This window comes from Aeromonas sp. 25-AL00135, assembly GCF_054052385.1.
This window is the reverse complement of the sequence record NZ_JBSTYQ010000010.1, coordinates 113206-169669: the sequence shown is the minus strand read 5'-3', so window position 1 is coordinate 169669 and position 56464 is coordinate 113206. Positions and strand designations below refer to the sequence as shown.

Annotated in this window: 53 protein-coding genes (1 of these 53 cut by a window edge); 24 read left to right on the top strand and 29 right to left on the bottom strand. The window is 60.1% G+C overall.

Going from position 1 to position 56464, the window contains the following annotated elements; translation table 11 throughout:
- Together purD and purH are read right to left on the bottom strand one after the other, a co-directional pair.
- A protein-coding gene (gene purD, locus ACW5XC_RS11630) for a phosphoribosylamine--glycine ligase (RefSeq protein ID WP_005341242.1) crosses the window boundary here: on the bottom strand, nt 1-1168 show its 5' portion. The gene continues 119 nt to the left of window position 1, outside the view; the window shows 1168 of its 1287 coding nt (coding positions 1-1168); its start codon is at nt 1166-1168; its stop codon lies off the left edge, out of view.
- Nucleotides 1169-1282: 114 nt separating this feature from the next.
- Nucleotides 1283-2890 (bottom strand): bifunctional phosphoribosylaminoimidazolecarboxamide formyltransferase/IMP cyclohydrolase, encoded by a 1608-nt coding sequence (gene purH / locus ACW5XC_RS11625; RefSeq protein ID WP_042053397.1) that lies wholly within the window; start codon nt 2888-2890, stop codon nt 1283-1285.
- 415 nt (nt 2891-3305) lie between these two features.
- On the opposite strand from purH, the gene zntR reads away from it, so the two are divergent.
- Both zntR and ACW5XC_RS11615 read left to right on the top strand, forming a co-directional pair.
- Nucleotides 3306-3761 carry a Zn(2+)-responsive transcriptional regulator gene (zntR, locus tag ACW5XC_RS11620; protein ID WP_042053396.1) on the top strand — a complete coding sequence of 152 codons (456 nt, stop codon included), beginning with the start codon at nt 3306-3308 and terminating at the stop codon, nt 3759-3761.
- 214 nt (nt 3762-3975) lie between these two features.
- Nucleotides 3976-4215: an alternative ribosome-rescue factor A gene (locus ACW5XC_RS11615; protein ID WP_042053395.1), complete on the top strand. Its 240-nt coding sequence runs from the start codon at nt 3976-3978 to the stop codon at nt 4213-4215.
- 117 nt (nt 4216-4332) lie between these two features.
- Here ACW5XC_RS11615 and hemW read toward each other — a convergent pair whose 3' ends face one another.
- Together hemW and rdgB are read right to left on the bottom strand one after the other, a co-directional pair.
- Nucleotides 4333-5478, bottom strand: a complete 1146-nt coding sequence (gene hemW, locus ACW5XC_RS11610; protein WP_042053394.1) for a radical SAM family heme chaperone HemW — start codon at nt 5476-5478, stop codon at nt 4333-4335.
- Nucleotides 5479-5568: 90 nt separating this feature from the next.
- Nucleotides 5569-6165 (bottom strand): RdgB/HAM1 family non-canonical purine NTP pyrophosphatase, encoded by a 597-nt coding sequence (rdgB, locus tag ACW5XC_RS11605; RefSeq protein ID WP_042053393.1) that lies wholly within the window; start codon nt 6163-6165, stop codon nt 5569-5571.
- Between the two features lie 238 nt (nt 6166-6403).
- Between rdgB and ACW5XC_RS11600 the strand changes: the two genes are divergently transcribed.
- From ACW5XC_RS11600 to ACW5XC_RS11590, 3 genes are all read left to right on the top strand, one after another.
- Nucleotides 6404-7567, top strand: coding sequence for a multidrug effflux MFS transporter (locus tag ACW5XC_RS11600; RefSeq protein WP_042053392.1), 1164 nt, complete (start codon nt 6404-6406; stop codon nt 7565-7567).
- A 135-nt stretch (nt 7568-7702) separates the two neighbouring features.
- Nucleotides 7703-8752: an oxidoreductase gene (locus ACW5XC_RS11595; protein ID WP_456516097.1), complete on the top strand. Its 1050-nt coding sequence runs from the start codon at nt 7703-7705 to the stop codon at nt 8750-8752.
- Nucleotides 8753-9061: 309 nt separating this feature from the next.
- Nucleotides 9062-9310, top strand: a complete 249-nt coding sequence (locus tag ACW5XC_RS11590; protein ID WP_005340533.1) for a hypothetical protein — start codon at nt 9062-9064, stop codon at nt 9308-9310.
- Nucleotides 9311-9372: 62 nt separating this feature from the next.
- Here ACW5XC_RS11590 and rimJ read toward each other — a convergent pair whose 3' ends face one another.
- Nucleotides 9373-9924 (bottom strand): ribosomal protein S5-alanine N-acetyltransferase, encoded by a 552-nt coding sequence (rimJ, locus tag ACW5XC_RS11585; RefSeq protein WP_042053390.1) that lies wholly within the window; start codon nt 9922-9924, stop codon nt 9373-9375.
- A complete protein-coding gene (locus ACW5XC_RS11580) occupies nt 9924-10478 on the bottom strand; it encodes a GNAT family N-acetyltransferase (protein WP_042053389.1) in 555 nt (184 codons plus the stop codon). Before ACW5XC_RS11580 ends, rimJ begins: the two co-directional genes overlap by 1 nt.
- A gap of 348 nt (nt 10479-10826) precedes the next feature.
- Between ACW5XC_RS11580 and ACW5XC_RS11575 the strand changes: the two genes are divergently transcribed.
- A complete protein-coding gene (locus ACW5XC_RS11575; protein WP_042053388.1) occupies nt 10827-12602 on the top strand; it encodes a M4 family metallopeptidase in 1776 nt (591 codons plus the stop codon).
- Nucleotides 12603-12634: 32 nt separating this feature from the next.
- Here ACW5XC_RS11575 and ACW5XC_RS11570 read toward each other — a convergent pair whose 3' ends face one another.
- Complete coding sequence (locus ACW5XC_RS11570; RefSeq protein ID WP_005340524.1) at nt 12635-13528, bottom strand: LysR family transcriptional regulator; 894 nt, start codon at nt 13526-13528, stop codon at nt 12635-12637.
- A gap of 92 nt (nt 13529-13620) precedes the next feature.
- On the opposite strand from ACW5XC_RS11570, the gene mdtH reads away from it, so the two are divergent.
- The 4 genes from mdtH (at nt 13621) to ACW5XC_RS11550 (ending at nt 18095) form a co-directional block, all read left to right on the top strand.
- Nucleotides 13621-14817, top strand: a complete 1197-nt coding sequence (gene mdtH, locus ACW5XC_RS11565; protein ID WP_042053386.1) for a multidrug efflux MFS transporter MdtH — start codon at nt 13621-13623, stop codon at nt 14815-14817.
- A gap of 134 nt (nt 14818-14951) precedes the next feature.
- Complete coding sequence (locus ACW5XC_RS11560) at nt 14952-15362, top strand: type III secretion system chaperone (RefSeq protein ID WP_042053384.1); 411 nt, start codon at nt 14952-14954, stop codon at nt 15360-15362.
- Nucleotides 15363-15376: 14 nt separating this feature from the next.
- Nucleotides 15377-17026, top strand: coding sequence for a hypothetical protein (locus tag ACW5XC_RS11555; RefSeq protein WP_042053383.1), 1650 nt, complete (start codon nt 15377-15379; stop codon nt 17024-17026).
- 157 nt (nt 17027-17183) lie between these two features.
- Nucleotides 17184-18095 (top strand): bifunctional helix-turn-helix transcriptional regulator/GNAT family N-acetyltransferase, encoded by a 912-nt coding sequence (locus ACW5XC_RS11550; protein WP_042053382.1) that lies wholly within the window; start codon nt 17184-17186, stop codon nt 18093-18095.
- A gap of 248 nt (nt 18096-18343) precedes the next feature.
- Here ACW5XC_RS11550 and prfC read toward each other — a convergent pair whose 3' ends face one another.
- Nucleotides 18344-19933 (bottom strand): peptide chain release factor 3, encoded by a 1590-nt coding sequence (gene prfC / locus ACW5XC_RS11545; protein ID WP_085942998.1) that lies wholly within the window; start codon nt 19931-19933, stop codon nt 18344-18346.
- 429 nt (nt 19934-20362) lie between these two features.
- Between prfC and ACW5XC_RS11540 the strand changes: the two genes are divergently transcribed.
- Nucleotides 20363-21085 (top strand): SDR family oxidoreductase, encoded by a 723-nt coding sequence (locus ACW5XC_RS11540; protein WP_042053381.1) that lies wholly within the window; start codon nt 20363-20365, stop codon nt 21083-21085.
- A gap of 141 nt (nt 21086-21226) precedes the next feature.
- On the opposite strand, the gene ACW5XC_RS11535 is transcribed toward ACW5XC_RS11540, so the two are convergent.
- The 3 genes from ACW5XC_RS11535 to ACW5XC_RS11525 all read right to left on the bottom strand — a co-directional run bounded on the left by ACW5XC_RS11535 (nt 21227) and on the right by ACW5XC_RS11525 (nt 26369).
- Nucleotides 21227-23074 carry a GGDEF domain-containing protein gene (locus ACW5XC_RS11535; protein WP_042053380.1) on the bottom strand — a complete coding sequence of 616 codons (1848 nt, stop codon included), beginning with the start codon at nt 23072-23074 and terminating at the stop codon, nt 21227-21229.
- A gap of 217 nt (nt 23075-23291) precedes the next feature.
- On the bottom strand, nt 23292-24746 hold the full coding sequence (gene viaA / locus ACW5XC_RS11530) for an ATPase RavA stimulator ViaA (RefSeq protein ID WP_042053379.1): 1455 nt from the start codon (nt 24744-24746) through the stop codon (nt 23292-23294).
- A gap of 9 nt (nt 24747-24755) precedes the next feature.
- On the bottom strand, nt 24756-26369 hold the full coding sequence (locus ACW5XC_RS11525; RefSeq protein ID WP_042053377.1) for an ATPase RavA domain-containing protein: 1614 nt from the start codon (nt 26367-26369) through the stop codon (nt 24756-24758).
- A gap of 314 nt (nt 26370-26683) precedes the next feature.
- On the opposite strand from ACW5XC_RS11525, the gene ACW5XC_RS11520 reads away from it, so the two are divergent.
- The gene (locus tag ACW5XC_RS11520; RefSeq protein ID WP_042053376.1) at nt 26684-27118 is read left to right on the top strand and encodes a DNA polymerase III subunit psi; all 435 of its coding nucleotides are present in this window, start codon (nt 26684-26686) and stop codon (nt 27116-27118) included.
- Between the two features lie 109 nt (nt 27119-27227).
- Nucleotides 27228-27677 carry a ribosomal protein S18-alanine N-acetyltransferase gene (rimI, locus tag ACW5XC_RS11515; RefSeq protein WP_042053375.1) on the top strand — a complete coding sequence of 150 codons (450 nt, stop codon included), beginning with the start codon at nt 27228-27230 and terminating at the stop codon, nt 27675-27677.
- A 38-nt stretch (nt 27678-27715) separates the two neighbouring features.
- On the opposite strand, the gene ACW5XC_RS11510 is transcribed toward rimI, so the two are convergent.
- Complete coding sequence (locus ACW5XC_RS11510) at nt 27716-28219, bottom strand: hypothetical protein (RefSeq protein ID WP_371155262.1); 504 nt, start codon at nt 28217-28219, stop codon at nt 27716-27718.
- 227 nt (nt 28220-28446) lie between these two features.
- Between ACW5XC_RS11510 and ACW5XC_RS11505 the strand changes: the two genes are divergently transcribed.
- A complete protein-coding gene (locus tag ACW5XC_RS11505; protein ID WP_042053373.1) occupies nt 28447-30237 on the top strand; it encodes an AMP-dependent synthetase/ligase in 1791 nt (596 codons plus the stop codon).
- An 81-nt stretch (nt 30238-30318) separates the two neighbouring features.
- On the opposite strand, the gene gshA is transcribed toward ACW5XC_RS11505, so the two are convergent.
- The 4 genes from gshA to ACW5XC_RS11485 form a co-directional block, all read right to left on the bottom strand.
- Entirely contained in the window at nt 30319-31917 is a 1599-nt protein-coding gene (gene gshA / locus ACW5XC_RS11500; RefSeq protein ID WP_042053372.1) for a glutamate--cysteine ligase, read from the bottom strand.
- Nucleotides 31918-31978: 61 nt separating this feature from the next.
- On the bottom strand, nt 31979-34792 hold the full coding sequence (locus ACW5XC_RS11495) for a M16 family metallopeptidase (RefSeq protein WP_042053371.1): 2814 nt from the start codon (nt 34790-34792) through the stop codon (nt 31979-31981).
- Between the two features lie 27 nt (nt 34793-34819).
- Entirely contained in the window at nt 34820-35257 is a 438-nt protein-coding gene (locus ACW5XC_RS11490) for a YqaA family protein (protein WP_042053370.1), read from the bottom strand.
- Nucleotides 35254-36228, bottom strand: coding sequence for an NADP-dependent oxidoreductase (locus tag ACW5XC_RS11485; protein WP_052451192.1), 975 nt, complete (start codon nt 36226-36228; stop codon nt 35254-35256). The genes ACW5XC_RS11490 and ACW5XC_RS11485 overlap by 4 nt, the downstream gene beginning before the upstream one ends.
- Nucleotides 36229-36284: 56 nt before the next feature.
- Between ACW5XC_RS11485 and ACW5XC_RS11480 the strand changes: the two genes are divergently transcribed.
- Nucleotides 36285-36452, top strand: a complete 168-nt coding sequence (locus ACW5XC_RS11480) for a hypothetical protein (protein WP_005308905.1) — start codon at nt 36285-36287, stop codon at nt 36450-36452.
- Between the two features lie 53 nt (nt 36453-36505).
- Here ACW5XC_RS11480 and ACW5XC_RS11475 read toward each other — a convergent pair whose 3' ends face one another.
- On the bottom strand, nt 36506-37516 hold the full coding sequence (locus ACW5XC_RS11475) for a hypothetical protein (RefSeq protein WP_042053368.1): 1011 nt from the start codon (nt 37514-37516) through the stop codon (nt 36506-36508).
- 255 nt (nt 37517-37771) lie between these two features.
- Between ACW5XC_RS11475 and ACW5XC_RS11470 the strand changes: the two genes are divergently transcribed.
- On the top strand, nt 37772-38068 hold the full coding sequence (locus tag ACW5XC_RS11470; protein WP_042053406.1) for a hypothetical protein: 297 nt from the start codon (nt 37772-37774) through the stop codon (nt 38066-38068).
- Nucleotides 38069-38087: 19 nt separating this feature from the next.
- Complete coding sequence (locus tag ACW5XC_RS11465; RefSeq protein ID WP_042053367.1) at nt 38088-38438, top strand: hypothetical protein; 351 nt, start codon at nt 38088-38090, stop codon at nt 38436-38438.
- Between the two features lie 49 nt (nt 38439-38487).
- Here ACW5XC_RS11465 and ACW5XC_RS11460 read toward each other — a convergent pair whose 3' ends face one another.
- From ACW5XC_RS11460 to rpsF, 4 genes are all read right to left on the bottom strand, one after another.
- Nucleotides 38488-39228: a ferredoxin--NADP reductase gene (locus ACW5XC_RS11460; protein WP_042053365.1), complete on the bottom strand. Its 741-nt coding sequence runs from the start codon at nt 39226-39228 to the stop codon at nt 38488-38490.
- A 101-nt stretch (nt 39229-39329) separates the two neighbouring features.
- Nucleotides 39330-39776 carry a 50S ribosomal protein L9 gene (gene rplI, locus ACW5XC_RS11455; protein WP_005340490.1) on the bottom strand — a complete coding sequence of 149 codons (447 nt, stop codon included), beginning with the start codon at nt 39774-39776 and terminating at the stop codon, nt 39330-39332.
- Between the two features lie 52 nt (nt 39777-39828).
- Complete coding sequence (gene rpsR / locus ACW5XC_RS11450; protein WP_005308890.1) at nt 39829-40059, bottom strand: 30S ribosomal protein S18; 231 nt, start codon at nt 40057-40059, stop codon at nt 39829-39831.
- A gap of 30 nt (nt 40060-40089) precedes the next feature.
- A complete protein-coding gene (gene rpsF, locus ACW5XC_RS11445; protein ID WP_005308887.1) occupies nt 40090-40476 on the bottom strand; it encodes a 30S ribosomal protein S6 in 387 nt (128 codons plus the stop codon).
- A 237-nt stretch (nt 40477-40713) separates the two neighbouring features.
- Between rpsF and ACW5XC_RS11440 the strand changes: the two genes are divergently transcribed.
- From ACW5XC_RS11440 to ACW5XC_RS11430, 3 genes are all read left to right on the top strand, one after another.
- Complete coding sequence (locus ACW5XC_RS11440) at nt 40714-41937, top strand: Nramp family divalent metal transporter (protein WP_042053364.1); 1224 nt, start codon at nt 40714-40716, stop codon at nt 41935-41937.
- A gap of 111 nt (nt 41938-42048) precedes the next feature.
- Nucleotides 42049-42906 (top strand): alanyl-tRNA editing protein, encoded by an 858-nt coding sequence (locus tag ACW5XC_RS11435; RefSeq protein WP_042053363.1) that lies wholly within the window; start codon nt 42049-42051, stop codon nt 42904-42906.
- 163 nt (nt 42907-43069) lie between these two features.
- Nucleotides 43070-43513: a PACE efflux transporter gene (locus ACW5XC_RS11430; RefSeq protein WP_005358045.1), complete on the top strand. Its 444-nt coding sequence runs from the start codon at nt 43070-43072 to the stop codon at nt 43511-43513.
- Nucleotides 43514-43640: 127 nt separating this feature from the next.
- On the opposite strand, the gene hupA is transcribed toward ACW5XC_RS11430, so the two are convergent.
- Entirely contained in the window at nt 43641-43913 is a 273-nt protein-coding gene (gene hupA, locus ACW5XC_RS11425) for a nucleoid-associated protein HU-alpha (RefSeq protein WP_005340484.1), read from the bottom strand.
- 337 nt (nt 43914-44250) lie between these two features.
- On the opposite strand from hupA, the gene ACW5XC_RS11420 reads away from it, so the two are divergent.
- Complete coding sequence (locus ACW5XC_RS11420; RefSeq protein WP_005348975.1) at nt 44251-44733, top strand: Rsd/AlgQ family anti-sigma factor; 483 nt, start codon at nt 44251-44253, stop codon at nt 44731-44733.
- A gap of 100 nt (nt 44734-44833) precedes the next feature.
- On the top strand, nt 44834-45214 hold the full coding sequence (locus ACW5XC_RS11415; protein ID WP_005340482.1) for a PilZ domain-containing protein: 381 nt from the start codon (nt 44834-44836) through the stop codon (nt 45212-45214).
- Between the two features lie 81 nt (nt 45215-45295).
- Here the strand turns inward: ACW5XC_RS11415 and radA are convergent, their stop codons facing one another.
- Nucleotides 45296-46663 (bottom strand): DNA repair protein RadA, encoded by a 1368-nt coding sequence (gene radA, locus ACW5XC_RS11410; protein WP_042053362.1) that lies wholly within the window; start codon nt 46661-46663, stop codon nt 45296-45298.
- Nucleotides 46664-46763: 100 nt separating this feature from the next.
- Here radA and ACW5XC_RS11405 point away from each other — a divergent pair, with 100 nt between their 5' ends.
- Entirely contained in the window at nt 46764-49142 is a 2379-nt protein-coding gene (locus ACW5XC_RS11405) for a PilZ domain-containing protein (protein ID WP_019445559.1), read from the top strand.
- Between the two features lie 53 nt (nt 49143-49195).
- On the opposite strand, the gene ACW5XC_RS11400 is transcribed toward ACW5XC_RS11405, so the two are convergent.
- Nucleotides 49196-50101: an alpha/beta hydrolase family protein gene (locus ACW5XC_RS11400; protein WP_042053361.1), complete on the bottom strand. Its 906-nt coding sequence runs from the start codon at nt 50099-50101 to the stop codon at nt 49196-49198.
- Nucleotides 50102-50129: 28 nt separating this feature from the next.
- Nucleotides 50130-51140, bottom strand: coding sequence for a phosphoserine phosphatase SerB (gene serB / locus ACW5XC_RS11395; protein WP_042053359.1), 1011 nt, complete (start codon nt 51138-51140; stop codon nt 50130-50132).
- A 121-nt stretch (nt 51141-51261) separates the two neighbouring features.
- On the opposite strand from serB, the gene ACW5XC_RS11390 reads away from it, so the two are divergent.
- A complete protein-coding gene (locus ACW5XC_RS11390) occupies nt 51262-51882 on the top strand; it encodes a YtjB family periplasmic protein (protein WP_042053358.1) in 621 nt (206 codons plus the stop codon).
- 67 nt (nt 51883-51949) lie between these two features.
- On the opposite strand, the gene deoD is transcribed toward ACW5XC_RS11390, so the two are convergent.
- The 4 genes from deoD to deoC all read right to left on the bottom strand — a co-directional run bounded on the left by deoD (nt 51950) and on the right by deoC (nt 56180).
- Nucleotides 51950-52666 carry a purine-nucleoside phosphorylase gene (gene deoD / locus ACW5XC_RS11385; RefSeq protein WP_005340471.1) on the bottom strand — a complete coding sequence of 239 codons (717 nt, stop codon included), beginning with the start codon at nt 52664-52666 and terminating at the stop codon, nt 51950-51952.
- A gap of 76 nt (nt 52667-52742) precedes the next feature.
- Nucleotides 52743-53951, bottom strand: coding sequence for a phosphopentomutase (locus ACW5XC_RS11380; protein WP_021230981.1), 1209 nt, complete (start codon nt 53949-53951; stop codon nt 52743-52745).
- A 14-nt stretch (nt 53952-53965) separates the two neighbouring features.
- Entirely contained in the window at nt 53966-55297 is a 1332-nt protein-coding gene (gene deoA / locus ACW5XC_RS11375) for a thymidine phosphorylase (RefSeq protein ID WP_005358033.1), read from the bottom strand.
- A 109-nt stretch (nt 55298-55406) separates the two neighbouring features.
- Nucleotides 55407-56180: a deoxyribose-phosphate aldolase gene (gene deoC, locus ACW5XC_RS11370; protein WP_005340468.1), complete on the bottom strand. Its 774-nt coding sequence runs from the start codon at nt 56178-56180 to the stop codon at nt 55407-55409.
- Nucleotides 56181-56464: the final 284 nt, after the last annotated feature.

Genomic DNA, 56464 nt, shown 5'->3' with positions numbered 1-56464 from the left:
CGAGGGCGGTGGCGCACAACACACGGCCGCCAGCGGTCAGGCTGGTATCTCCCTCCAGACGGGTACCGGCATGGAACACCTTCTCACCCGCCACTTCATCCACCGGCAAGCCGCTGATGGGGTGGTTGGTGCTGTAATCGCCGGGATAGCCACCCGCCGCCAACACCACGCCGATAGCGGCACGGGGATCATAGATGGCCTCTTTCTGATCCAGCTTGCCTGCGCAAGCGGCCAGACAAAGTTCCACCAGATCGGACTGCATCCGCAGCATGATGGGCTGGGTCTCGGGATCGCCGAAACGGCAGTTGAACTCGATCACCTTGGGATTGCCTGCGCCGTCGATCATCAGACCGGCGTAGAGGAAACCGGTGTAGACGTTGCCTTCGGCCGCCATGCCGCGCACGGTCGGCATGATCACCTGCTCCATCACGCGTCGATGTACCTCGGCGGTCACCACAGGCGCCGGGGAGTAAGCCCCCATACCGCCGGTGTTGAGGCCGGTATCACCGTCGCCAACCCGCTTGTGATCCTGACTGGTGGCCATCGGCAGCACGTGCTCGCCATCGACCATGACGATGAAGCTCGCCTCTTCCCCCTCCAGAAACTCCTCAATCACCACCCGGGAGCCCGCTTCGCCAAAGGCATTGCCGGAGAGCATGTCGCGCACCGCGTCTTCCGCCTCCTGCAAGGTCATGGCGACAATCACCCCCTTGCCCGCCGCCAGACCATCGGCCTTGATGACGATAGGGGCGCCCTTCTCGCGCAGATAAGCGAGCGCAGGCTCCACTTCGGTGAAGTTCTGGTACTCGGCAGTCGGGATGGCGTGACGGGCCAGGAAATCCTTGGTGAAGGCCTTGGAGCCTTCCAGCTGGGCAGCGGCAGCGGTCGGGCCGAAGATCGGCTGACCGGCGGCGCGGAAGGCATCCACCACCCCTTTCACCAGCGGCGCTTCCGGCCCGACGATGGTGAGGCCGACCTGTTTCTCTTTGGCAAAGGCCAGCAACCCTTCGATATCGGTCGCCTCGATGGCGACGTTCTCGACCCCCGGCTCAAGCTGGGTGCCCGCATTGCCCGGCGCCACAAAAACGTGACGTACCAGTGGGGAGTGTTTGGCCTTCCAGGCCAGAGCGTGTTCGCGGCCACCGTTGCCAATGATCAGTACTTTCATCGTATCGCTCGCTTCTATTTGTGGTCACCGGACGGCCCCCCGGGCCGTCAGTCAGTGGAAATAGTCAGTTGAAAAGAGACAACAAAAGGGCCGCCATCGGCAGCCCCTGACCCATCAATGACGGAAATGACGCATGTTGGTGAACACCATGCACATACCGTGTTCGTCGGCGGCATCGATCACCTCCTGATCGCGCATCGAGCCACCCGGCTGGATCACGCAGGAGATACCGGCCTGCGCGGCAGCATCGATACCGTCGCGGAACGGGAAGAAGGCATCGGAGGCCATCACGGAGCCCGCCACGGTCAGCCCTTCATCCGCCGCCTTGATACCGGCAATTTTGGCGGAGTAGACGCGGCTCATCTGGCCAGCGCCGACGCCGATGGTCTGGCCATCTTTGGCGTAAACGATGGCGTTGGATTTGACGAACTTGGCCACTTTCCAGCAGAACAGCAGATCTTGCAGCTCGGCCTCGGTCGGCTGTCGCTTGCTGACCACGGTCAGGTCACCCAGCGTCACCATGCCGAGATCCCGCTCCTGTACCAGCAGGCCGCCGTTGACGCGCTTGAGGTCAAACCCTTGCGCCGGTGCCGTCCACTGACCGCATTCGAGCAGACGCACGTTCTGCTTGGCGGCGACCGCATCGCGGGCCTCCTGGCTGACGGTCGGGGCGATGATCACTTCGACAAACTGGCGGGCCACGATGGCTGCCGCAGTGGCACCATCCAGCTCACGGTTGAAAGCGATGATGCCGCCGAAAGCAGAGGTAGGGTCGGTCTGGTAGGCACGATCGTAGGCACTCAGCAGGTCGCTACCGATGGCCACACCGCAGGGGTTGGCATGCTTGACGATGACGCAGGCTGGCTCGTCGAACTCTTTGACGCACTCCAGCGCCGCATCGGTATCGGCGATGTTGTTGTAGGAGAGCGCCTTGCCCTGCAGCTGGATAGCGCTGGAGACAGAACCCGGAGCGGCATGCTCTTCGGCGTAGAAGGCGGCAGCCTGATGGCTGTTTTCGCCGTAACGCATGTCCTGCTTCTTGATGAACTGGCTGTTGAAGGTGCGCGGGAAGCGTGACTCCTCGTCACCCTCCTTGTTGTCACCGTAGGAAGGAACCCCATAACTAGAAACAAGGGTGCCGAAGTAGTTGGCAATCATGCCGTCGTAGGCAGCGGTGTGCTCGAAGGCGGCGATGGCCAGATCGAAACGGGTCGCCAGTTTCAGGCTGTTGCCGTTGGCATCCATTTCGCGAATAACCCGATCATAGTCGGCGGCTTTGACGACGATAGCGACATCTTTATGGTTTTTGGCGGCAGAACGCACCATGGTCGGGCCGCCGATGTCGATGTTCTCGACCGCATCGGCCAAGGTGCAACCCGCTTTGGCAACGGTAGCAGCAAAGGGGTAGAGGTTGACGACAACCATGTCGATGGGGGAGATAGCGTGCTGGGCCATGATGGCATCATCCTGATCCCGACGGCCGAGAATGCCGCCATGAACCTTGGGATGCAGGGTCTTGACCCGGCCATCCATCATTTCAGGGAAACCCGTGTAGTCGGAGACCTCGGTCACCGGCAGACCCGCCTCGCCAAGCAGCTTGGCGGTACCGCCCGTGGAGAGCAGGGCAACACCACGCTCGTTGAGTGCCTTGGCAAATTCCAGAATGCCAGTTTTGTCAGACACACTCAGCAGTGCACGGCGAATGGGTCGAGCTTGTTCCATCACACTATCGTCCTCAACATAACGGGGACCGTTCCATGGGAGGCGAGGCTCAACACAGAGAGTCCCCAAATAAATGGAAGTGGGGGATTTCGCAAACCACTCTCGCCCCGACATCCGGCAAAAGCGTTTTAGGAAATGCCCGCTTGGTGCGGCGCTCTGTTATGGGCGCGTATTCTACACAAAAAATGTGACCTGTGGTGGATTTTTTGAAACAGCAAAGCCTTATTTGGCGCGGCGTTAAACGTTTTCCACCTGATTTTCTCGAAACGTTTGCACTTTCAGTGTTTTATGGAAAAAAGGGTCGCCAGGAGATGTTTATCTGCCCCTTTTATGCCCTTGGCTGGCAATCCATGGGCAAAGGGGTGATAGTGGATTCCGGTTTTTGTGGCGGAATACATTCAAGGGGAGAGAGAGCATGTATCGGATCGGTGAACTGGCCAAGGCGTGCGGGGTCAAGGCAGATACCCTGCGTTTTTACGAGAAGAACGGGCTTATCTCACCGGGGATCCGCAACGAATCCGGCTACCGCCTCTACAGTGAACAGGACAGGCGGCGGCTGGAGTTCATCATTCGCGCCAAGTCGGTGGGATTCTCGCTGGCCGATATCGGCGAGCTGCTCGACCTCGATACCAACAAGGCCAAAGTCACCTGTCAGGAGGTGAAAGCAGTGGCCGACACCAAGCTGGCCCAGGTGGAGCAGAAGATTATCGAACTGACCCGCTTTCGCGACAACCTGCGAGAGCTCTCCAATATCTGCTGCGGCGGGCCGCGCTCGGCGGAGCACTGCGCCATCCTCGAGACGCTGGAATCTGGTGCCCCGGCCCATCACGAGCACCACAGCCACGACCAGCATGACCCGGTTCACGGCTGACATGGTATGCCTGACTGAGCGTGCCTGGCTCAGTGTGACTGACTCGGCGCGCCCGATGCATTGCTCCGGCGGCGATTTGGTGACAAAATCGCCGCGTTTTTAATCGGTGCAGGTGCATCCGGTTGCCGGGCGCTAGCCTGCACAGGCGCTCGCAGTGAAAACCGCCATCCAGACACAAGTATCAACACACCAAGAGAAAAGAAGAGGAGCCATCATGGCCAAAATTCGGGTCGACCAACCCGCCCTCCACCGTGAGGAGCATGCGCAAGGGGGCAACTATGCCCATCAGCGCGGCGAGATAAAGGATAACCATCTGCACGCCCTGCTCTCCGATCCCCTGTTTCGCAGCCGGGTCGAGCGCAGCAAGAAGGGCAAGGGGAGTTACCAGCGCAAGGCCAAATTTGGCAAGCGGTGGGAGCCCGGCCAACAGCAGATGATCCGCGTCTGCTGCTGAGCGGATTTCTACCGACCATAAACAATCAGGGCGCCAATAGCGCCCTGATTGTTTTGAAAGAAGAAGCGATTTGGCAACGCCAACTCACCGCCTCAAAAGCGCGCCTCAACAGGACGCTTACTCATCCATAAACAGTTCGAGCAACACGTTCAGATAGCGATGACCGAGGGTGGTAAGCTGCCAGCTGTCGCCCAGATCCTGGATCAGCTCCTTGCTTTGGGCAATGGTCAGCACCGTCTCCACCCGCTCCAGCGGCAGGCCGGTATAGGCCTCGAACTCCGCCTTGGGGGCCGGTTCGAACAGGCGAAAGCGGTTCATAAAGTACTCGAGCGGCAGATCGTCTGCCGTCACCTGCCACTGCTCGTCCAGATAGGGGCGACTCTTGTCCAGATACCCTTTCGGATGCTTAACCTTGGCGGTACGCAGGATCTGCAGATCCGCGAGATCAGTCACTTTGCCGTGGGCGCCACAGCCGATCCCCAGATAGTCACCAAAGCGCCAGTAGTTGAGGTTGTGATGGCACTGGTAGCCCTCTTTGGCGTAAGCCGAGATCTCGTACTGGCGATAACCACTGGCGGTGAGTATGGCGTGGCCCTGCTCGTAGATGTCCCACAGGGTGTCATCTTCCGGCAGTGTGGGCGGCTTGGAGGCAAACGCCGTGTTCGGCTCTATGGTGAGCTGATACCAGGAGAGGTGCGGCGGGGCGCAGTCGATCGCCTGCTGCAGGTCGTAAAGGGCGTCATCCAGACTCTGATCCGGCAGACCATGCATCAGATCCAGATTGAAGGTGGGCAACTTGATGGCATGGGCCAGTGCAGCGGCCTTGCGCGCCTCTTCCGGGCCGTGAATGCGGCCGAGGCGGGTCAGCTTCTCCTGCTGAAAGCTCTGCACCCCGATGGAGATACGGTTGATGCCGGCGCGCTGGAAACCGGCGAACTTGTCCGCCTCAACCGTACCCGGGTTGGCCTCCATGGTGATCTCGCAATCTACAGTGAGCGGAATGCGTGCCCGTACTCCGTCCAGCAAGGTTTGCATCGCCTCCACCGTCAACAGGCTGGGGGTGCCGCCGCCGATAAAGATCGAGGAGAGCGGCCGCCCCTGCGCCCACTTCAGATCCTGATCCAGATCCTCCAGCAGAGCGACGACATATTCGAGGTGAGGCAACTCCCCCTTCTGGGCATGGGAGTTGAAGTCACAATAAGGGCACTTCTGGACGCACCAGGGCACATGAATATAGAGAGAGAGCGGCGGCAGTTGCAGCATGGGGCTTCCAATAAAACGGGGGCTCAAGGCCCCCATTGTAGATGACTATGTGTAATTGACCGTGTGTAACCGACAAGGTGGCGAAGTGACTCAGTGCGCCGCAGCCAGCGCCGCTTTGAGCTTGGCCAGCGCCTGACCGCGATGGCTCAGCTGGTTCTTCAGCTCGGCGGGCATCTGGGCGGCGGTGCAGTCGTGCTCCGGCACGAAGAATACCGGGTCATAGCCAAAACCGTGCTGACCGCGTGGCTCGTCGATGATCATCCCTTCCCAGCTCGCCTGACAGATGATGGGGGTGGGATCGTCGGCGTGGCGCATATAGACCAGCACACACCAGAAGCGAGCGCTCTTTAGATACTCGGGGGCACCTTGCAGCTCACCGAGCAGCTTCTCGATGTTGGCCTTGTCACCGGCACCCACACCGGCAAAACGGGCGGAGTAAACGCCGGGGCGCCCTTGCAGCAGATCGACTTCCAGACCGGAGTCATCGGCCACGGCGGGCAGACCGGTAATGCGGGCGGCGTGGCGCGCCTTGATGATGGCATTCTCGACGAAGGTGGTGCCGGTCTCATCGGCATCGGAGACCGCAAACTCGCTCTGTGGGATCACCTGGATCTTCATATCGGCCAGCATGGCGGCCAATTCCTTCACCTTTTTCTGGTTACCTGTTGCCAGGACAAGCTTGTTCATCGAGCACCTCCGCAAAAATAATCTGCGCATTCTATGCGGCGCAAGCGTTTAGTAAAAGCGTCAATTACACCCGCTGTGATGGGGTTACGGGGGATTTGCCGCCATCGAATAACCAGCTTTTTAATACATGTTTCCATAATGGAATAACCAAAGTGATTAAATACCATTTCTATTCATTACTGTGAGTCAGTAGACTCGCGCCCCAATTCATTAACCTGGCTGACTAAAGAGGTGACAGATGCCATTGATACTTTTACTCGTACTACTGGTGCTGTTCAGTCCGCTGGCTATCGACATCTACCTGCCCGCCATCCCGCAGATGGCCGAGCAGCTGGGCGCCGAAGTAACTCTGATGCAGGGCACCATCACCTGGTTCCTGTTCAGCATGGGGCTGGGGCAACTGCTTGTTGGCCCGCTGGCCGATCGCTACGGTCGCAAGCCCATCGCGCTGGGCGGCGTGCTGCTCTATGGCCTGAGCGCGCTGGGGGCCGGTTTTGCCGCCAGCCTCGGCGAATTGATGCTGGCCCGGGTGCTGCAGGGCTTCGGCGCCTGCGCTACTTCGGTCGCCGCCTTCTCGGTGGTGCGTGACAGCTATGGCCCGAAAAAGAGCGGTCAGATGATCTCCTATCTCAATGGCGCCATCTGCTTTATTCCTGCGCTGGCCCCCCTGCTCGGTGGCTGGCTCACCGCCAAGGCGGGCTGGTCTGCCAACTTCTGGTTTATGGCCGGTTATGCGCTCATCGTCGGCAGCTGGCTGATGTGGCGGATGCCGGAGACCCGCCCGGAGGAGACCCGCAGTGAAGGGGCCCTCATCAGCTGGTCCCGCTACAGCCCGGTGCTGCGCTCCCCCAGCTTCCTGTTCAATGCGGCGCTGTGCATGCTGGCGATGGCGGTGATCCTCGCTTATGTCACCGCCGCACCGGTGCAGCTGATGGTGAAACTGGGGCTCGATATGAGCGGCTTTAGCTACTGGTTTACCGCCAACGCCGCCCTCAACATTCTGGCCTGCTTTATGGCGCCGCGCTTTATCGCCAAGGTAGGGCCAAGACGCACCCTGCGCATCGGCCTGCTGGTGTTGATGCTCTCGGCCATCACCCTGACTTTGGCCATGCATATCGAGCATCCGCTGGCGATGATGGGGCCGGTATTCCTCTCCAGCATCGGCTTTGCCATGATCCTGGGCGCTGCCGCCGGGATGGCGCTGGCACCGTTCGGCCACTGCGCCGGTACCGCCGCGGCTCTGCTCGGCCTGTTCCAGATGAGCGGATCCGGCGCGTTGGTTGGCCTGACCGGCGCCCTGATGCACGACCCGCTGAGCCAGCTGGCGCTGCATATGTGGCTGCTGCTGCCGCCCTTGGTGATGCTGATGACCCGACGCGGTCGTCGCTTGTGTTTGCAATAAATCCTGTGCTCTGATGGGCACACTCAGGGGGCCATCGGCCCCCTTCTCGTTTGTATCGCTTTTACAGCATATGGCCATCCGGCAGAGAGCCGGCGATGGCAACCCCACTCACTCGATGTCAGCGGAGAACTCCCGATGAGCCACACTCTCAACGCAGCCCTGGTGGGCTATGGCTTTGCAGGCAAGACCTTCCACGCCCCCTTCCTCTCCACCACACCGGGCTTGTCCCTGAGTTGGGTGGTGAGCCGCGATGCCGCCAAGGTGCAGGCCGATCTGCCCGGCTGCCGGGTCGGTTCACTGGAGGAGGTGCTAAGCGATGAGACCGTCGATCTGGTGGTGATCGCCACCCCCAACGACACCCATGCCCCCCTCGCCCGCCAGGCGCTGCTGGCAGGCAAACATGTGGTGATCGACAAGCCCTTTGCTCTGGATCTGGCAGAAGCGAAAGCACTGGTCGAACTGGCGCAGAAGCAGCAGCGACTGCTCAGCATCTTCCACAACCGCCGTTGGGACGGGGATTTTCTCACCGTGCGCCGTTTGATTGCCGAGGGGACGCTGGGGCAGATCGCCCAGTTCGAATCCCACTTCGATCGCTATCGCCCAGAAGTGCGCCCGCGCCGGCGCGAAGCGGGTGGCCCGGGTTCCGGCCTCTGGTTCGATCTAGGCCCCCATGTACTGGATCAGGCGCTGCAGCTGTTCGGCCAGCCGGACTGGTTGCAGGCCGATCTGGCCGAGCAGCGCCCCGGCGCACTGGCGGACGACTACTTCCATGTGGTGCTGGGTTACGGTGCTCTGCGGGTTATTCTGCATGGCAGCTGTCTGGTCTCGGCCACCATGCCGCGCTTTGTCATTCACGGCAGCCAGGGTTCGTTCGTGAAATTCGGTATGGATGTGCAGGAAGAACAGCTCAAACTGGGCAAGCGGCCACCGGCAGCGGATTGGGGCATGGATAGCGAACTAGGTCAGCTCAGCCGCATTGTCGATGGTCAGCTGCAGCAGCAGAGCGTGGTGGGTGAGGCGGGGGATTATGGCGCCTACTATCGCGGTGTCTGCGCCGCCATCAAGGGGGAAGGGAGCAACCCGGTGCCAGCAAGTGAAGCGCTGGCGGTGATGGCGCTGCTGGATCTGGCCCGTCAGAGCCACCTTGAGGGAAAACGGCTGCCCTGTCAGAAGCTGTCTGACTAAGGTACGGGTCATCGGCCGCGCTTGAGCAACCTTGACCTTGTTAAACCGCCGCAAGATGACAGCAAGGTGGTGTTTTATTGTGCAATTAGCGCCATTTAACGGCATCTTGTATTGATATCAGTCGTTGCAGTGGAGCTTTTTATCCACGGCACGAAAAAATGTCATTGTGATATCCGTTTTCATCGGTAACTAATGGGGCTATATTGCGCCCGCCTGCTGCCTCCCGGCTTCTTGTTTCAATACCGGGCAACGGTGGGCGCTGTGATGGTTGCACAGACCATCTCTCCATCTTTTTTTGAGGGAATGCACATGAACAAAGTACTGGTAGCCGGTATCCTGGGTCTGATGTTGACTGCTTGCGGTCAGAAAGAAGAAAAAGCTGCCGCTCCTGCTGCTGCTCCGGCCGCCGAAGTTGCTGCCACTGTAGAAAAAGCCGCTAGCGAAGCCACCTCTACCGTAGAGAAGGCCACCTCCGAAGCGACTGCAACCGTAGAAAAAGCTGCTACCGAAGCCGCTACCAAGGTTGAAGCTGCAGTGAGCGATGCCAAGGCCAACTAAGCCTGCACCTCATTCGAAGACGGGTCCGAAGGCAACTTCGGACCCGTTTTTTTATCTGTCGCTCAGGGGGCCGGATTAATCAGCGAGGTGAGGATATGATCCTCCCAGCGGCCATTGATCATCAGATACGCCCGTGCAAACCCCTCCCGCTCAAAGCCGAGCCGCTCCAGCAAGGAGCCACTGCGCTGATTGGCTGGCATGTAGCAAGCCATGATGCGATGCAGATCGTGCTCCCGAAACAGGTAGTCGATGGCGGCTGACAGCACCTCTCTCATCACCCCCTGCCCCTGATGCTGCTGGTCGATGGCATAGCCCAGATGACACGCCTTGAAGACCCCCATCAGGATATTGCTGAAGTTGCAGGTGGCGATCACCCGCTCGCCAGTCGGATCGATGGCCACCAGATTGACGCCGGTGCCGTTGAAGAACTGGCTGTAGCTGTCCTGCAGCCGGGCATGCCAGTAAGAGAGGGTGTAAAAGTGCTCGTCCCGAAGCGGCTCCCAGGGGGTGAGATGGTCACGGTTGCGCCGGTAGAAGTCGAGCATCATGGGGGCCTGATCCGGCGACAGTATGGTCAGGTGGGTGCGGGCCGTCTTGATATGTGGCAGCGCCATCAGGACTCCCTCTGCCTTAACCACTCATCGCGCAGCAGGCTGTAGTGGGCATGGTCCACAATCCGGTTGCCCAGCCGCTCTGCGCGCCGGGTCACCCCCTCAAGCTGCATCCCGAGCCGTTCACAAACAGCCCTGCTGGGCTCGTTATCGGTGGCGGCGCTGATCTCCACCTTCTCCATCCCCATCTCTTCGAAGGCGTGGTGGATCAGGGCCTGACAGGCACGGGTGATGATGCCGTTACCCTGCCAGCGCTCCACCAGCCAGTAGCCGATGACCACCTTGCCAAGGTCGTGATCGATGCTGTTGTAACCTATGACTCCCACCACCTCCCCCTGATACTCGATGGCGGTGGTGAGCCCCTCGCCCCGGGCGAACTTCTCGATGGCACTGCGAATGAAGAGGGCGCTGTCAACGGGGCGCTGGATCAGTGGCGGCCAGGGTAGCCACTGGGAGAGGTACTCCCGGTTGTCATTGCAGAGGGCAAACAGTTCGCTCGCCATATCGGGCTGCAAGAAGAGCAGCGCAAGCTCGTCGTCCAACTGCCATGAAAACATGGGATTCTCCTTTCAAATCAGTGATCAAATAGCGAACCAGCCACCCAATGTAGCCAATCGCCACTGGCCGCGCCAGCCACTTTTACGGCCCCCCTCCGGCAGGCTTCGCAGAGGGTGACAGCGCACGTACTCTCCTCCCTCAAAAGAGGAGGGTGGGAGTCTGAAACCGGATAATGCTCTCCACATGACGCCGATAAATGCCCCCCAAACGGCACTTTGGCAGATCCTGCTACCCCTTTGTGCTGCGCTGTCACTTTTGACAGGGGGCACTTTCCCCCACCGGCACTAGCTTCAAAACGCCCGACCTTCGGTCGGTTTATCAACCTCATCGATTTAAGGAAAGAAGAGATGAATAAAATTTATCTGGCCGTTGCGCTGGCCTGCTGGGGAAGCGCCGCACTGGCGGCGCAAGAGGTAGAGATCAACGTAACGGCAAACGGCATCCGGGCCATGACAGGCCTCAGTGCCGCGAGTGGTACCTTGCAGCTGGAAGATGGCGAGTTTCGTCAGGTGCGGGTGGTCAAGCTGCCCAATGGCCAGCAGCGGATCCGCTACGAGCAGGTCTGGAACGGCATCCCGGTAATGGGTCAGGTGGTGGTAGCTGACAAGAGCCTGAACGGCCAGCTGCAACAGGCCAGCGGGCGCATGCTGCGCCAGATCGATCAGGATGTGGCAAGCCCGGTCGCCACCCTCTCGCCACAGGATGCCGCCAGCAAGGCCAAGGCGGGCAGCAAGGGGAGCAACGAGCAGGTCAAACTCTACGTGATGCAGGATGAGAACGGGCTGGCCCGGCTGGTTTATCAGGTCTCCTTCATCGCCGAAGGTGACAAGCCGAGCCGCCCCTTCGTCATTCTTGATGCCCAGAGCGGTGAGGAGCTCAAACGCTGGGAGGGGATCAACCACAAGGATGCCACCGGCCCCGGGGGCAACATCAAGACCGGCAAATACGTCTACGGCACCGACTTTGGCCCGCTCATCGTGGATGACAACTGCCGGATGACCAGCCCCAACGTCGATACCATCAACCTCAACCACGCCACCTCAGGCGGTGCCATCCACCAGTTCACCTGCCCGGAGAACCGGGTCAAGGAGATCAACGGCGCCTATTCGCCCCTCAACGACGCCCACTACTTCGGCAACGTGGTGTTCGACATGTACCGCAACTGGTACAACACGGCGCCCCTCACCTTCAAACTGAAGATGCGGGTTCACTACAGCAAGAATTACGAGAACGCCTTCTGGGATGGCAGCCAGATGACCTTCGGTGACGGCGCTACCACCTTCCACCCGCTGGTGAGCCTTGATGTGGCGGCTCACGAGGTGAGCCACGGCTTTACCGAACAGAACTCCGGGCTGATCTATTCAGGACAATCCGGCGGCATCAACGAGGCCTTCTCCGATATGGCGGGGGAAGCGGCCGAGTTCTACATGAAGGGGAGCAACGACTGGCTGGTCGGCGCCCAGATCTTCAAGGGCAACGGCTCCCTGCGCTACTTCGAGGATCCGACCCGGGATGGCAGGTCCATCGGCCATGCGGCGGATTATCAGGAGGGGATGGATGTACACCACAGCTCCGGGGTCTATAACCGCGCCTTCTACCTGCTCGCCACCAGCAGTGGCTGGAACACCCGCAAGGCATTTGAAGTCTTCTTGCTGGCCAACCGCCTCTACTGGGGCGCCAACACCAACTATCAGCAAGGGGCCTGCGGCGTCAGCCGGGCGACCGCCGATCTGGGTTACAGTCAGGCGGATGTGGCACGGGCCTTCCAGACCGTCGGGGTCGATGCCAGCTGCGGCAGCACGCCGCCACCGAGCGACAACGTGCTGCAAAACGGCGTGCCGGTGAGCAACCTCGCCGCCAGCAAGGGTGGCAAACTCAACTACACCCTGAACGTACCGGCGGGCACCAGGTCGCTGCAGATCAGCAGCAGCGGCGGTACCGGTGATGCCGACCTCTACGTCCGCTTTGGCAGCGCCCCCACCAGCAGCAGTTACGACTGCCGCCCCTACAAGGGGGGCAATAACGAAAGCTGCTCGTTCACCAATCCCAAGGCGGGCACCTGGCATGTGCAGCTGTCAGGGTTTGCAGCGTTCAGTGGCGTGACCCTCAAGGCCAGCTACTGATCCACCCGGTGCGGGCCTTGTCCCGCATCGCTCTACTCATTGCGCCACCGTTTCGCCAGCGTGCGGGCGGTGGCCAACACGGTTTCCCGGGCCGGGTTGGGCCGCTTGCCACCTCGCCAAGCCATCATCACATCCCAATGCTCTTGCGGCAGATTGCGCACATCGAGCCTGACCAGCCGCCCCACCTCCAGATCCCGCTTGATGGCCAGCTCCGGCATCAGGGTGATAAACCCGTGTTCCAGCGCCAGATCCCGCGCCGCACTGGCGGGCTGCACCGCATGCAGGGGGCTGGCAGCCCGCCGCAGCCGCCGCAACTGCTGGATAAAGACGTCACACCCCGGCCCCCATACCTGAGGCGCCAGCCGCTGGTCGGCAATATCCTCCAGGGTGAGGCCGTGACAACCGGCCAGCGGATGCAATGGCGAGGCGATAGCGATAATGGGGGAGCAGCAAAGCAGCTCCATCTGCAGGCCAGCAACCGGCGGACGCTTGAGTACAAAGCCGATATCGGCCTCCCCGGTCAGCAGCGACTGCATGATCTCGCCGGAGTGATCCGTGGTGCAGCGGATTTCGAACGGCTCATCCACCAGCTCCATCAATAGCGAGCCAAACACCACGGAGGTGAGGGATGGCAGACTGGAGAGACGGATACAAGGCAGCGCAGGTGCCCCCTGCAGTGCCAACCGTCCTTCACTCAGAGTGGCCAGCGCCGAGCGAGCGGCAGGGAGAAACTCCTCGCAGGCACGGGTCGGCGTCACCCCGCGTCGATGACGCTGAAACAGCGGTGCTCCGAGGCTCTCCTCCAGCTGGGCAATCCGCTGGCTCACCAGCGGCTGTGACCAGCCACGAATGGCCGCCGCCTGACTGAAGCTGCCCAGCTCGGCCACATCCAGCAGCAGTTGCAGATCGTCCAAATCCATAGACATAAATAATCCTGATATGAAATATAGGTAGTTGTCGTCTACCACTATATCTAAACCCTCTCCAGAATGAAGGTATCTGTGAATGAGAGGGCGTTATGGTCGATAGGGCGAGGTTTTGGGGGCGCTGGTTTCTGGCGCTGGATACCACACTGGTGATCCTGGGTTTCTTTGTGGTGATGCCGATGATCAGCCTGCGCTTCGTCGATCAACTCGGCTGGGCGGCCGGTCTGGTGGGGCTGGCCCTCGGCCTGCGCCAGCTGACCCAGCAGGGGCTGGGGATCTTTGGCGGCTCCCTCGCTGACCGCTTTGGCGCCCGCCCGCTCATCGTCACCGGCATGCTGTTGCGCGCCGTCGGCTTTGCCACCCTGGCCTGGGCCGACAGTGGCACCATGCTGATCTTCTCCTGCTTCCTCTCCGGACTGGGCGGTTGCCTGTTCGACCCACCCCGGGCCGCACTGGTGATCAAATTTACCCGTCCCCATGAGCGGGGCCGCTTTATCTCCCTGCTGATGATGCTGGAGAGCGCAGGGGCCGTCACCGGTGCCCTGCTCGGCAGCTGGCTGCTGCGCTTTGACTTCACCTACGTCTGCCTGCTGGGCGCCGGACTCTTCACCCTGGCGGCTCTCTGCAACTGGACCCTGCTGCCCGCCTACCGCCTCTCGGTCAAACCGACCCCGATGCGGGAAGGGTTGGGACAGGTGCTGGCTGATCGCGCCTTCTGCCGACTGGTACTGATCCTGAGCGGCTACTACATGCTGTGGGTACAGGTGATGCTGATTTTCCCCATTCTGGTCAAGCAGCTCTCAGGTACCACCACGGCGGTGGGCTGGATGTACAGCCTGGAAACGGCGCTGTCACTGGCGCTGCTCTACCCTATCGCCCGTTTCAGCGAGCGGCGCTATCGGCTGGAGAGCCGGCTGATGGCGGGTATCCTGCTCATGACGGTGGGGATCGGGCTGGTCGCCTTCGTCAGCACCCTCTCCGGCATCTTCGTACTGCTGGCCTGCTTCTATCTGGGGATCATCATCTGTGAACCGGCCCGGGAGACCCTGATGACCCGGCTTGCCAACCCCACAGCCCGCGGCAGCTACATGGGCTTCAGCCGCCTCGGACTGGCGCTGGGAGGCATGACCGGCTACGTGGGCGGTGGCTCCCTCTATGACTTCTCGCTGCAACAGGGACAACCGGCTCTCCCATGGCTGGTGCTGGGTACGGTGGGCGTGGCCACCATGCTGCTGCTTGCCCACTGCTTCTCCCGCCGTCCGGAGCTGGCTATCAGAGCTGCAGCCTGACGAGCATCCTGCGGCAGCCCAATCATAGGAGCTGTCGTTCGTCCTTTCCCGCCATAATTGCGGCCAGCACTGACAGAGCGTGCCGCCACACCATGAAATACTCTTCCCAACACTTGGCAAAAGGGAGAGCCACCATGTCACACCACCCTGTTTATCACTGGATCGCCCGCCTCTCCGGTATGCAGGTCCCTGCGGCCCCGGATGAGAAAAACCGGTTCTTTCTGTTGCTGGATCAGCAGAATAGAGAGTGGTGGCTGGAAGTCGCTCCCGATGAGAGCGTGCTGCTCATCACCACTCCGATGACAGGCCAGCTGGATGCCAATCATCTGACCCCCGCCAACCTGCAGCACTGGCTGAGCCTCAATAGCGAGGTCGCTCTGATGGGTGGCACCTGGCTCGGGTTGGATGGCGATATGCCAATCCTCACCCTCTACGCCCAGATTTTTCTCGCTCACTGCGATGAACCACTGCTCGACAACCTGATGGGTCAACTTGTCGGACTGGCTCATGACCTCACCCCCCGACTCTACGCAGCAGAGCTGTGAGCAAGGAGCTCATCATGAAGATCGACCACAGCGCCCCACTTGCAGCTATCGCAATGCCACCCAGCCACCAGAGCAATCCCGGCCATCGCCTGATTAACCTGTTTCGCAATCTGACCGCTCCCACCGCCGAACGGGCTGAACTGACACTCCCGCCCCCGCCAGCCCTGACACCAGATAGCCAGCAGTTGCTGAACCATGAACTGCGCAAGGGGCTCTCGGGCTATCTGGCACAGCACCCCGAACAGCAAACCGCGCTGGATGAATTGCTGAGCGCTGGACAGATGCGCAATGAACTCGGCAAACCGACGCTGGCGAAAACCGATCCCATGACCCACCTGGTCACCCTGCTCAACCAGCTAAAAAAACTGCCGGACGGCAAAACATTCATCCAGCCCCTGGTCAAAGATCCCACCGGTGAGATCGGGCGCTATATCACTCTCAAGGGTGCCTTTGGCAGCAAATCCTGCCAGTTACGCAGCCAACCACTTCCATCGCGCTCCTTGCGCGAACCCGAACTGCTGCAACTGGCGCAGGAGCTAAAACAGGTGCTGCAACACTATCTGGACGCCGACCCAGCCAAACGTGAGCGCCACACCGCCTATCTGCGAGGCTATCTGCAACAGCCCGAGATCGGCCGCTATCTTGGCTTGCTCGATACACCCAGGGGGGTACAGGTCAAGATCAACGCCCTTCCCTCCCGCAAGGAGGAGACTGCAACCCTGATAAACCGTCTGCTGGCCGGTCATGGCCGTGGTGCGCTCTATAACGCCTTCGCCCAAGCGAGAGTGCGGGAAAGCATTCTGGGTCGTCACTTCAAACTCGAAGGGATACTGGAGTTCAACTTCACTGTACGGGCCACACCGCTACCGCCAGCAGCGCTTGCCACCACCACTGCCGCACCAAGCGATGATCTGCCCAATCCAACGATCGAACTGAAGAAGGAGGCCCAGCGAAGGCAGCAGGAGGCACAGGAACATCTCAAGCTGGAGCAGGAGATCACCCGCCAACTGGCCAATCGCCCGGCCTGTCAGGCCCTGGCAAAACTGACCAGAGCAGCCGCCAACCTGCAAGCCGAACTGGATGGCCAGCATCTGCCCCCGGCAGTTCCGATCCCGGCAACCCGTGTCGATTTGACAATCCTGTCCCGGTTATCCCTCCCCCAGGTGCGAGAGCTGGCGCAGCAGCTCAAGGAGGAAAACAACCACTACCTGCAGCAAGTCGAGGCTAACACCCTGAATCTTCCGACCCACTCAGATGCAGATCGGTTTTCCTCCCATACCCTAGATATGTTGGGAGTCACGCTCACCCAGCCCTACTTCAAGGTGCTGGACGAGGGTATTCAGGCGCTACGGCAACCAGCTACCAGCCGTACCGCCCGCTTGCTTGGCTGGTTACTGCCATCCCAGGCCAGAATGCGCCAGCTCAAGCAAGAGCAGAGCATCGGCAGATTGCACGAACTGCGTCAGGTCATCTCCATGTTGCAGTTACAGGGCGGTAGCTGGCAGGGCTCCGACCGTTCGGGCTGGGCCAAACAGCTGCTGGCTCGCACGCTGGAGCAAGCCATGCCCACCCCATGGCAACTGGGGCCGTTTCGGATCAAGGCAGGGCTTCACCAGTGGCAGACCAGATTGAATGATTGGGGCATTCCGACCGCCAAAGGCTGATAGCAGGCCATCACCGCAGCTAATCCTGATCCGATCCAGTGACACAGGGTTAGTCTGCTCCACCTCCCCCATACAAACATGACGGAGAAAAAAAGTTGCGAATTACAACTTTTACGCTATTTTAGTTGTCATGCACAACTAAAAAGGAACCCACGATATGGATCCCCGTCCCCTGCGCGCCCTGTCGCGCGATCTGGTTCGCGAACTCGGCATGCTCTCCCAGCAATGCGGCAATCTGGCCCTCACCCCCATCGAGGCTCACCTGCTGATCGAGCTGGAAAACGCCCCGGCCACCAACCAGCAGCTGGCAGAAAAGCTGCACATCGACAAATCCAACGCCAGCCGTCCGCTGGCACGCCTCGCCGAGCGGGAGCTCATCAGCTGGCACCCGCACCCCTCCGACGGCCGCAGCAAGGAGGCCCGCCTCACCGTCAACGGTCAGGGGATGCTGCTGGAGTTGCACCGGGAGATGGACGGGGCGATGGAAGAGATGCTGGCGCAGTTGAGCCTGCCCGAGCGGGAGCAGTTGTGGCAAGGGCTGCGGCTCTATCGCAGCGCCCTCTCCCGCGCCCGCCGCCAGCGGGGTTACCAGATCCGCCCCATCACGGCGGCGGACAATGCCCAGATCGCCTTGGTGATCCGCGCCGTATCGGCCGAATATGGTCTCACCGCAGACAAGGGCTATGGGGTCTCGGATCCCAATCTCGATACCCTCTCCCAGAGCTATCAGGGGGAGAAGAGTCGCTACTGGGTCATCGAAGGACCAGACGGTTCCATCCTCGGCGGTGGCGGTATCGCGCCATTGGCGGGAGAAGAGGGAGTCTGCGAGCTGCAGAAGATGTACTTTATGCCCGCCCTGCGCGGACTGGGCCTTGGCAAGCGGCTGGTATTGCAGGCACTGGATGCCGCTCGTGACTTGGGCTATCAGCGCTGCTATCTGGAGACCACCGAAGTACTGCGCGAGGCCACCAGCCTCTACGAATCACTGGGCTTTGAACACCTGCCCGGCCCCCTTGGCTGCACCGGCCACGGGGATTGCGAGATCTGTATGGTGCTGACACTGGGGTAGCCCCCTCATCCCCAACCCTTCTCCCGCAAGGGGAGAAGGGGGTAAAAACACTTCCGCGATCTTTCAGGCTGACCTCTGATGGTTCCCTCTCCCTCCGGGAGAGGGCTAGGGTGAGGGCTGCTTGCGACTGGTATATGCTGAACCATTACCCCCTGCATCCCTCCTTAAACAGGCAAAACGACACAAAACAAGAGACCCCGCCGAAGCGGGGTCTCTTTTATCTTGTCTGCCGAGCAGGCAAGCACTTATCAGTGCTCGCGAGTCTGGCGGAACTCAACGTCCGGGTGGCGCTCCTGTGCCAGGCGCAGGTTGACCATGGTCGGTGCGATATAGGTGAGGTTGTCACCGCCATCGAGGGCCAGGTTGACCTCGTTCTTGCGCTTGAACTCTTCGAACTTCTTGACGTCGGTACCTTCCACCCAGCGGGCGGTGGAGACGTTGACAGCCTCGTAGATGGCCTCGACGTTGTACTCGCTCTTGAGGCGCGAAACCACCACGTCAAACTGCAGCACACCGACCGCACCAACGATGAGATCGTTGCTGATCAGCGGACGGAACACCTGCACCGCACCCTCTTCAGAGAGCTGGACCAGCCCCTTGAGCAGCTGCTTCTGCTTGAGCGGGTCGCGCAGGCGGATGCGGCGGAACAGTTCCGGTGCAAAGTTCGGGATACCAGTGAACTTGAGATCCTCACCCTGGGTGAAGGTGTCGCCGATCTGGATGGTACCGTGGTTGTGCAGACCGATGATGTCACCGGCGAAGGCGTCTTCCGCCTGCTCACGGTCACCGGCCATAAAGGTCACGGCGTCGGAGATGTTCACATCCTTGCCGATGCGCACGTGGCGCATCTTCATGCCCTTGCTGTAAGTACCTGACACGATACGCATGAAGGCGATACGGTCACGGTGCTTAGGATCCATGTTTGCCTGGATCTTGAATACGAAACCGGAGAACTTCTCCTCGGTCGCCACCACTTCGCGGCTCTCGGCCTTGCGCGGCATGGGAGACGGCGCCCAGTCAGTCAGGCCATCCAGCATGTGGTCAACACCGAAGTTACCCAGTGCGGTACCGAAGAAGACCGGGGTCATCTCGCCAGCGATAAAGGCATCGTGATCGAACTCGGGAGAGGCGCCCTGCACCAGCTCCAGCTCGTCACGCAGTTGCTGAGCCAGATCTTCGCCGACGGCGGCATCCAGATCCGGGTTGTTCAGCCCCTTGACCACCCGCTTCTCCTGGATGGTGTGGCCCTGACCGCTCTGATAGAGATAGGTCTCATCCTTGTAGAGGTGGTAGACACCCTTGAAGGATTTACCGCAGCCGATAGGCCAGGTGATGGGGGCACACATGATCTTCAGCTCGCGCTCCACCTCATCCATCACTTCCATCGGATCGCGCACTTCGCGGTCCAGCTTGTTCATAAAGGTGAGGATGGGGGTATCCCGCAGACGGGTGACTTCCATCAGCTTGCGGGTCCGGTCTTCAACACCCTTGGCGGCGTCAATGACCATCAGGCAGCAGTCGACCGCCGTCAGGGTACGGTAGGTATCTTCGGAGAAGTCCTCGTGACCCGGGGTGTCGAGCAGGTTGACCAGACAATCGGCATAGGGGAACTGCATCACCGAGGTGGTGATGGAGATACCACGCTGCTTCTCCATCTCCATCCAGTCGGATTTGGCGTGCTGGCCCGAGCCACGGCCCTTGACGGTACCGGCGCGCTGAATGGCCTGTCCGAACAGCAGGACTTTCTCGGTGATGGTGGTTTTACCCGCATCCGGGTGCGAAATGATCGCAAAAGTGCGTCTCTTAGAGACTTCACTCAGAAATTCAGCTGACATAATTCAACGTTCTTCTATTGAGCGGTGGCATCAACCACCGTGGGAATAAATCCGGAATGCCGCTCACGGCACATGTATACGCAACGAAAGCCACGCCAGCTGGCGTATTGCCAACCTAGTGGGGAGAGGGAGGAGGGTTGCGTTACATGGGTCTTCTCGCCTGAGTCAAAGCAAAATTGCGCGACATTATACCCGCGCGAGTGAAAAATACCCAGCCTGACAAGAGATGATAATTTGGCCGCTCCTCCGTTCCACAGGTTCCAGCTGAACAGAAAATCAAACACTCCGAATCGGATGGCAGCATCCGGACCACGTGGAGTTGGCCCCCTCCCCATGCCAGCAACAACCACTCTTGATAAATTTTCATACTTGGACTTTCCCTATCCAGCTACAAATATGTAAATCGTATCTACATAATAGAGAGGTCATTACATGAAACATTCCACCCTGCACAATCAACAGATCGTCATTATCGGTGGTACCTCGGGTCTTGGCCTGGCCACCGCCCAACAAGCGATCGAGCAAGGCGCCAAGGTCATTATCGGCGGTTCCAGCCGTGAGCAGCTTGCCACTGCGCTGGCTGAACTGGGCCCAAATGCCAGTGGCCATCAACTGGATATTCTCGACGTCGACTCCGTCAATCACTTTTTCAACCAGCTGGATTCGCTGGATCATCTCGTCATCACCGCCGCCGTCATGCGACCAGGCAGCTTTCTCACCGCTGCCATCGAGGATTTGAAAATCAACATGGACAGCCGCTTCTGGGGAAGTGTTCATGCGATCCGCGCCGCAGCACCCAAATTGTCCGAACGCGGCTCCATCGTGCTCACGTCCGGGATGGTGACGCGCCGCCCACAACTAGGTAAGGCACTCCCTGCCGTTGCAGCTGGCGCGGTTGAAACGCTGGCTCATAGTCTGGTTACCGAGCTGACCCCCCGTCGGATCAACGTCATCAACCCGGGCCCCATGCGCACTCCCATGTTGGTTAAAGCGCTGGGCAATGACCCACAAAAAGTGGCTGCCGTGGCACAAAGCCTGCCGTTGAAACGCTTGGGAGAGGGAGAGGATTATGCGCAGGCCGCGCTATTCCTGATGAGCAATAACAACATGAATGGTGAGGTGCTTCACCTCAATGGCGGCAGCGCCTGGGCATAACGCCCTTTTGACGGTCTTCTGCGCTCGCGCTTGCCAATCTGTCATCGCAGGCAAGAACGAGCGCAGGGGACGAGCATCATCGCCGTATCAGTGTGCTCCCGAATAGCGATGACATCCTGCTGAGTGACAATACCCAGCCCGTCACTCGTCTGTCTCCAGCCGGTTGCGCCCCGCCTCTTTCGCACGATACAGCGCATTGTCAGAACGCTGGATCAAGGCCGCCAGATCCTGATCATCGTCTCGCAGAGAGGCACATCCGATACTGATAGTTACCGGGTACGACATGCCGGGCAGCGCCCGGTTGGCCACCGTGTGACGGATCCGCTCAGCCACCCGGCACGCCTCTTCAAGGCTGGTATCCGGCAGCAGGATCAAGAACTCCTCTCCGCCGGTACGCCCCAACTGATCCTGATGCCGCAGCTGACGATCTGCCGCCCGAGAGACCCATTGCAGCACCCTGTCTCCTTGATGATGTCCCAGGGTATCGTTGATCCGCTTGAAGTGATCGATATCGAACACCAGCAGACAAAATGGCGTGCCCTGCCTGCGAGCCTGCGCCAACATATCACTGCCCTGCCGCAGCACCCGACGGCGGTTGTTGATGCCGGTCAGCTCATCGGTAAAGGCCAGACGACGCATCCGACGGTTGCGATCAAGCAGCCACCCCATCGTCAGCAGTGCCAGTACCCCGCAGAGCACCATCACCACCAGCAGCCAGAAGCGACGCTCCTTGACCTGCTCCAGCTCCTGCTGCTGCAACTGCTGCTCGATTCTCAGTCGTGCATTATCCCCTTCTTGACGGGCCAGTTCGAACTCGCCGCGAACCCAGGCAATGCTTTGCTCCCGTAACAGTTGAGCGAGGAGCTGTTCTTGCGTCAGGTTATCCCGCTGGGCAGCCAACGCCGCAGGATAGTTATGCAACGCCTCCTGTGCCTCAGCACGCAATGCATACAACGTGGTAAGAAACAATACATAGCCCTTCGCCTTGAGAATGGGCTCAACTCGCTCCAGCGACTGCAGCGCTTGTTCCGGTTGCCCAGCCTGCAGCTGCCACTTGGCTCTCACCAACTCTACACGGCCATAAAGCACGGGATCCACATCTGCCAACAAGACTTTGCTAGCCGCATCCAACAAACTCTTTGCTTCATCGGGGTTACCCAGCCCGAGCAGGGCCTCGGCCTTCATTATCTGACGAGCAGCATGCTCAATCCGATACCGGATCTGACGGTAGTATGCAGAGCTGAGCTCAAGTTCAGCCAAGGCATCCTGATAACGTTCGGTCCGCAGATAGATAAGAGCAAGTTGATCGCTAAGTCTGGCCATGCCGAAGCGATCACTGCTGGCGATAAAGTACGGACGAAGCGGCGCCAAAGCAGTAAATGCATCGGTATAAAGGCCCATACGACGAAATGCTGCTGCAATCTCCAGCTGGACGTGCTGAGACCATGATATCAATCCGAGCCGTTCATAAATGGTGTGCGCCCTGGTAAGATCGACCAACCCTTGGCCTGCCGCGCCGTGAAACGACAACATAGCGCCACGGTGGGACAGAGCCTGAGCTTCCAGCTTTGGCTCGTGGGCCACCCTGGCCCGTTGCAACCCCTCATCGTAGTCCTTACGGGCATGTGCCACATCACCCAGTAGCTGATTGAACCAACCACGACAGATGGTCAGGTCTGCCATAGCAACGCCATCCTGCTGCTGATAAGCCAGCAACAATTGGGCATTGGCATAGGTAACAGCCGCACTGGACTTCTGCATGTCATCGGCAGATTGTGCCCAACAGGTCAAACGCCTGATCCGCATCAGCTGCGATTGTGAATAAGAATCCCCCTCCAGCAATAACTGGTTAAGTCGCTCGCTCTGTAACTCTATAAGCTGGTAGGTTCGCTCCATCTCATCAAGCACCCCTTCCAGCTGGGCAGGAGCCAAAGGATAAGCTGCAAGCCTGAACGCTGCCAACAAAAGCAGTACAGCGAGATGACGCATAAACTCTCCGGATAAAAGGGGCAATCCGATACTACATGACTATTGTTATTGTTCCCTTCTGCCACCACCGTTGTAAAGGGAAGCGCCACCGCAGGAAGCCCAAAGATATGTCCACCGGACCCACAGTAGCGAATCATCGTCGAGTCAGGGTGAGCGCCGGCCGAATCAGGGAGGGGGAAAATCGCAATCAGATGCCCAACTGGTGTCCTCTATATCGTCACAGATGCTGCCAGCGCCGCAGCAGCCGGCCGCGCAGGCCGCAATCGAGCAGCCAGCTGTTGTCGAACACCCGCAGCAGCGCCTGCTTGGCGTGACGGGACATGGCGACGGCGTGGAAACGGGTCTGGCGCTGACGATAGTGGTTCATCTGATCGAGCAGGGCGTGGGGCAGGCTCTGGGCGATAAAATCGGAGATGACCAGCACGTCCGCCTTGGCAAAGGCGGGATCATCGAGCTTGGCCAGTGCCTTCTCGAGGCAGGGCACCAGATCGGTACCGCCGTGAAAACTCATGGAGAGAAAGCGCTCCGCCTTGTCCAGACCGGTATCCGCGGTGATCTCGAGGGTCGCCACCTCGGTGGAGAAGAGCATCAGGTAGCAGCCGCGCTTCTCATCCATCGCCACCTTGAGCAACGCCAGAAACAGCGCCTTGGCACACTCCTCGGGATATCCCCCCATGGAACCGGAAGTATCGACGCAGACGATAAAGGGGCCTCGCTGCTGCAACTGCTGCCCCCCCTGCTCCGGGGTGCGCTGCATGATGCGCTGGCGCGGCAAGGTGCCACGTGACTGATAGCTGAGCAGGCGCCGCTCCAGATAGCGGCGATAGAACTCCAGCTCCAGCTCCGGCAGCCCCAGCATCACAGCTTCACTTGGCAGTAACCTCATCAGATCGTTCGCCTGATGGATCCCCACCAGATCGTCCGGCACATCGTCACTGGGGGCTGGCTCCAGCTCCAGCACCTGAACCGGCGGCACAGGTTGCTCCTGCGCCCGCCGATCCCGCTCGCTGCGCCCGAGCAGGCCGGCAATCTCCGCCAGCAAGGGTTCGCGCTGCAACATGCGTGCATACTGCTTGACCAGCACCAGACTGCGCTTGTGCCAGTGCCCCTGCGCCAGATCCCAAAGACCACCAGCGGAGATCTGGTTGGGATCGAGGGCATCGGCCAGGGTGCGGCTCGCCAGCAGCTGATCTTCAATCTCCTGACGCTGCTTCTCCCGCTCCGCTTCGGCGATCTGCTGCTGCAGTTGCAGCAGGCTCCCCACCAGACTGGCGCGCCACTTGTCGATAAAGAGCTGGCGCAGCCCCTCGGTGGGGTGAGCAGTCAGCTGACGCACCAAGGAGCGGGCCTCACCGGCGAAGGGGCTGTACTGCTCCAGCAACTCCAGCAAGCCGGGCAGGCGACCAATCAGCTCGGTCATCGGCAGTTGCCGGTGTGCCTGATAGAGCAGGTACTCCTGCTCCAGCGCCACCGGCACCGGCTTGTGACGGATCTCCTCGCCAAGCTGCTCGCCCCAGCTCTGCAGGCGCTTTTTCAGCAGCTTGCCCTGTAGCGGGGAGCGTTTGATAAATTCGGAAATCTTGGGCGAGGCCGCCAGCAACGCCACCACCTCTCCCGCCAGCTCACCCTCTCCCATGAGAAGGCCCAGATCCAGCATGCCGATCTCAAGCATGAGCGCTCCTTACTCGTCCAGCCGTGGCAACCGCTCGCGCCACAGGGTCAGCTCGTTGCGCAGCAGTTCGAGATCCCGGTTCAGCACAAAGAAGCTGTCTTCCACCTGCTGCAGCCAGCGCTGGGCGATAAAGAGGTGTTGTTGGTGACGCTCGAACAGGCTGCGCTGCTGTTTGAGCTCCTGCATCACCTTGCCGACCTGAACCAGCAACTCGTCGAGCGACTGCAACCAGGGCGCCAGCACCACCTCGGGGATGGCGTTGCGCTCCATCAAAACCAGCGGGATCTGCTGGCGCTGGATATCGAGCACCTGCAGCCGCAGCTCATCGTCCAGCACCAGCTCGTAATGGCCCTCTTTCGGGTTGCCGAACTCATAACCTACCAGCGCCTCACCGATGGGGCGCCAGTGGGAGAGCAGGGTGCGATCGAACACCAGGGTGCGGGTAAGACGTTCGGGATCGCTGCCATCCAGCGGTGCCGGGGTGAGCAGATGGAAGTGCACCTGCTTGCCGAAGGGTCTGGCATTGGCAAGCGGGATCTCGATACCCCGGGCCCGCCGGCCAAACCACTGCTTGCGTTGGCGGGCCTTTGTGCAAAGGCGCTGGGCCACGCTCTGTTTGAGCTGTTTGAACTGATCCCGCAACGCCAGCAGCTGACGGGTCATCGCCAGTTGCTGATAGCCGTAGAGACGGGAGAATTCGGTCATCATCTCCAGCAAGGCGGTGCGGGACTCCTCGTCATGCCAGAGACAATCCTTGAACAGCAGCAGATCTACCGGTGCGACCTCGTCACGGCCATTGAAGAAGGCGCTCGCCTTGATAAGCCGTACTGCCTTCTTCCAGCGGCGATCCGACACATAGCAGCGATGGGCCAGCTGGCTGTCGAGCTGCTGACGCAGCTGATAGATAAGCTCGAAACAGCCATCCGGCAGGCGCACCTGTTCAATCTGGCTCTGCCACAGCTCGTACTCATCCCCCCGGATCTGCAGGGATTCCGGCAAGTTCTGGTGGGCGTGGCCATCGCTGGCCAGCATGGATTGAAAGTTGGCTTTCTCCTGCACCCGGTCCATCCAGATCCGCACCAGCATCCGGTCGTAGAGCGCTTCCAGCCCGCTGTCCTGCGCTGGCAGCTCGTTGGACGCGGTCACCAGCAAGCGCATCGGGATGGGGTGCTGGCTGTCGCCGTTGCGAAACTGCCGCTCGTTGATGGCGGTGAGCAGAGTGTTGAGGATGGCGGGGCCTGCCTTCCAGATCTCGTCGAGGAACACCACTTCGGCCTCCGGCAGATAACCTGTGGTGAGGCGCAGGTATTTGCCATCCTCTTTCAGCGCCTGAATGGAGAGGGGGCCGAACACCTCCTCCGGCGTACTGAAACGGGTCATCAGGTATTCAAAGTGGCGGGCGTCGTGAAAGGCCAGCTTGAGGCGGCGGGCGATCAGGCTCTTGGCAATACCGGGTGGCCCCAGCAAGAAGACACTCTCGCCACTGAGGGCAGCCAGCAGACCGAGGCGCAAGGCATCCTGCCGTTCGTAGAGTCCCTCACCGAGGGCGGCCAGCAGCCGGGGCAATCGCTCCTGGATGGGAATAAAACGCGCAGGGTTCTGGGCTTGAGCTAAAGACGACATAGAGAGTGTTCCGAAGCTGGGATGATGTTAGCCCCAAGGCGCGATATCCATTTGCTCGACCTTGGGTTTTGTCTTGTTATGATGTTTATTCTGGTATCTCTTGCCGCACAATACCCGCCTCTGGCAGGAAAAAACGCAAGGGCAGTGCGATACCGTATCGGCAACGTGCAGCGCCTATGCATAGCCAGTGTCGTGATGAACACCATGCCCGCATGCGCCAGATGATGCGTTGCAAAAGGTGCAGCAAAAGCGGTTCGAGTGTACCCTGCGCAACACAATTTTCCCCAATGCAGATCAAGAGTGAGTCGCCTCAAATGCAAGATCCCGTTCGTCAGAGCATGTTGGCCCGCATGGGCATTCAAAGCTGGCAACTGCGTCGTCCGGCATTGCTGGGCGCAACTCCCGCTCCCGACCTTGAGCAAAACGCCACACCGCCGGGCCAGACGGCACCAGCCACCCGCGCGCCGCTGCCCAGCGGCAAACTCTGGCTGCTGGCGCCTCAGCTGCCTGCCACCACGCTGCTGGCGGATATCTGCCAGCTGCTCGGCATGACCCCCGACGAGGTCTCACTACTCAGCGAGCTGCCGCCTGCCGATCTGCAAACGGCGGGCGCCTCCCCTCTGCTCTGGCTGACGGAGGCCAACCCCGCGCGGCCTGATGCGCTGATCTGCCCGCTCGCTCCCAGCGCCGCGCAAAAGCGCGCCCTGTGGCAACAGCTGCGCCAGCACCTTGCGGCCAATGCGGCGTGATCCTGCATCATGCCGCCAAGTCCCACTGTGATGCTGCTCTTTTTACGTGATTTTACAAATGCCGCCTCTGCCAACCCCAGTGCCCAACATCTTGCCATCCGGAGCCCCCATGCCTGAGTTTCGTCCTCTGCTCGAGAGCGATTTCGCCCTTGTCTACCCCATCGAGCAAGCCGCTCACAAGGAGCCGTGGAGTGAGGCCAACCTGCTCTCCTGCTTCGGTCCTCGCTATCTCAACGGTTTGATGCTGGTCGATGGTCGCCCGGCGGGCTTCTATATCTCGGATCTGGTGGCCGGTGACAGCTCGCTGATGAATATCTGCGTGCATCCGGCGTTTCAGGGCAAGGGGTTGGGACGGGCGCTGTTGCAGGCCTATCTGGCGCGCAGCAAGCAAGCCGGGGCAGAGGCCTGGTTTCTCGAGGTGCGGGCCGGTAACCAGACCGCCATCAACCTCTACGAGAGCGCCGGTTTTGCCGAGTATTGCCGCCGCGCCGACTACTACGGCACCGGCAATGACAGGGAAGATGCGGTGTTGATGTCGCGACTGTTCGATTTCGGCTGATCCAGCCTGTTCGTCGCGCCCAAGCCTTTTGTCCCCCCTCAATCGAGGGGGGCGTTGTCCAGTGCGGGATCCTGCAAGGCCAGGGTGGTATGCACCACCGCCTCGAATCCGGCCCCGGAGAGCGGCATATAGAAGCCCCGCTGCCAGGTTTTTCCCGGCATCCAGATCTGGTCGATATCCACCACTATCTTGATGGGTCTGAGGGGTTGGCCCGGCTGCTGGATATAGATGCCGGGCGGTGTGGCGACTTTGGGAAAGCGGCGCAGGATCTGCTCGCTGCCATCCCCCTTGCCCGGGTTGAGCCGCACCTTCACCAGCCGGGCAAGCGGACCAGCCATCTCCTTGCTCTGCCAGAATTTCTTCTCCAGATCGCCGCAGCGGCGGCACTTGGGGGTCTCCAGCACATAGAGCAGCGGATAGCCCAACGCCAGCGCCTGTTGCTGCGCCTGCTGATACCCCTCGGCCCCCTGATACCAGGGATTGGCGGGCCCCTGTGATGACGTTCCGGCAAAGAACCAAAACGCAGCGCCCCCCACCACCATCAGCCCGACCACGGCCAACGCCCCTTTCACCCACAGATTCATATCGTTAACCCTCTCTCTGCCTCCTAGCAGTATCGGCCAGTCTGCGCAAAGGGAGAGCTATTTGCGCTCTTTGTGATCTAAGACAAACAGCGAACACTTGTAAGCTGTAATGTTGGAGTTTAAACTCTAGCCCGATTTTTAGTGCCCTCGCGGGCGTACAACTGTAATTAAAGGATGTTTAACTGATGCCGAAGCTTCATCTGGTTCGACTGATGCGTGAACGTATTGCCCAGCTTGGCAACAAGGCTGCCCTGCGGGTTCAGCAAGATGGCCAGTGGCGCGCCATCGGCTGGCGTACTCTGGGCCAGGCCATGGACTACTGCGCACAGGCGCTGATCCGTGCCGGCCACCAGCCCACCGAGATGGTCGGCATTTATGCCCGCAACATGCCGGAATGGACCCAGGCCGATCTCGGCATCTTGGCCGCCCGCGGCGTCAGCGTCCCGATCTACCCCACCAGCACGCTCGATCAGCTGCGCTACATCGTCAAAGATGCCGGCATCAAGGTGCTGTTCGTTGGCGAACAACCCCAGTTCGATCAGGCGCTGCAACTGATTGAAAGCGGCGAGATCCGCCAGCTCATCGCTCTCGATGGCAACGTCAATCTGCGCGGCTGCGAGCAGGCGAGCCACTTCCAGACATTTCTGGTCTCCGGCAACCATCAGCCCAGCGAGCAAGAGCTGCGAGTACGGGAAAGCCAGTACCGGATGGATGATTTGCTGACCCTGATCTACACCTCCGGCACCACAGGCGAGCCCAAGGGGGTCATGCTCGATTTTGCCAACATCGCCGCCTGTTTCGAGATGCACAACAGCCGCCTCGACCTCAATCAGCAGGATGTGTCGCTCTGCATGCTGCCACTCAGCCACGTGTTCGAGCGCGCCTGGAGCTACTACGTGCTCTACTGCGGTGCCGAGAACGTCTATATCCGCGATCCGCAGAAGGTGATGGATGTGATTGGCGAGGTGCAGCCGACCGTAATGTGCGCCGTACCGCGCCTTTACGAGAAGGCCTACGCCATGATCCAGGCCAAAGTTGCTCAGGCTCCGGCTCTGCGCCGCGCCCTGTTTGGCTGGGCGACCAAGGTCGGCAAGCAGATGGTTGCCACCCGTCAGGCGGACAAGTCCGCTTCCCCGCTGCTCTACGGCCAGCTCTGGCTTGCCGAGCGGCTGGTGTTTCGCAAGCTGCGCGCCCGCTTCGGCGGCCGCACCCGCTTCCTGCCGGTGGCGGGCGCCCGTCTGGCCGACGATGTGAACCTCTTCTTCCAGGCGATGGGACTCAACCTCAAGTACGGCTACGGCATGACCGAGACCACCGCCACTGTCTGCTGCTACGAAGACAGCCAGTTCAAGCTCGGCTCCATCGGCACGGCACTGAACGGCATCGAAGTAAAGCTGGGTGAGAACAACGAGCTGCTGGTGCGCTCCCCGACCGTGATGCGCGGCTACTACAACAAGCCGGACGCCACCGCCGAAGTGATGACCGAGGATGGCTTCCTGCGTACCGGCGATGCCGGTGAGCTCGACAGCCAGGGCAATATCTACTTCACCGAGCGCCTCAAGGAGCTGATGAAGACCTCCAACGGCAAGTACGTGGCCCCGCAGCTGGTGGAAGGGACCATCGGCAAGGATCGCTTTATCGAGCAGATCGCCATCGTCGCCGATGCCCGCCACTTCGTCTCGGCGCTGATCGTGCCCTGCTTCGAGTCGCTGGAGGAGTACGCTCGCTCCATCAACCTGCAGTACCAGTGCAAGACCGAGCTGCTGCGCCACTCCCGGGTAATGGAGTTCTTCGAAGCCCGCATCGCCGACCTGCAAAAAGAGCTGGCCAAGTTCGAGCAGGTGAAGAAGTTCACCCTGCTGCCGAGCGCCTTCTCCATGGAGCTGGGTGAGCTGACCCCCACCATGAAGCTGCGCCGCAAGATCATCGAGGCCAAGTACCAGAGCGAAATCGAGGCCATGTATAACCACGTCTGATATCGCTCAGGCTCAGAGGAATAAAAAAGCCGCTCACTCGAGCGGCTTTTTGTTGGCACTTTGGTTGGTACGGACCCGCCTTCAGGCCGTAGTGGTACTGGTTCCGAAGTAGTCGGCCAGGAAGTCATCGAACGACAGGCTGTCGCTGCGTTCGCGTTCGCGCTGCTTGGCCAGCGAATCCTTCGCCTCACCGGCAAAGTAGGCGTCATCCCAGTACTGCAGCTCCCCTGCCAGCAGCTCCTCGCGATAGCGGGTCGCCAGCTTGTCACCGTAGCAGCCGTTGTCCTTGCCGCTCTCCAGCAGCTCCTTGAGCATGCGAGCGGAGTAGGTGAGCTCGGGGTTGAGCAGCTTCTCGCGATGCATCGCCAGCGTCTCGCGATAGCGGTTACGGCCGCAGCAGCGATCCAGCAGATCGGCCACCTGAGCCAGCTCGTCAAACAGTTTGAGGCCGTACTCTTTGAGGCCAATGGCATTGCCCTGCTCATCTTCCAGCGTCAGGCCGGGACGACGCCCTTCCAGCACCACCTTGTTCTGGTTGCGGCGGTTGCGGGTAATCTCCTCGTCACTAAGCACCGGAGAGGGGCGCAGCAGGCACCAGACCAGGAACAGGTCAAAGAAGCGGATCTGGTCGGCATCGATGCCGAGCGGGGTGAAAGGGTTGACGTCTACGGTGCGCAGTTCGATGTATTCGATGCCGCGCTGATCCAGCGCATCCGAGGGCTTCTCGCCGCTGCGCGGGGTGCGCTTGGGGCGGATTGGGGCGTAGAGCTCGTTCTCCAGCTGCAACACGTTGTCGTTGAGCTGACGATACTCCCCATCCACCTTGACCCCGATCTTGGCAAAGTCGGGATTGTGGGTGTTGATGGCGCGGCGCAGGCTGCTGACATAGGCCGGCAGATTGTCGTGGCTGATCTTGAGCCCAGCCTGGGCGCTGTTGGTATAGCCAAGATCGGAGAGACGCAGCGCGGTGGCGTAAGGCAGATAGAGGGTGCCCTTGCCGGTCTTCTCGAACGGCAGGTTGCTCTTGCGCCCTTTGAGGAAGGATTCGCAGATGGCCGGGGAGGCGCCAAACAGATAGGGCACCAGCCAGCCGAAGCGGTAGACGTTGCGAATAAGCCCCATGTATTTATCGGAGATAAAGCGCTGGCTGCAGCATCCTTCGCACACCAGATCCTGCCACTCGCTCCAGAAGCTGTCGGGCATGGAGAAGTTGAAGTGCACCCCGGCGATCACCTGCATCAGGCTGCCGTAGCGGTTCTTCAAGCCCTGACGGTAGAGGGTCTTCATCTTGCCGATATTGGAGCTGCCGTACTGGGCCAGCCGGATGCTCTCTTCCCCGCCGACGAAGCAGGGCATGGAGAGCGGCCAAATCCGCTCGTCACCCAGATGCTGAATCACATGGTGATGGATGTCGCCGAGCTGCTCCATCAGACTGTCGATGGAGTCAGTGGCCGGGGTGATGAACTCCAGCAGGCTCTCCGAGTAGTCGGTGGTGATATTGGGATGGGTCAGGGCCGAGCCCAGCGCCCGGGGATGGTCACTCTGGGCGAGTCGGCCATCCGGCGTGATGCGCAGGCATTCACGTTCGATCCCGCGCCGGATCCCCTTGAGCGCGGTGAGGCGCTCCGGTGATCCCAACGCATTCAGCAACTCGGTGAGCGACAAGCTTGTTGTAGTCATATTCACGGCTCATGTGAGGCCGCCCCATCCGGGGCGGCTCTTGATTTTTATAAAGCGTCAGTTACGGCAACTGCAGCGGATAGATGGGAAGATGAAGCTCCTTCAGGGGTTTTTCAAGCTTTTGCTTGTCTCCCACCACCACGATCACCATGTCGGCCGGATTGAGCCAACGGGCCGCACTGGCCTTCAGCGCCTCGGGCGACACCGTTTTGATCAGGTTGTTCTGGGCCTGCACATAGTCCGGTTTCAGGTCATACATCACCATCTGTAGCAGGAAGCCCGCCTTCTGGCCCAAGGTCTCGTAAGAGAGGGCATCCTGCTGGGAGACAGCGCTGCGCATATAGGCCAGCTCGACCGGGGTCGGGCCGCTCTTGCGGTAGTTGTCCATCTCCTTGAGGAACTGGCGAATGGCATCCACAGTCGCATCGGCCCGCACATTGGCGCCGGTGGCGAAGGTGCCTACCTCGCGGTTGGCGGAGAAACCCGAGCTGGCGCCGTAGGTGTAACCCTTGTCTTCCCGCAGGTTGAGGTTGATACGGCTGTTGAAGTTGCCACCCAGGTTGAAGTTCATCAGCCCGGCGGTGAAGTAGTCACCCGTGGTATCGAACGGCATGGCGCGACGACCGATACGGATCACCGACTGGGGTGCCCCCGGCTTGTCGACCAGATAGATGCCCGGCTTGGCCTGCTCACCCTTGAGCTTGAGAGCCCCCAGGGTCGGTGTGGCCCCCTTCCACTCGGTCAGGAAGCCAAGTTGCTCCTCGATCTGCTTCTGGCCCACATCACCGACCACCACCACTTTGGCGTTGGTGGGGTTGTAGTAGGCCTGATAGAAGTGCTTCACGTCCGCCAGGGTCAGCTTGGCCACATCGACCGCAACCCCGTCGGTAGGTTGACCGAGGCGGTTCTGCTTGCCGTAGACCAGCTCGCGGAACGCCTGCCCGGCCAGCCACTCGGGCTGCTGCTGGGCCTGTTGCATCCCTTGCAGCAGCTGCGCCTTGACCCGCTCGAAGTCCGCCTCCCGCATGCCCGGGCGCTCCAGCACCTCGCGCACCAGCGCCAGGGTCTGGGGCAACTTGTCCGCCAGCGAGCTGACGGTGATGAGGTTGTTGTACTGGGCGCTGGAGACATCAATGCTTGAGCCCAGCTTTTGCAGCTCGTCGCTCAGCTGAGCCTCGGTCAGGCGCACCGTGCCCTGCCCCATCATGGCGGCGGTCAGATTGGCCAGCCCAAGTTGCCCTTTATCTTCGGCACGAATGCCGCCCGGCAGGGCGATCATGATGGAGACCGCGGGGATCTCGTCACTCTTGGTGCCGATGATCTCGATGTTCTTGTCGAGCTTGCCGTGCCAGATGGCGGGCACCTTGACGCTCACCGCCTCGCCCACCTTGGGCTGCACGCTGCGATCGAAATTGTCTTTTACCGGTCGTTCGGCCAGCGCTTCGTCATGCTTGCTGTAATCCGGCAGCTCGCGCTTGGCGGGGGTAAAGTTCGGGGTGGCAACCTGCCACTCGGTCTTGCCCTTGGGCACCACGCTCAGCACCACCGCAGGCATGCCGGCGATGAACTTGTCGTAGGCGGCCTTCACCTGCTCCGGTGTCACCTTGCCGATGGCATCCAGCGTCTTGAACACATAGTTGGGATCCTGGGCAAACACCTGACCCATGGCGAGCTGGCTCACCTTGCCGGAGACGCTGTCCAGACCCCAGATGGCGGAGGCACGGTACTTGGCTATCGCCTTCTCCAGATCTTCCGGCTTGAGGCCGCGCTGGGCAAACTCGCCGATCACCTTGTCCACCTCCCCCTTGAGGGTCTTGAGGCTGCCATCCTGCGACGGATTGGGATAGGCGTAGACGGTCAGGGTACAGGCCAGCTCTTCGCAATAGTGGGACGCCCCCACATCGATCGCCTTGCCGGTTTTCACCAGCGACTGGTAGAGCATGGAGCTGGCGGAGCCGCCGAGTACGTCGGCAAACATGTCGAGCGCAGGCTCCTGCGGATCGCCAAGAGAGACGGTGGGGTAGCTGATATAGAGCAGCGGCAGGTGTACCTTGTCCTGCAGCGTCACGTAGCGGGTCTCGGGCAGGGTCACCGGCTTTGGCGTCGGCTCGGCCACGTCCGGGCCGCGCGGGATGGAGCCGAAGTACTTCTCGATCCATTCGAGGGCCTGCTTGCTGTCAAAGTCGCCGCCCAGAGTCAGGGTTGCGTTGTTGGGGCCATACCAGCGCAGGAAGAACTGCTTGAGGTCGTTCACATCGACCCGGTCGAGATCTTCCACGTAACCGATGGGCTGCCAGGAGTAGGGGTGAGTACGCGGATAGAGCGCCTCCCCCACCTTCTCGCTCACCAGCCCGTACGGCTGGTTATCGACCCGCTGGGCCCGCTCGTTCTTGACGGTGGCGCGCTGGATCTCGAACTTCTTCTGGCTCACCGCATCGAGCAGGAAGCCCATCCGATCCGCCTCCAGCCAGAGCACTTTTTCCAGCTGATTGGCCGGCACGGTTTCGTAGTAGTTGGTGCGGTCCTTGTTGGTGGTGCCATTCATATCGCCACCGGCCTCGTTGATGATCCGCATATGCTCCTGATCACCGACATGTTTCGAGCCCTGGAACATCATGTGCTCGAAGAAGTGGGCGAAGCCGGATTTGCCGACCGTCTCGCGGGATGAGCCGACGTGATAGGTCACATCGAGATGCACCAGCGGATCTGAGCGGTCGGGGGCCAGGATCACGGTCAGGCCGTTGTCCAGCTTGTACATCTGGTAGGGGATGGCGAGCTTGCCCTCCTCCTTGCCCTGTTCGGCGATCAGGGTCGGTGCCGCCAGCACCGGCAGGGTGAAGCCCAGCAGAATCGTTAAAGGTATGACTTTGTTCACGGTAACCTCGTGAGTGACAAAAACAGGCTAGAAAATGTGACTGGCCAGCAGAAAAACCAGGGCATAACGGAACAATTTGCCGAGCCCGATCAGAATGAGAGAGCGCCAGAAGGAGAGGCGCAGCCAACCGGCCAACAGACAGAGACCATCACCGACCACCGGCGTCCAGGCAAGCAGCAGACACCAGTGACCATGTTGTTTGAGCCAGCCTAAGGCTTTTTGTTCCCCACGGCCTTGAAAATCTTCCGGATTTTTCTTGAAGGTGGCGAGCCAGCCGAGCCACCAGGTGGTCATGGAGCCGAGGGTATTGCCCAGCGTCGCCCACAGTAGCAGGCTCGCCATGCTCCACTCCCCCTTGGCCGCCATGGCCCCCAGCAGCACTTCGGAGCTGCCGGGCAACAGGGTGGCTGAGGTAAAGGCGCTTAAAAAGAGCCACCCCAGCCCCATCTCCATCATCTCGCTCATCCGGGCAGGCAATCGGCCGCAGGTATACGCAGCAGCAGCTTGCCGCGTACATGGCCCCCTTCGATGGCCTGATGAGCCAGCGCCCCCTCGGCCAGGAGGAATTCACCGGCGAGGGTGACCTTCACCTCCCCCTGACGCAGCAGCATCAACATCTGACCCAGCTGCTTCTGGTCAGGGTGAACCAGCATGCCGACCACCTCGATACCCGCCGCAGCCCCAGCATCCTTTATCTGCTGGGCGGTAATGGTGGGCACCGTCACCAGACGGCCACCCGGCTTGACACAGGCCAACGCCGCCTTGCCGCTCTCACCGCCCACCAGATCCAGCACCAGATCGAACTGGCCGTCGGCGATCGCCTCGGCGAACCACTCGGCCTGATGGTAATCCACCATCCGGCTCGCCCCGAGACTATGGAGGAAGCTGTGGTTGTCGCCGCTCGCCGTGGCTACCACGTGAGCACCATAAGCAGCGGCAAACTGCACCGCCAGATGACCGACACCGCCAGCACCGGCCAGAACCAGCACTCGCTGCCCCGCCTTAAGGGCGCCATGTTCGAACAATCCCTGCCAGGCGGTGAGTCCCGCCAGCGGCAGCGCCGCCCCCTGCTGCAGGCTCACTCCGTCGAGCTTGACCAGCTCGCCTTCGCTTGCCACCACAGACTCCCCGTAGCCACCGGCGGTAAGGGGAAAACCGACCATGCCGCACACCCGATCCCCCTCGACCAGCGAGGTCACGCCGGGGCCCACCTTCTCCACCACGCCGGAGATATCATAACCCGGTGTCCAGGGCAGCTTGTCCTTGTTCTGGGCCGCCGCCCAGCCAAGACCGGCGCGAGTTTTGGCATCGATGGGGTTGACCCCCGCAAAGCAGATGCGCACCCGCACTTCGCCATCGGCTGGCACCTTATCGAGGGAAGGGTTGAGCTTGAGTACCGAGGGGTCACCGAATGCGGTAATCTGTAGTTGCGTCATTGCACAATCCATCCTGTTGATTGATCAAGGGTCAACAGAATAACAGCGAGGACACCATGGCTCGAATGTTTCTTATTCCTCTGTTGCTGGCACTGGGGTGGTGGGCGTTTCTGCTCTACTTCCGCATCCCGCTCAAACAGGGGGCCAAGGGGTTTTACTGGATCATCGGCATCGGTGGCGGACTGGCCGCCTTCCTCAGCCTGATGATGGTGCTGACTCACTGAGTGCCAAGCCACTCGATAACGAAAAAGGCCACCGAGTTTCGGTGGCCTTCTCACTATCCGGGTTGCTGCTCCAGCGCCGGATTGAGGTAGTAGTGTCGATTGCTCCCCTGCCCCAGCACCCCTTGCGACAGCAGATGGTGGAACACCCGGTCCACCTCCTCCAGCGAGAGTGACAGCGCCTGTGCCACCGAGCGCTTGCTGCACTTGAGCTCACCGCTCACCAGCGCACCGCGCACCTGCGCCAGCACTTCGGGGGCGGGCTCGGGGGGCATGATGGGCTCGGGCTGGGCTGCCATCGCCAACGCTGCCTGCGCCTCTCTGCGAGCTTGCTCCTGCTGCCAGCGCCACATCCGGCGAAAGCGGTTCTCCTCGCCGATCAGACTGACAAAAAAGGCACCGAACACATCGAGCAACACCGAGAGGAAGCAGACCAGCAGGAACTGCACCTGACTGATGCTCATCCCCACCCCGTCCGCCAGACTGCTCATCAGCCCCAACATGGAGGATTGTTCGTTGACCGGCTTGGCATCGCGCTGCTGGCGCAGCTCATCCTGCTGCAAGCGCAGCTTGGTATTGGCGTGCTGCAACGAGGAGACGCCGCTGGAAATGCGCTCCAGCTCGATATATTTGCGGGCCGCCTCCTCGTTGAGCTGGATCTGCCGCTCGATGCTGGCGATCTGCTCGTCGAAACGGGCAAGCTCCCGCTCGTGGCGCGCCTGCTGGCTCAGTACCGTGTTGGTGGCACTGTTGATGCCACCAATACTGCCGCCGATGGAGATGGCCGCCAGCACGCTGTAAAACAGCAACGACCAGAAAGCGCCACTCAAATCCCGCCGCGCCTTGCGCTCGCCGTACTCGTACCAGACGTAAAACTTGCCCAGCTCAAAGATGATGGCCAAGCCGCCGAACAGCCACTTCATCAGCGGGTTGTCATCGATGGAGAGGAACAGCAGCAGGGAGAAGATAATGGAAGCCAGAATGGCCAACCCGGTGAAACTGTATACCGTCGTCAGAGCAAACCACCCCTTGGGGTAGCGCAATGTGGAGGAGTCCTGTGTGGTCATGATGAAGGGGTGTGCTGTGCAGGAAAAGTTGGCTGCCGATTATAGTCTCCAGACTCGCCCAGAGAAGGGCAAATGACTGAATTCCTTCAGATTGGCAATCAGCTGCCCAGAGTGCGACCAAAACGGACAAATCGGCAGCAGAAAAGCGATACAATCCCTCCCTGACTTGATCATGTGGTGAGATGGGGAACAGTTCCGCCCGGGTTCAGCTCCGGTCTGTACACTCATCCACCGTTGCAATTATCCGAGGCCATCATGAACAGTAAGACCACTTTGCTACTCTCCCTTCTCCTGGTTACCGGCAGCGCCGCAGCGACCCAGCAATATCAAGAGAGCAGTGGCTCCGAATTCTCCGTCGATGAGCTTAAATTCAATCTGGACTGGGATGACAAGCAGTTCGGCTGGACCCAGAACGACTGCCTCGACTTGGGGGTCGGCGAAACCGCCCCGGCCGACTGCAGGGCGGTCAAATTCAATCTGGAAGATGAAGAGAATCGCAACCAGCCACCGAAAACCAACCAGGTCCCTGCCAACTCGCAGAGCGACCAGTAACAACAGGAGTACCCTTGCGATGACCCAAGCTAAACACAACCCCGTTATCCGGCGCGGCGCCCTGCTGCTTTCCCTGCTCATGGCGCACGGCATCGCGGTTGCGGCACCGCCAAGCAAAAATAGCGATGGCATCAAGATCTCCGGTGATGACATCAAGATCAATCTCGACTGGGATGACAAAGAGTACGACTGGTGGCAGGACAACTGCCTGGATCTTGGCATTGGCGACAGCCGGATCAAACTCAACTGCGACAAGATGGATGGCAAGTACCGGGATCACTACAACCGCAGCATCCACAGCGGCAATAACCCCGGGCAAGGTCACGACAAACAGAAGGATAAAAACAAGGGTAACGGCAAGAAGAACTGAACGCCCTCTCCTGATGCAGCAGGGGCCTGGTGCCCCTGTGCTGATTGTTTTACCAATAATTCTCCGCACTGATATTGCCCGGCGCACGCCTCAGATTCTTGGCCAACCCCAGCGCCAGCAAGGTCTGCTGGGTCTCTTTCACCATCTCCGGATTGCCGCAGATAAGCACTTGGCTCAGCTCGGGTGAGAACTCCAACCCCACTCTAGCCTGCAACTGACCATTGGCAATCGCCGCCGGGATCCGCCCTGCCATTGCATCGGGCCAGGGCTCGCGGCTGACAAAGGGGACATAGCGAAAGCGCTCGCCATATTGCTCGGCAAAGCTGGCGATCAAATCCTGATAGCTCAGCTCTTCGCCTTTACGCACCCCGTGCACCAGCACCAGATTCTCGAAACGGTTGAAGGCCTCGCCATCGGCCAGCATGGAGAGGAAGGGGCCGATGGCAGTGCCGGTCGAGAGCAGCCAGAGATCGCGCCCAGCGGGCACCTCATCCAGCGTCAGAAAGCCGGTCGCCTGGGATTGCACCAGCAGGGTATCGCCTGCTTGCAGCGAGCCGAGCGAGGGAGTCAGCTCACCGCTAGGGATCTCGACCAGATAGAACTCGTGGTATGGCGCAGAGGGAGGATTGACGAAGGAGTAGGCGCGCTGAATGCGGCGATCGCCCTGCTCGAGGGCCAGCTTGGTGAATTGGCCTGCCTTGTAGGGAGCCAGCTCGGCCGCTACCCGCAGGGAGAACAGAGTGGGTGTCCATTCGATGCGTTCGATGACGCGACCTTCGACCCAGGCCATAGTGATCTCCTCCAGTGGAACAGAGCTTCACTCTACCCCCGGGCCGGAAAATAAAAAACCCGCGCAAAAGCGCGGGTTTTCTCTGCAAAAGCGAATCGCTATTACAGGGCAACAACCTGGATCTGTACGGTTGCTTTAACGTCAGCGTGCAGCTGAACAGCAACTTCGTAGTCACCGGTGTTACGCAGAACGTTGCCCATGCGGACTTCGCTCTTGGCAACGGCTACGCCGGCAGCAGTGATGGCTTCAGCCACGTCACGGGTACCGATGGAACCGAACAGCTTGCCTTCGTCGCCAGACTTGGAAGCGATAACCACGGTAGCCAGTTCGGCCAGCTTGGCAGCACGCTCTTCAGCAGCAGCTTTGTTGGCAGCCAGTTTGGCTTCCAGCTCAGCGCGACGAGCACCGAAAGCTTCGATGTTGGCCTTGGTGGCCATAACAGCTTTGCCTTGCGGGATCAGGTAGTTACGGGCATAACCAGATTTCACGGAAACTTGGTCACCCAGACCGCCCAGTTTGGCGATTTTGTCGAGCAGGATAACTTGCATTACCTTTCCTCTATAAATTTCGTTGAGTTAGGCTTAAGTGCCGGGCCGATTCTTACTTGTTGTGCAGATCGGTGTACGGCAGCAGAGCCAGGTAACGAGCACGCTTGATGGCGCGTGCCAGCTGACGCTGATACTTGGCGCGGGTACCGGTGATACGGCTCGGTACGATCTTGCCAGATTCAGTGATGTAGTTTTTCAGAGTAACGATATCTTTGTAGTCGATCTCGGTAACGTTCTCGGCGGTGAAGCGGCAGAACTTACGACGACGGAAATAACGTGCCATGGCCTTTATCCTCTAGTCAGTGATCCAGAATTACTCTTCGGAAGCAGCTTCAGTAGCTTCTTCGCGGCGCTCGTCGTCACGACGGGTGAAGCGCTCTTCTTTGGCCTTGGCCATCGGAGAAACTTCAGTCACGGCGTGCTTGGTGCGCATGATCATGTTGCGGATAACGGCATCGTTGAAGCGGAAGTTGGTTTCCAGCTCATCGATAACGGCTTGCTCTGCTTCTACGTTCATCAGAACGTAGTGGGCTTTGTGCAGTTTGTCGATCGGGTAAGCCAGCTGACGGCGGCCCCAATCTTCCAGGCGATGAATGGTACCACCGGAGGTGGTGATGGCGCCGGTGTAACGCTCGATCATGCCGGGAACTTGCTCGCTCTGGTCCGGATGAACCATGAAGACGATTTCGTAATGACGCATTTTAGCTCCTTACGGATTAATTCAGCCTCCGCCCAGGTGCAGCCAGACCTCGGAGGCAAGGAACATAATGGTGTTTAGTCGCTGCTTTTCTAGGGCGGCGTATTGTACGAAATCACATCCCTCACTGCAACTGGCCGCCTTAAATGTTTTTCCCGATGGAAATCATCAGAAACAACAATTGATAACGATTATCATTTAGATCTATTCTCTCTCCATATCCTTATGGAGGGTGATGCCATGCAACCCGCACTGACGACTACGATTCCAGCCCGCAAATTCAAACTGACCCTGCTCGGGCCTGCCTTTATCGCCGCCATCGGCTATATCGACCCGGGCAACTTCGCCACCAATATTCAGGCGGGCTCTACCTTTGGCTACCAGTTGCTCTGGGTAGTGGTATGGGCCAACTTGATGGCAATGGTGGTGCAAACCCTCTCGGCCAAACTCGGTATCGTCACCGGCAAGAATCTGGCGGAGCACATCCGCGACCGACTGCCGAAACCGGCGGTCTGGGCCTACTGGGTGCAGGCAGAGATCATCGCCATGGCCACCGATCTCGCCGAATTTATCGGCGCCGCAGTCGGCTTCAAGCTGCTGCTTGGCGTGACCTTGCTTGAAGGAGCCTGCATCACCGCCGTGGTGACCTGGGGGATCCTGATGTTGCAGTCCCGTGGCCAGAAACCGCTGGAGTTCGTGGTCGGTGGCCTGCTGTTGTTTGTCGCGGCGGCCTACATCGTCGAGCTGATCTTCTCCCGCCCCCATCTGCCTAGCCTACTGGAAGGAGCTCTCTTCCCCGGTCTGCCCAACAGCGATGCCGTCTATCTGGCCGCCGGTGTGCTCGGTGCCACCGTGATGCCCCACGTTATCTACCTGCACTCGGCACTGACCCAGCACACGCAGGATCAGGGCTCGGTCAGCCAGCGGCTGCACACCACCCGGGTCGATGTGGCGATTGCCATGACCATCGCCGGCTTCGTCAATCTGGCGATGATGGCGATGGCGGCCGCCGCGTTCCACAGCTCCGGCAGCCAGCAAGTAGCCGAGCTGGAGTCGGCCTACCAGACCCTCACCCCGCTGCTGGGTCAGGCGGCCGCGACTCTGTTCGGCCTCTCGCTGGTCGCCTCCGGCATCAGCTCTACCGTGGTGGGCACGCTGGCCGGCCAAGTGGTGATGCAGGGCTTCGTGCGCTTCACCATCCCGCTCTGGCTGCGCCGCGCCATCACCATGGCCCCTGCATTCGTGGTAATCGCCATGGGCCTCAACACCACCGAGATCCTGGTGCTGAGCCAGGTGGTGCTGAGCTTCGGCATCGCGCTGGCCCTGATCCCGCTGTTGATGCTGACCGGCGATCGCGCCCTGATGGGGGAGTATCGCAACCACCCGGTGACCCAGGCGGTCGGCCGCCTCATCGTCGCCCTGGTGATCGGGCTCAACGCCTACCTGCTGGTCGCCATGATCTAGCGAACCGTCAAACCGAGAAGAGGGGCTCATTAACTCTGGTTAATGAGCCTCTTCGCACTTTGGCGTATGCTGCCGCTTTCTTTTCTCATTTATCGTTGCGGGAGCCTTGCCATGGAACATACCCGAGTCAGCTTCGTGCTGGGCCATCATCAGGAGCAAGCCAGCGTGGTCTGCTGTCAGCGTGGCGACACCACACTGCTGGTCACCGACCTCACCCCCTTTCATCCCCAGAGCCACCTCTGGCCCGATCAGCCGGGGGATGTGGGCCATGCTCGCTGGGAAGGGGGCGAAGCCGCCATTGGCCCTTGCCGGATGGGGGCCATCAGCCCGGATGGCGAGCTGTTTGTCGATACTGCGATTCCGGTCAAACGGGGCGCAGAGGGGTGGAGTTTCGTGGTGGTCCATCCACTGACCGGAGACCACGCACTAGCCGTTGGCAACCAGGTCGAATTGCAAGTAGATAGCGCCGCCCGCCACGCCCTGAGTCTGGGCCATAGCGGCTGCCATCTGGCCGCGATGGCCCTCAACCGGGTACTCATCCCCTACTGGCGCAAGGAGGTAAGCGAGCGCGATGCACTGGGCCAGCCCGACTTCGATCGTCTTGCTATTCAAAGCTCGCGGGTCGAGCCTTGCGGATCACGGGAGCAGTACCGCATCGGCAAGAGCCTGCGCAAGAAGGGGGTCAACAGCGAGGCGCTGCTAGCAGATCTGGCGTTGATTGAAGAGAAGGTCAACCAGCAGCTGGCCGACTGGATCGCAGCCGGAGGCGAGATCCGCCGTAGCCGCGCTGGCGAGGCGATCATCGATTCTCGTTACTGGCACTGCATGCTGGAAGGCCAAGAGGTGACCATTCCCTGTGGTGGCACCCATGTTGCCTCGCTCGCCGAGTTGGGAGAGGTCAAGGTAGAGCTCACCCAAGTGGAAGAGGGCTTTGCCATGCTGACCCGGGTCACGCCAACCGGCGCCTGAGTCGCAGACTTGACCACTCAGGGCTACCGCCCAAGTAGGCAATAGAAAAGTATCGCAAAGAGGGGGCATCATCATGCCCCTAAACGCCAGTCATGACGGGCCGATGCTTCTCTTCTAACCACTCACTGATTAGAATGCGCCTCCCACAGGAGGCACATCACCCATGAGTAGTACCCAACTACGCACCACCCCGGATCGACTTCGTTACCTGGTTCTCTACGAAGGCATCGGGCTGGCACTGGTCGCACCGCTGATCAGCCAGCTGTTCGGTCAGGGCGTCGCCGAGGTCGGTTCGCTGGCCATCTTCTTCTCCATCGTCGCCACTGCCTGGACCTACGGCTGGAACCTGTTGTTCGACAAGGGGTTGCTCAAACTTTGCGGGCGCACCAACAAGCGACCACTGGACCGCTTCCTGCATGCGTTTGGCTATGAGGCGAGCTTTATGATGCTCTCCCTCCCCTGCGTCATGTTCTGGCTCGATTTGGGAGTGTGGGACGCCCTGATGCTGGATCTCGGTTTCGTCGCCTTCTACCTCGTCTACATCATGGTCTTTACCTGGGCCTATGAGCGGATCTGGCCGCTGCCATCCAACCCGCAGACGGCATAAGGCCTCAGCCGCAACGAGGCTGACAGAAGGAAAAGTCAGGAAGGACTAATAGGAAGGATGGGAGAATCCCATAAAAACAATGCCAGTCAGCAAGCTGACTGGCATTGGACAAAACAGACTTTCGGACTTACTTGACTGCGTCTTTCAGAGCCTTGCCAGCCACGAATGAAGGCACGTTGGCAGCAGCAATTTGGATCTCTTTACCAGTTTGCGGGTTACGACCGGTGCGGCCTGCGCGGTGGGTGACCTTGAAGGTGCCAAAACCGACCAGTTGCACAGCATCGCCTTCTTTCAAGCTCTGGGTAATACCATTGATGATCTCTTCCAGAGCCACTTTGGCCTGAGCTTTGCTCAGATCTGCTTTGGCGGCAATCGCATCGACAAGTTGAGCTTTGTTCATAACATTTCCTTTATGATCGGGCATTTAGCGCTGGGTCACTCTATGCAAAAAAAAACTCACAGGCAAAGCCTTTATCGAGCCGAACGCGTCAAACGCTGGGGTTTTCATCAAGATCTGCGGAAATAGTCACATTCCACACGCGAAAAACCGTGAGTAGGCCTGAAACCTGCTAGCACACAGACACAATCCACTGACTATTTCTTCGCCACTTAACATTATCCCCCCATGGCTATTGACGCTTGCCCAGATTTTCCCTAGTTATAGGTTGTGTCACTGCTCAAACGGCTCGGAATACCGAACAATCGGCCAGCCTTTGCCCCACGGAGGGATAGGGATTATGTTGACGAAACTGGAACAGACCAAGCAGGCGCTGGCAGGCAAGCATAAGGCTATCGACGACTGGCTGGATGCAAGGCAAGCGTTGCTGGTTGGATACATGCAGCTGGCAGGCCTCACTCCGGCGCGGACCAAGCAACGCAGCCTGCCCAAAACAGAAGAGCTGCATCAGTTTTGCGACCGCCTGGTCGACTATGTCAGTGCGGGCCATTTCGAGATCTACCACCACGTCGTCACCGCCTTCGAGCAAGCCAGCGGCGAAACACTGGAGCTGGCCAAGCGCATCTATCCCCATATTCGCAACAGCACTGAATTCGCCCTCGAGTTCAACGACAAATACAGTGATGCCGACGAGGCCCAATTGCTGCTACTGGATGATGATCTCAACGAGTTGGGCCCGGTTCTGGAAGAGCGGTTCAAACAGGAAGACCGCCTGGTCAAGGCGCTTCATGTGGTGGAATCCTTGAGTACCCAGCAAGCCTGAATGCCATTTTCGGAGCAAGTTCAAGATACTGGCAACCAAGGTGGATTACACTCAGAGCAATGACCCTAGCGTCCACACTTATTGCATACAGGAGATGAGCATGTCTGAGCGCCGCCGTTTTGCACGGATCCTCTACTTGACCATGGCAGAACTCACCCAGGGGGAACAGAAGTGGCAGACCCAGCTTGTCGACGTCTCCTTGCAGGGAGCCCTGCTGATCCGCCCCGACGACTGGGAGAGCCGTGACAACAAGGAGTACCAGCTCAGCTTTATCCTGAGCGGTAGCGATATCGAGATCAAAATGCAGGTCGAGCTGACCCACGAAGCCAGCAAGAAGCTGGGTTTCTACTGCCACCACATCGATATCGACAGTGCCACCCATCTCAAGCGGATGATCGAGCTTAACGTCGGCGACGAAGAGCTGCTCCACCGCGAGCTGGAACAACTGCTGAGCGAACATCTGGAACACAGCCAGCCCTGATGGCAGGTTCCAGCCCATAAAAAAGAGCGCCGAGGCGCTCTTTTTTCATTGTGCGGTTGTCTCGATTGCAATGCTGAGGGATTACAGCGCCTCGAGTGCCTCAGACAGCTTCTTGACCGGCACCACTTCCATCCCTTCGATGGGATGCTTGGGGGCATTGGCGTGCGGCACGATGGCACGACGAAAACCGTGTTTGGCCGCCTCCTGCAACCGCTCCTGGCCGGACGGCACCGGGCGAATTTCACCGGAAAGACCCACTTCGCCGAACACCACCAGATCCTTGGGCAGCGCCTGATCCCGGAAGCTGGAGACCATCGCCAGCAGCAGCGCCAGATCCGCGCTGGTCTCCTCGACCTTGACCCCGCCGACCACGTTGATGAAGACATCCTGATCCGCCATCTGCAGCCCGCCGTGACGGTGCAGCACCGCCAGCAACATGGCGAGCCGGTTGTGATCCATCCCCACCGCCACCCTGCGCGGGTTGGAGAGCTGGGAGTAGTCCACCAGTGCCTGCAACTCCACCAGCAGCGGCCGGGTGCCCTCCCAGATCACCATGACGATGGAACCGGGCGCCTGCTCCTGCCCCCGGCTGAGGAAGATGGCGGAGGGGTTGCTCACCTCGCGCATCCCCTGTTCGGTCATGGCAAAGACCCCCAGCTCGTTGACCGCACCGAAGCGGTTCTTGTGGGAGCGCAGAGTCCGAAAACGGGAGTCATGACCGCCATCGAGCAGCACTGAGCAGTCGATGCAGTGCTCCAGCACCTTGGGACCCGCCAGACTGCCATCCTTGGTCACATGGCCCACCATAAAGATGGCCACATGGTTCTGTTTGGCATAGCGGGTCAGCAGCGCTGCCGCTTCGCGCACCTGTGAGACAGAACCGGGGGACGATTGCACATCCGCCACATGCATCACCTGAATGGAGTCAATCACCATGATCTGCGGCTGCTCCTGCTGGGCAATCAGGCAGATCTGCTCGACGCTGGTCTCGGAAAGCATCCGCAGCTTGTCGGTGGGTAGCCCAAGGCGGCTGGCCCGCATCGCAACTTGCTGGAGCGACTCCTCGCCGGTGACATAGAGGGTTTTCATCCGCTCAGCGAGACCACACATGGTCTGCAGCAGCAGGGTCGACTTGCCCGCCCCCGGGTTTCCGCCGATCAGAATGGCCGAGCCGGGCACCACACCGCCACCAAGTACCCGATCCAGCTCCTTGAAACCTGAGGTAAAACGGGGAATTTCGGTGGTGGCGATCTCTGCCAATGTCTGTACCTGACTGCCGACCGCGCCGGCATAACCGGTGTAACGGGCACTCTTGCCAGCGGGACTCACCGAACCGAGGCGCACCTCGGTAATGGTATTCCACTCCTTGCACTCGCTGCATTGACCTTGCCAGCGTGTGAAGTCGGCACCACATTCGGAACAAACATAAGCAGTTTTATTTTTGGCCATTGATAACTCGGGGACAGGATGAATTCCTGCTTGATATACTTGTTTGCGACCGACAGATCAAACCCAGAATCGGAAAAGTGACTTTCCGTGGCAGGAACAAATGGATTCAGAACACCAGCAACATCTGATTGAACAACTCGTCCCCTTGCTGCGGGAGAAAGATTTCGAGGAGATCTTCAACCGCATGACCCAAGAGGAAAACAGCAACAGCCGTTTTCTGATCAAGATGGAGCTCAAGCGCAAGTGCTCCCCCTGCCGCAGGGTCATCGACATGCGCGATGAGCTGGAGGATGAGTGCCTGGTGCATGAGTTCGACGGCATCACTCACTTCATGCCCGCCGATGCGATTGCCCTGTTCCAGTCCCAGTGCTATCTCTACCGCGATATCTATACCCTCGGCGTCTACGAGGCGCTGCAACAGTGGCAAAAACAGCACCACAACGCCCGCGTGGATGGTCAGCTGTCGCCGCCGGCCAGCCCCTTCCGGCAATATGATGTCAACACCATTGCCTTTGCCAGCTACTACGGCCGCCGTCAGGAGCGGATGCACTTCAGCTCGCCGGTGCTGATCAAGTTTCAGGACGGGGAGAAGCTGTTCGCCAAGAGTTCCGATCTCTCGCTGGGTGGCATGCGGGTCTCGGTTCCCTATCTGCCGAACTATCACACCGGCGCCCAGGTGGAGGTCTTCTTTACCGGACTGGAGCGGGACACCCCCAATCCGGTGCTGCATCAGCCGGTCGGCTATCAGATCCTCGGCGAAGAGAGCAAAGAGGGGAAATACTGGCTGCGACTGGTGCGCTCCGGCGAACAGCCAGCCTTTGATGCCTTCCTCAGCGACTTTATCGATGCCAACAAGATCCGCTATCGGGTCAGTGTCGACTATCTGCTCTCCGCCGCCATCATCAAGGGGTATGAGCAGTTCTATCTGCCACGGATGACCGGCATGCCGCTCTTCTTCGGCACCGGCGACAGCCCCAATCTCGAGATAGCCCTGCGTACGGAAAACAACCAGCACCTGCTGGAGTATTGGCGCGATGAGAAAAACCGCGATGCCCTCGCGGGACTTTTCAGCGCAGAACGGATGAAACGGCTCTGCCCGGCCCCCGGCACCACCACCGAGACCATCATCTACTGCTTTACCCACACGGTGCGCAGCCACATCTACTTCTTCTCCGCCACCGCCGAGGAGCTGCGTCAGAGTGGCCTCACCGCCCTCTTCTTCCAGGTAGGCTCCCGCCGCCCCAGCTGGCGAGTCTACAAGTTCACGCTGGAGGCATGCGATCTGGTCGAGGCGGATGTGGGGCAACTGCAGGGGCAGGACAACCCGCAGTTACAAGACATCCTGCTGCTCGAGCGGCTCAAGCAGATCGGCTATTGCGGCCTGCTGCAGGAGATCGGCCTGGAGTCCCAGCGGGAAGAGTTCCATCAGGAGGGGGTCAGCAACAACGCCAACGAGCTGCAACGCTTTGGTCACGAACAGGGAGTTGCCCCCTTCGAGATCGAGACCCTGCACTATGTTCAGCTGCGCAAGGAGTCGCGCTACATCCACAAGACCGCGGTCGCCATCCATCACAACGGCAAATCCTGGATCGGCTGGACCCGCGACATCTCGACTCACGGCCTGCAAATCGAGCTGGAAGATGCCTTTATCGGCGAGAAGAACGATGTGGTGACCATCGCCCTGCCCCGCTTGCAGGAGCTCTCCAAGAGCATGGATCTGCAGCGCCTCTCCTACCGGCTGGTCAGCCTCAACATGACCCGCACCGTGCTGCACCTCTGCATCGAAGGGGATTCGGATCGCCATACCGGCCGCCAATTCTTCAGCCTGCTGATCGAGAGCAACCAGAACAAGCTCAAGGCGGCGCAGGAGCAGCGCCGCTATCGCGGGCTGGCGCGGGCACTGCGCAACATCTATACCCACCACCTGTTCAACTCGCCGGTCTATGTCAACAAGCTGAAAGGCGCGCCCAAACCGGCCTCCATCGGCAAGTCTCTGCAACCGCGCAGTCTGCAGCGGCTGCTGCAAGCCTGTGCCGAGCTGCCGGAGCAGGAGAACCTCTATCCGCTGTTTCAGGGGGAGCTGCTTAAGGAGCTGCTGATGAACCCGCTGCGCGCCATCGAGCGGGAGGACAAACCGAGAGAGGACGAGGTCTATATCGCCAGCATCCAGACCAAGGCCGGCCTGCCCATCTTCAGCAGCCGGCTAGCCAGCAGCTTTGCCAACGTCAAAGAGAAGCGTCAGTTCATCGAGCTGGCGCAGCAACAGGGGGAGTTCTACTCGGTGCTGGTCGGCATCTCCCGTACCGGACGGCCCGACACCAACTTCATCGCCAACGAGCTGGACTACATCGCCAAGTTCGCCATCCACAAGGCGCGCAAGCTGGAAGAGGAGCTCTGGAGCGTGGTGGGGGTAGGAGAACTGACCGATACCACCCAGGCCACCCTGTTCCGCTTTGGCATCACGCCGCCACTGAACTGATGATCCGGAACAGACAGAAATGAAACAGGGCGCTCGAGGCGCCCTGTTTTTTGTCATGCCGCCTGCGGGTTGAGCAGCCAATCGAGGATCTGGGGAAAGTGATCCTCCTGGGCCTGCGGGGCGGTCAGCATATTGATGTGGTCATAATCGAGGCGGTTGCCGTTATCCCGCCCCAATCGGGTGTGACGCGTGGCCGATCCCATCTCGTCGCTGAAGCGGCGCACATCGGTCGGGTGACCCAGAACCTTGTCCGCTTTGGCCGAAATCATCCAGAGCGGTGGCCAGTTGACCCGTGCCGCCGCCTCGTCATAGGCAAAACCGTCGTGAGGATCCTGCCAAGGGCCGCACTTGACCCAGGGGATGGTCTCCTGCAGATAGCGCAGCGGCTCGTCGTCAGCACCGATCTTCAGAGTGCGAGCAGCCAGAAACCCACGGCGGCGGGCCAGCCAGGGGGCCAGCCGATTCCAGATCAGATCCACCTTCAGCCAACGCTCGGGATTGTGCACCGACACGCCGCGCTTGGTGCCAAAAAACAGCAGGCTGGCCACCTGCTCCGCCAGCTCGGGGAAGCGCACCAGGGTCGAGGCCATAATGACACCGCCCCAGGAGTGGGCCACCCAATGAACCTTGAAGCCATGATGGCGCTCGGCAATCCAGCGCTGCAGGGCGGGCAGATCCTCGGTGATCAGCTCATGCTGACCGTGCTCTGCCTGCTCGGCTATAGCCGGAGTGCTGAGCCCCCGCCCCCGCAGATCAGCCACATAGACCTGATAGCCGTGACGGGCCAGAAAGCAGGCCAGCCCCTTGCCCGATTCGGTATAGAAGATCCGGCCGTTCTCGATGGCGCCATGCACCATCAGGATCGGCTCGCCATGCACGGCGACCCGGGGTTTGATGTGGCGCACATGCAATTGATGGGCGCCACAGGGGATAAACAGAGACTGCTGCAACAATTCCATTTTTATTGGTTTCCTCCTTGAAACACTGTTAGCGCTTGTCCCAGCGTTGCTCGCTGCAGGCCCGCGCCGCCAGCAGGCAAATCACCCCCTCCAGATCGTGATGCTTGAGGGTGGCCGCCGCCTGCGCCCGCACCAGCGGTTTGGCGTGAATGGCGATGCCAAGGCCAGCGACCCCCATCATCTTGAGATCGTTGGCACCATCGCCGATGGCCACGGTCTGGGCGGCAGCAATGCCGTACTCCTGAGCAAGCTGCTGCAACACCTCTGCCTTGACGCTGGCATCGACGATGCGCCCGCTCACCTTGCCCGTCAGTAGCTCCCCTTCCACCGCCAGCTCGTTGGCGAAGATGGCATCGAGCCCCAGATCGCGCTGCAACTGGCCAGCAAAACGGGTAAAACCGCCGGAGGCAATGGCCACCTTCCAACCCGCCCCTTTGAGGGTATCGACCATCAGCTGCAAGCCCGGCATCCAGGGCATCCATGCCGCCACCTCGTCGAGAATGGTGACCGGCGCCCCTGCCAGAAGGGCCACCCTATTGCGCAGGCTGTCGGAAAACTCCAGCTGGCCCTGCATGGCTGCGGCCGTCACTGCCGCCACCTGCTCGCCAACCCCGGCAAGCCGGGCAATCTCGTCGATGCACTCGATGCGGATCGCGGTGGAGTCCATGTCCATCACCAGCAGGCCGGGCTCGTTCAGGGTCGGTAGCGCGGGCAGATGGCAGAGATCGATCTCCCACTCACCGCTCTTGAGCTCGGCCACCAACTCGGAAGAGAAGCGATCGCAGCCAAGCAGCAGCAACGGCACGCCTGCCACCTCGGTGGGAGGATAGAGGGTGGCCGCCAACTCCTGCGCAGCCAACAGTGGCGACAGACGCGCCAGATGGGAGGCGCCCAGCCCCTTGCCAAACAGCACCAACCAGCCGCCAGCCTGCGGAGTCTCTGTCGGTTGCAACGCATCTGCGTGGAGCTGCCAACAGGGTGAGCCGGACAACAACGCGGGCCAATCGGATAACAGAGGGGGGAGCCGGGACAACAACATAAGGGATACGCCTTCCTTGGTGATCAGGGGGGTTAACAATGCTGGCCCAGAGTAGCGTATTGCTTTTTGTACAGGCAAGCGCCAAGATCCCGCCACTCCTTGTTACCATGAGGTCTCGCGCTTGCAGCGTCATCTTCCCATCAAACGTGTTCTCAGCCTGGGTGCCGGTATCCTGCTCGGATGCTGGGTGTTCGGTGTGCTTATCCATATGCAAGGTGAAAGCCAAGCCTCGCTGCACAGCGAAGCGCGCAACCGGGCGCAGGCGCTGGTCGCCTATGCCGCCCGAGACATGAAACGCTGGATCAAGGAGGAGAAGAGCAGCGAGCTGGAGCGGCTGGCGCGGGATCTGGCGGCGGAGCCGGAGATCCTCGATGCCACCCTCTACGACGGACGCGGCATTCCCCTCGCCCAGTCTGAGCAGGCGGTGCCGCTGGAGAGCCTGCTGCCCATCGGCAGCGATAACAAGTCACTGCCGGAGCAGGGAAAGGGGCGGATCCAGTTCGTACAGGAGATCCGGGATGGCGAGCAGACCATCGGCTTCCTGCGCATAACCCTGGAAGAGCAGCAGATGCTGGCAGACAAGGACACCCGGCTCAAGGTGGTGCAGGAGAAACAGCGCCTGATGCTGCTGGTCGCCCTGCTGGCCGGGGTGCTCATCTCCTACGGCGTGCGCCGTAACTACATGCGGGTGCGCAAGCACAAGAAAAAGAGTACGCCCCCCGCGCCACCTCCGGAAAACTGATGGCGCAACCAGAGAGCAGATACAAAAACGGCGGCCAAAAGGCCGCCGTTTCTTATTCGCGGAGGAATTACTTGTCCCCCAGCAGGACGGAATCCAGCGCGATTTCGATCATGTCGTTGAAGGTCAGCTGACGCTCTTCGGAGGTGGTCTGCTCACCGGTACGGATATGGTCGGAGACGGTGCAGATGGTCAGTGCCTTGGCACCGTACTCTGCGGCCACGCCGTAGATACCGGCGGCTTCCATCTCGACACCCAGGATGCCGTATTTTTCCATGACGTCGAACATGGAGGGGTCCGGAGTGTAGAACAGGTCGGCGGAGAAGATGTTACCGACGCGCACGGCAACGCCCTTGTTCTTGGCGGCCTGCACGGCATTGGCAACCAGGTCGAAGTCGGCGATGGCAGCGAAATCGTGATCCTTGAAGCGCAGACGGTTTACTTTGGAGTCGGTGCAGGCACCCATACCGATCACCACGTCACGCAGTTTCACGTCTTCACGCACGGCACCACAGGAGCCCACACGGATCAGGGTCTTCACACCGTAATCGGTGATCAGCTCTTTTGCGTAGATGGAGCAGGAGGGGATACCCATGCCGTGGCCCATTACGGAGATACGACGGCCCTTGTAGGTACCGGTGAAGCCGAACATGTTGCGCACGTCGCAGATCTGCTCGACGTTCTCCAGGAAAGTTTCAGCGATGTACTTGGCGCGCAGGGGGTCGCCCGGCATCAGCACGGTATCAGCAAAGGCGCCATCTTTCGCATTGATATGAGGAGTTGCCATTCTCTTGATTCCTTCACACTAGGTTGAGTTTTATTGTTTTATAAATTGCCCGCCGCCGAAGTGGCGGGCGGGTAAATTACAGGAAGCTGGTACCGTACGCCAGTTTCGGCAGGCCGTGGTAAGCCGCGATGCTCTGGCCGATATCGGCAAAGGTCTCGCGACGACCGACAGAGCCAGCCTTGACCGGCTTGCCGAAGAACAGCACCGGAATGTATTCGCGGGTGTGGTCGGTACCACCCCAGGTCGGGTCGCAGCCGTGGTCGGCAGTCAGCACCACCACGTCGCCATCTTGCAGCAGCTCAAACAGCTCCGGCAGGCGGGAATCGAAATACTCCAGCGCACCGGCATAACCGGCAACATCACGGCGGTGGCCGTAGGAGGAGTCGAAGTCCACAAAGTTGGTGAAGACGATGGTGTTGTCACCGGCCGCTTTCACCTCTTCCAGCGTGCGATCCCACAACTCGGTCAGACCGGTCCCTTTCACCTGCTTGGTGATGCCCTGTTGGGCATAGATGTCGGCAATCTTGCCGATGGAGACCACCTGACCGCCCGCATCTTTCATGTAATCCAGCACGGTCGGCGCCGGCGGCAGCACTGAGTAGTCGTGACGGTTGCCGGTGCGCTTGAAGTTGCCCTTGCCAGTACCTACGAACGGACGCGCAATCACGCGGCCGATGTTGTAGGGCTCCAGCAGCTCGCGCACGATGTGGCACAGCTCATAGAGCTTCTCGAGGCCGTAGGTCTCTTCATGGCAGGCAATCTGGAACACCGAGTCGGCGGAGGTGTAGAGGATCGGCTTGCCGGTCTTCATGTGCTCTTCGCCCAGATCATCAAGCACCTGGGTACCGGAGGCGTGGCAGTTACCGAGATAGCCCGGCAGACCAGCCTTCTCGACGATGGCGTCCAGCAGCTCCTGCGGGAAGCTGTTGTGGTGATCCTTGAAGTAGCCCCACTCGAACAGCACGGGCACACCGGCGATCTCCCAGTGACCGGACGGGGTGTCCTTGCCGGAGGAGAGCTCCTGCGCAAAGCCGTAGGCACCGACCACCTCGATATCTTTCTTCAGCCCTTCCGGGAAGTAGCCGGAAGCCTGCTCGCAAGCGTGGCCCAGACCCAGCTTGTTGAGGTTGGGTAGATTGAGGGCACCACGGCCTTCAATTTCACCTGCCGCACACGCCTTGGCGATATGGCCAAGGGTGTTGGCGCCCACATCTCCGAACTTGTCGGCATCGGCAGCAGCGCCAATACCGAAAGAGTCCATCATCAGAATAAAGGTACGTTTCATGGGTCTTCCCCTTGTTACAAATCGGCCAGGGTGATACGGCGGTACACTTCAGGCAGTGCTTCCGGCCGCTCGCCACCAATCCGGACAGCCGCCTGCACCATGCTGGCAGCCTGAGCATATTGCTCTTCAGTCTGAGCGTGGATCATCGCGATCGGCTTGTCAGCATCAACACTTTGACCCAGGCGGATAAAGTCGGTCAGACCGACCGCATAATCAAGTTTGTCACCGGCAGCGCGGCGACCACCGCCCATCGCCACCACGGCCAGACCCAGCTCGCGTGTATCCATGGCGGTCACGAAACCGCTGTTGGCCGCGAAGACCGGGCGCACGATGGCAGCCTTGGGCAGGTAAGCGTCATAACGCTCCATAAAATCGGCCGGGCCACCGAGACCAGTCACCATGCGACCGAAGATCTCGGCTGCCTTGCCGTTATCCAGCACCGCCTGCAGCTTGGTGCGGGCATCGCGCTCGTCGCTGGCAAGACCGGCGGAGATCAGCATCTCGGCGCACAGCGCCATGGTCACTTCGTGGATCCGCGGGTTGCGGTATTCACCTGTCAGGTAACGCACCGCTTCACGTACTTCCACCGCGTTACCGGCGCTGGAGGCCAGCACCTGGTTCATATCGGTCAAGAGCGCAGAGGTGCGGCAACCGGCACCGTTGGCCACGGCCACAATGCTCTTGGCCAGCTCTTCGGAGGCTTCGAAGGTTGGCATAAAGGCGCCGGAGCCCACTTTCACATCCATCACCAGCGCTTCGAGCCCGGAGGCGAGCTTCTTGGAGAGGATGGAGCCGGTGATCATGGCGATGGATTCGACGGTGGCGGTGATGTCCCGTACTGCATAGATACGCTTGTCAGCGGGGGCCAGATCGCCGGTCTGGCCGATGATGGCGACACCCGCCTCTTTCACCACTTTCAGGAAACGGTCGTTGTCGACCGAGGTCTGGTAGCCGGGAATGGCATCCAGCTTGTCGAGGGTACCGCCGGTGTGGCCCAAGCCACGACCGGAGATCATCGGCACGAAACCGCCACAGGCAGCGACCATCGGGCCAAGCATCAGAGAGACCACATCACCCACACCGCCGGTGGAGTGTTTGTCGACAATCGGGCCACCCAGATTGAGGTGATCCCAGGTCAGCACCATGCCGGAGTCGCGCATGGCGCAGGTCAGGGCAACCCGCTCATCCATGGTCATGTCTTTGAAGTAGACCGCCATCGCCAGGGCGGCAATCTGCCCCTCACCGATGGTGTTGTTGGTAATGCCCTGAACGAAGAATTGAATTTCTTGGGTACTGAGCGCTTCACCGTTGCGCTTCTTGCGAATAATTTCTTGAGGCAAAAACATCTTTCATTCCCTCCGCCATTGCTGGCGTTACACAAGCCTGAATCCTTGCCCGCACACCGCATGGTGGGGGCTAACAGGGCGGACAGCAGTCCGCCCTCTCATCAACCTATTAGTAACCGCTGGTGTTGGCTGGCTTGTCGCCATGCCCCAGAGTGGCCAGCAGACTGGCCAGCAGGCTGGATGCACCAAAGCGGAAGGTTCGGGCGGATACCCAGTCGTTGCCGAGGATCTCTTCGGCCATGGCCAGATACTGACCGGCAACGGCGGCATCTTTCACGCCACCGGCAGGCTTGAAGCCGACTTTCGGATTCTTGGCCTTGATCACTTCCATCATGATGCGTGCCGCTTCTGGGGTCGCATTGACCGGCACCTTGCCGGTGGAGGTCTTGATGAAGTCGGCACCGGCATCGATACAGATTTCGGAAGCGCGACGGATCAGCGCCTCTTCTTTCAGCTCGCCGGTTTCGATGATCACTTTCAGCAGCACGTTGGCACCGCAGGCCTCTTTACAGGCTTTGACCAGATCAAAACCGATCTGTTCATTACCAGCCATGAAGGCGCGGTACGGGAACACTACGTCCACCTCGTCGGCACCGTAGGCGACCGCGGCACGGGTCTCGGCCACGGCGATCTCGATGTCGTCGTTGCCGTGCGGGAAGTTGGTCACGGTCGCAATGCGTACGTCGGCAGCGCCGATCTCACGCAGGGTCTTGCGAGCGATAGGGATAAAACGGGGGTAGATGCAGACGGCGGCGGTCAGGCCAGCCGGTGACTTGGCCTTATGGCACAGGTCGATCACCTTCTGATCGGTGTCGTCATCGTTCAGGGTGGTCAGGTCCATCAGGTTCAGAGCGCGCTGAGCGGCCACTTTCAGATCAGTCATTCTGTTCTCCAAAGTCTCGATTTAATCCAGATAACCGGGCACCACCATACCATCCAGCGATGGATGCACAGGCAGTAATCCCCAGCTATACGGGAATGGAATTACAGTGCGAAGGCACCGGCACTATCGGGATGCTATTCAAAACACCCTGCAGGCACTGCGACTGTAAATAAGGCAAGAGCCCTGTCACTTTCTTACAAAAGTGCGGACTTGGTTCCATGAAGACTTGAGAAAGGCCGACAACATCTGACCCGACTTCCCAATCAATTCCATTTGACCGCCAA

Coding starts and splice junctions, on each gene's coding strand:
- purH (WP_042053397.1), bottom strand. CDS start 2,890: ATGGAACAAGCTCGACCCATTCGCCGTGCACTGCTGAGTGTGTCTGAC.
- zntR (WP_042053396.1), top strand. CDS start 3,306: ATGTATCGGATCGGTGAACTGGCCAAGGCGTGCGGGGTCAAGGCAGAT.
- ACW5XC_RS11615 (WP_042053395.1), top strand. CDS start 3,976: ATGGCCAAAATTCGGGTCGACCAACCCGCCCTCCACCGTGAGGAGCAT.
- hemW (WP_042053394.1), bottom strand. CDS start 5,478: ATGCTGCAACTGCCGCCGCTCTCTCTCTATATTCATGTGCCCTGGTGC.
- rdgB (WP_042053393.1), bottom strand. CDS start 6,165: ATGAACAAGCTTGTCCTGGCAACAGGTAACCAGAAAAAGGTGAAGGAA.
- ACW5XC_RS11600 (WP_042053392.1), top strand. CDS start 6,404: ATGCCATTGATACTTTTACTCGTACTACTGGTGCTGTTCAGTCCGCTG.
- ACW5XC_RS11595 (WP_456516097.1), top strand. CDS start 7,703: ATGAGCCACACTCTCAACGCAGCCCTGGTGGGCTATGGCTTTGCAGGC.
- ACW5XC_RS11590 (WP_005340533.1), top strand. CDS start 9,062: ATGAACAAAGTACTGGTAGCCGGTATCCTGGGTCTGATGTTGACTGCT.
- rimJ (WP_042053390.1), bottom strand. CDS start 9,924: ATGGCGCTGCCACATATCAAGACGGCCCGCACCCACCTGACCATACTG.
- ACW5XC_RS11580 (WP_042053389.1), bottom strand. CDS start 10,478: ATGTTTTCATGGCAGTTGGACGACGAGCTTGCGCTGCTCTTCTTGCAG.
- ACW5XC_RS11575 (WP_042053388.1), top strand. CDS start 10,827: ATGAATAAAATTTATCTGGCCGTTGCGCTGGCCTGCTGGGGAAGCGCC.
- ACW5XC_RS11570 (WP_005340524.1), bottom strand. CDS start 13,528: ATGTCTATGGATTTGGACGATCTGCAACTGCTGCTGGATGTGGCCGAG.
- mdtH (WP_042053386.1), top strand. CDS start 13,621: ATGGTCGATAGGGCGAGGTTTTGGGGGCGCTGGTTTCTGGCGCTGGAT.
- ACW5XC_RS11560 (WP_042053384.1), top strand. CDS start 14,952: ATGTCACACCACCCTGTTTATCACTGGATCGCCCGCCTCTCCGGTATG.
- ACW5XC_RS11555 (WP_042053383.1), top strand. CDS start 15,377: ATGAAGATCGACCACAGCGCCCCACTTGCAGCTATCGCAATGCCACCC.
- ACW5XC_RS11550 (WP_042053382.1), top strand. CDS start 17,184: ATGGATCCCCGTCCCCTGCGCGCCCTGTCGCGCGATCTGGTTCGCGAA.
- ACW5XC_RS11540 (WP_042053381.1), top strand. CDS start 20,363: ATGAAACATTCCACCCTGCACAATCAACAGATCGTCATTATCGGTGGT.
- ACW5XC_RS11535 (WP_042053380.1), bottom strand. CDS start 23,074: ATGCGTCATCTCGCTGTACTGCTTTTGTTGGCAGCGTTCAGGCTTGCA.
- viaA (WP_042053379.1), bottom strand. CDS start 24,746: ATGCTTGAGATCGGCATGCTGGATCTGGGCCTTCTCATGGGAGAGGGT.
- ACW5XC_RS11525 (WP_042053377.1), bottom strand. CDS start 26,369: ATGTCGTCTTTAGCTCAAGCCCAGAACCCTGCGCGTTTTATTCCCATC.
- ACW5XC_RS11520 (WP_042053376.1), top strand. CDS start 26,684: ATGCAAGATCCCGTTCGTCAGAGCATGTTGGCCCGCATGGGCATTCAA.
- rimI (WP_042053375.1), top strand. CDS start 27,228: ATGCCTGAGTTTCGTCCTCTGCTCGAGAGCGATTTCGCCCTTGTCTAC.
- ACW5XC_RS11510 (WP_371155262.1), bottom strand. CDS start 28,219: ATGGTGGTGGGGGGCGCTGCGTTTTGGTTCTTTGCCGGAACGTCATCA.
- ACW5XC_RS11505 (WP_042053373.1), top strand. CDS start 28,447: ATGCCGAAGCTTCATCTGGTTCGACTGATGCGTGAACGTATTGCCCAG.
- gshA (WP_042053372.1), bottom strand. CDS start 31,917: ATGACTACAACAAGCTTGTCGCTCACCGAGTTGCTGAATGCGTTGGGA.
- ACW5XC_RS11490 (WP_042053370.1), bottom strand. CDS start 35,257: ATGAGCGAGATGATGGAGATGGGGCTGGGGTGGCTCTTTTTAAGCGCC.
- ACW5XC_RS11485 (WP_052451192.1), bottom strand. CDS start 36,228: ATGACGCAACTACAGATTACCGCATTCGGTGACCCCTCGGTACTCAAG.
- ACW5XC_RS11480 (WP_005308905.1), top strand. CDS start 36,285: ATGGCTCGAATGTTTCTTATTCCTCTGTTGCTGGCACTGGGGTGGTGG.
- ACW5XC_RS11475 (WP_042053368.1), bottom strand. CDS start 37,516: ATGACCACACAGGACTCCTCCACATTGCGCTACCCCAAGGGGTGGTTT.
- ACW5XC_RS11470 (WP_042053406.1), top strand. CDS start 37,772: ATGAACAGTAAGACCACTTTGCTACTCTCCCTTCTCCTGGTTACCGGC.
- ACW5XC_RS11465 (WP_042053367.1), top strand. CDS start 38,088: ATGACCCAAGCTAAACACAACCCCGTTATCCGGCGCGGCGCCCTGCTG.
- ACW5XC_RS11460 (WP_042053365.1), bottom strand. CDS start 39,228: ATGGCCTGGGTCGAAGGTCGCGTCATCGAACGCATCGAATGGACACCC.
- rplI (WP_005340490.1), bottom strand. CDS start 39,776: ATGCAAGTTATCCTGCTCGACAAAATCGCCAAACTGGGCGGTCTGGGT.
- rpsR (WP_005308890.1), bottom strand. CDS start 40,059: ATGGCACGTTATTTCCGTCGTCGTAAGTTCTGCCGCTTCACCGCCGAG.
- rpsF (WP_005308887.1), bottom strand. CDS start 40,476: ATGCGTCATTACGAAATCGTCTTCATGGTTCATCCGGACCAGAGCGAG.
- ACW5XC_RS11440 (WP_042053364.1), top strand. CDS start 40,714: ATGCAACCCGCACTGACGACTACGATTCCAGCCCGCAAATTCAAACTG.
- ACW5XC_RS11435 (WP_042053363.1), top strand. CDS start 42,049: ATGGAACATACCCGAGTCAGCTTCGTGCTGGGCCATCATCAGGAGCAA.
- ACW5XC_RS11430 (WP_005358045.1), top strand. CDS start 43,070: ATGAGTAGTACCCAACTACGCACCACCCCGGATCGACTTCGTTACCTG.
- hupA (WP_005340484.1), bottom strand. CDS start 43,913: ATGAACAAAGCTCAACTTGTCGATGCGATTGCCGCCAAAGCAGATCTG.
- ACW5XC_RS11420 (WP_005348975.1), top strand. CDS start 44,251: ATGTTGACGAAACTGGAACAGACCAAGCAGGCGCTGGCAGGCAAGCAT.
- ACW5XC_RS11415 (WP_005340482.1), top strand. CDS start 44,834: ATGTCTGAGCGCCGCCGTTTTGCACGGATCCTCTACTTGACCATGGCA.
- radA (WP_042053362.1), bottom strand. CDS start 46,663: ATGGCCAAAAATAAAACTGCTTATGTTTGTTCCGAATGTGGTGCCGAC.
- ACW5XC_RS11405 (WP_019445559.1), top strand. CDS start 46,764: ATGGATTCAGAACACCAGCAACATCTGATTGAACAACTCGTCCCCTTG.
- ACW5XC_RS11400 (WP_042053361.1), bottom strand. CDS start 50,101: ATGGAATTGTTGCAGCAGTCTCTGTTTATCCCCTGTGGCGCCCATCAA.
- serB (WP_042053359.1), bottom strand. CDS start 51,140: ATGTTGTTGTCCCGGCTCCCCCCTCTGTTATCCGATTGGCCCGCGTTG.
- deoD (WP_005340471.1), bottom strand. CDS start 52,666: ATGGCAACTCCTCATATCAATGCGAAAGATGGCGCCTTTGCTGATACC.
- ACW5XC_RS11380 (WP_021230981.1), bottom strand. CDS start 53,951: ATGAAACGTACCTTTATTCTGATGATGGACTCTTTCGGTATTGGCGCT.
- deoA (WP_005358033.1), bottom strand. CDS start 55,297: ATGTTTTTGCCTCAAGAAATTATTCGCAAGAAGCGCAACGGTGAAGCG.
- deoC (WP_005340468.1), bottom strand. CDS start 56,180: ATGACTGATCTGAAAGTGGCCGCTCAGCGCGCTCTGAACCTGATGGAC.